The sequence below is a fragment of the Enterobacter sp. 725m/11 genome (genome assembly GCF_011683705.1).
GTDB lineage: Bacteria > Pseudomonadota > Gammaproteobacteria > Enterobacterales > Enterobacteriaceae > Enterobacter > Enterobacter bugandensis.
In genome coordinates, this window is record NZ_JAAQOK010000041.1 from 1 (window position 1) to 43,907 (window position 43,907).

The 43,907-nt window shown below is 55.8% G+C and carries 40 protein-coding genes and 1 tRNA gene; 28 read left to right on the plus strand and 13 right to left on the minus strand.

The window, feature by feature from the left end:
* Positions 1-199 precede the first annotated feature (199 nt).
* Both HBA26_RS16975 and HBA26_RS16980 read left to right on the plus strand, forming a co-directional pair.
* Positions 200-1,405, plus strand: a complete 1,206-nt coding sequence (locus tag HBA26_RS16975; protein ID WP_126345600.1) for a glycosyltransferase — start codon at positions 200-202, stop codon at positions 1,403-1,405.
* Between the two features lie 15 nt (positions 1,406-1,420).
* Positions 1,421-2,335: a hypothetical protein gene (locus HBA26_RS16980; RefSeq protein ID WP_126345601.1), complete on the plus strand. Its 915-nt coding sequence runs from the start codon at positions 1,421-1,423 to the stop codon at positions 2,333-2,335.
* 26 nt (positions 2,336-2,361) lie between these two features.
* Here HBA26_RS16980 and tdh read toward each other — a convergent pair whose 3' ends face one another.
* Both tdh and kbl read right to left on the minus strand, forming a co-directional pair.
* Positions 2,362-3,390: an L-threonine 3-dehydrogenase gene (tdh, locus tag HBA26_RS16985; protein ID WP_006812404.1), complete on the minus strand. Its 1,029-nt coding sequence runs from the start codon at positions 3,388-3,390 to the stop codon at positions 2,362-2,364.
* 9 nt (positions 3,391-3,399) lie between these two features.
* Complete coding sequence (gene kbl, locus HBA26_RS16990) at positions 3,400-4,596, minus strand: glycine C-acetyltransferase (protein ID WP_045260056.1); 1,197 nt, start codon at positions 4,594-4,596, stop codon at positions 3,400-3,402.
* A 215-nt stretch (positions 4,597-4,811) separates the two neighbouring features.
* Between kbl and rfaD the strand changes: the two genes are divergently transcribed.
* From rfaD to HBA26_RS17020, 6 genes are read left to right on the plus strand one after another with little or no spacing between them, the layout of a single operon-like run.
* A complete protein-coding gene (rfaD, locus tag HBA26_RS16995) occupies positions 4,812-5,744 on the plus strand; it encodes an ADP-glyceromanno-heptose 6-epimerase (protein WP_041911658.1) in 933 nt (310 codons plus the stop codon).
* A gap of 2 nt (positions 5,745-5,746) precedes the next feature.
* On the plus strand, positions 5,747-6,793 hold the full coding sequence (gene rfaF / locus HBA26_RS17000; protein ID WP_126345602.1) for an ADP-heptose--LPS heptosyltransferase RfaF: 1,047 nt from the start codon (positions 5,747-5,749) through the stop codon (positions 6,791-6,793).
* Positions 6,794-6,796: 3 nt separating this feature from the next.
* Positions 6,797-7,780: a lipopolysaccharide heptosyltransferase RfaC gene (gene rfaC / locus HBA26_RS17005; protein ID WP_047366919.1), complete on the plus strand. Its 984-nt coding sequence runs from the start codon at positions 6,797-6,799 to the stop codon at positions 7,778-7,780.
* A gap of 3 nt (positions 7,781-7,783) precedes the next feature.
* Positions 7,784-8,884 (plus strand): glycosyltransferase family 9 protein, encoded by a 1,101-nt coding sequence (locus HBA26_RS17010; protein WP_126345603.1) that lies wholly within the window; start codon positions 7,784-7,786, stop codon positions 8,882-8,884.
* 5 nt (positions 8,885-8,889) lie between these two features.
* The gene (locus HBA26_RS17015) at positions 8,890-9,798 is read left to right on the plus strand and encodes a glycosyltransferase family 2 protein (protein WP_126345604.1); all 909 of its coding nucleotides are present in this window, start codon (positions 8,890-8,892) and stop codon (positions 9,796-9,798) included.
* Positions 9,786-11,000, plus strand: a complete 1,215-nt coding sequence (locus tag HBA26_RS17020; protein WP_126345605.1) for an O-antigen ligase family protein — start codon at positions 9,786-9,788, stop codon at positions 10,998-11,000. The genes HBA26_RS17015 and HBA26_RS17020 overlap by 13 nt, the downstream gene beginning before the upstream one ends.
* 24 nt (positions 11,001-11,024) lie before the next feature.
* Here the strand turns inward: HBA26_RS17020 and HBA26_RS17025 are convergent, their stop codons facing one another.
* Positions 11,025-11,981 (minus strand): polysaccharide deacetylase family protein, encoded by a 957-nt coding sequence (locus HBA26_RS17025; RefSeq protein WP_049001249.1) that lies wholly within the window; start codon positions 11,979-11,981, stop codon positions 11,025-11,027.
* 150 nt (positions 11,982-12,131) lie between these two features.
* Here HBA26_RS17025 and rfaQ point away from each other — a divergent pair, with 150 nt between their 5' ends.
* The 7 genes from rfaQ (at position 12,132) to coaD (ending at position 19,024) form a co-directional block, all read left to right on the plus strand.
* Positions 12,132-13,202 carry a putative lipopolysaccharide heptosyltransferase III gene (gene rfaQ / locus HBA26_RS17030; RefSeq protein WP_126345607.1) on the plus strand — a complete coding sequence of 357 codons (1,071 nt, stop codon included), beginning with the start codon at positions 12,132-12,134 and terminating at the stop codon, positions 13,200-13,202.
* Positions 13,199-14,326: a glycosyltransferase family 4 protein gene (locus tag HBA26_RS17035; RefSeq protein WP_041911666.1), complete on the plus strand. Its 1,128-nt coding sequence runs from the start codon at positions 13,199-13,201 to the stop codon at positions 14,324-14,326. Before rfaQ ends, HBA26_RS17035 begins: the two co-directional genes overlap by 4 nt.
* Positions 14,327-14,328: 2 nt before the next feature.
* A complete protein-coding gene (locus tag HBA26_RS17040) occupies positions 14,329-15,429 on the plus strand; it encodes a glycosyltransferase (protein WP_041911667.1) in 1,101 nt (366 codons plus the stop codon).
* Positions 15,430-15,440: 11 nt separating this feature from the next.
* Positions 15,441-16,430, plus strand: coding sequence for a glycosyltransferase (locus HBA26_RS17045; RefSeq protein ID WP_028015021.1), 990 nt, complete (start codon positions 15,441-15,443; stop codon positions 16,428-16,430).
* 66 nt (positions 16,431-16,496) lie between these two features.
* A complete protein-coding gene (gene waaA, locus HBA26_RS17050) occupies positions 16,497-17,771 on the plus strand; it encodes a lipid IV(A) 3-deoxy-D-manno-octulosonic acid transferase (protein ID WP_028015020.1) in 1,275 nt (424 codons plus the stop codon).
* Positions 17,771-18,541 carry a glycosyltransferase family 2 protein gene (locus tag HBA26_RS17055; protein ID WP_126345608.1) on the plus strand — a complete coding sequence of 257 codons (771 nt, stop codon included), beginning with the start codon at positions 17,771-17,773 and terminating at the stop codon, positions 18,539-18,541. The genes waaA and HBA26_RS17055 overlap by 1 nt, the downstream gene beginning before the upstream one ends.
* 3 nt (positions 18,542-18,544) lie before the next feature.
* Positions 18,545-19,024, plus strand: coding sequence for a pantetheine-phosphate adenylyltransferase (gene coaD, locus HBA26_RS17060; protein WP_025758454.1), 480 nt, complete (start codon positions 18,545-18,547; stop codon positions 19,022-19,024).
* A gap of 2 nt (positions 19,025-19,026) precedes the next feature.
* On the opposite strand, the gene mutM is transcribed toward coaD, so the two are convergent.
* The 4 genes from mutM to radC form a co-directional block, all read right to left on the minus strand.
* A complete protein-coding gene (gene mutM / locus HBA26_RS17065) occupies positions 19,027-19,836 on the minus strand; it encodes a bifunctional DNA-formamidopyrimidine glycosylase/DNA-(apurinic or apyrimidinic site) lyase (RefSeq protein WP_028015018.1) in 810 nt (269 codons plus the stop codon).
* Between the two features lie 72 nt (positions 19,837-19,908).
* Positions 19,909-20,076, minus strand: coding sequence for a 50S ribosomal protein L33 (rpmG, locus tag HBA26_RS17070; protein ID WP_003024094.1), 168 nt, complete (start codon positions 20,074-20,076; stop codon positions 19,909-19,911).
* 22 nt (positions 20,077-20,098) lie between these two features.
* Positions 20,099-20,335: a 50S ribosomal protein L28 gene (rpmB, locus tag HBA26_RS17075; protein ID WP_002436699.1), complete on the minus strand. Its 237-nt coding sequence runs from the start codon at positions 20,333-20,335 to the stop codon at positions 20,099-20,101.
* Positions 20,336-20,553: 218 nt separating this feature from the next.
* Positions 20,554-21,219 carry a DNA repair protein RadC gene (radC, locus tag HBA26_RS17080; RefSeq protein WP_028015017.1) on the minus strand — a complete coding sequence of 222 codons (666 nt, stop codon included), beginning with the start codon at positions 21,217-21,219 and terminating at the stop codon, positions 20,554-20,556.
* Between the two features lie 173 nt (positions 21,220-21,392).
* Between radC and coaBC the strand changes: the two genes are divergently transcribed.
* From coaBC to slmA, 3 genes are all read left to right on the plus strand, one after another.
* Entirely contained in the window at positions 21,393-22,604 is a 1,212-nt protein-coding gene (gene coaBC / locus HBA26_RS17085) for a bifunctional phosphopantothenoylcysteine decarboxylase/phosphopantothenate--cysteine ligase CoaBC (RefSeq protein ID WP_028015016.1), read from the plus strand.
* Positions 22,582-23,040, plus strand: coding sequence for a dUTP diphosphatase (gene dut, locus HBA26_RS17090; protein WP_015570042.1), 459 nt, complete (start codon positions 22,582-22,584; stop codon positions 23,038-23,040). The genes coaBC and dut overlap by 23 nt, the downstream gene beginning before the upstream one ends.
* A 118-nt stretch (positions 23,041-23,158) precedes the next feature.
* The gene (gene slmA, locus HBA26_RS17095; protein WP_028015015.1) at positions 23,159-23,755 is read left to right on the plus strand and encodes a nucleoid occlusion factor SlmA; all 597 of its coding nucleotides are present in this window, start codon (positions 23,159-23,161) and stop codon (positions 23,753-23,755) included.
* 41 nt (positions 23,756-23,796) lie between these two features.
* On the opposite strand, the gene pyrE is transcribed toward slmA, so the two are convergent.
* Positions 23,797-24,438 (minus strand): orotate phosphoribosyltransferase, encoded by a 642-nt coding sequence (pyrE, locus tag HBA26_RS17100; RefSeq protein ID WP_041911672.1) that lies wholly within the window; start codon positions 24,436-24,438, stop codon positions 23,797-23,799.
* 68 nt (positions 24,439-24,506) lie between these two features.
* Entirely contained in the window at positions 24,507-25,223 is a 717-nt protein-coding gene (rph, locus tag HBA26_RS17105) for a ribonuclease PH (RefSeq protein WP_010426431.1), read from the minus strand.
* A gap of 125 nt (positions 25,224-25,348) precedes the next feature.
* Between rph and HBA26_RS17110 the strand changes: the two genes are divergently transcribed.
* Together HBA26_RS17110 and HBA26_RS17115 are read left to right on the plus strand one after the other, a co-directional pair.
* On the plus strand, positions 25,349-26,212 hold the full coding sequence (locus tag HBA26_RS17110; RefSeq protein WP_008502687.1) for a YicC/YloC family endoribonuclease: 864 nt from the start codon (positions 25,349-25,351) through the stop codon (positions 26,210-26,212).
* 206 nt (positions 26,213-26,418) lie between these two features.
* Entirely contained in the window at positions 26,419-27,036 is a 618-nt protein-coding gene (locus HBA26_RS17115; protein ID WP_023334014.1) for a trimeric intracellular cation channel family protein, read from the plus strand.
* A 2-nt stretch (positions 27,037-27,038) separates the two neighbouring features.
* On the opposite strand, the gene ligB is transcribed toward HBA26_RS17115, so the two are convergent.
* Positions 27,039-28,709, minus strand: coding sequence for an NAD-dependent DNA ligase LigB (ligB, locus tag HBA26_RS17120; protein WP_126345611.1), 1,671 nt, complete (start codon positions 28,707-28,709; stop codon positions 27,039-27,041).
* 251 nt (positions 28,710-28,960) lie between these two features.
* On the opposite strand from ligB, the gene gmk reads away from it, so the two are divergent.
* Genes gmk through recG form a run of 5 tightly spaced genes read left to right on the plus strand, consistent with a single transcriptional unit; the run spans position 28,961 to position 34,827 of the window.
* Entirely contained in the window at positions 28,961-29,584 is a 624-nt protein-coding gene (gene gmk, locus HBA26_RS17125; protein ID WP_010426438.1) for a guanylate kinase, read from the plus strand.
* Positions 29,585-29,638: 54 nt separating this feature from the next.
* Entirely contained in the window at positions 29,639-29,914 is a 276-nt protein-coding gene (rpoZ, locus tag HBA26_RS17130; protein WP_000135058.1) for a DNA-directed RNA polymerase subunit omega, read from the plus strand.
* A gap of 19 nt (positions 29,915-29,933) precedes the next feature.
* A complete protein-coding gene (spoT, locus tag HBA26_RS17135; protein WP_028015011.1) occupies positions 29,934-32,048 on the plus strand; it encodes a bifunctional GTP diphosphokinase/guanosine-3',5'-bis pyrophosphate 3'-pyrophosphohydrolase in 2,115 nt (704 codons plus the stop codon).
* Between the two features lie 4 nt (positions 32,049-32,052).
* Positions 32,053-32,742 (plus strand): tRNA (guanosine(18)-2'-O)-methyltransferase TrmH, encoded by a 690-nt coding sequence (gene trmH / locus HBA26_RS17140; protein ID WP_049137146.1) that lies wholly within the window; start codon positions 32,053-32,055, stop codon positions 32,740-32,742.
* A gap of 3 nt (positions 32,743-32,745) precedes the next feature.
* Positions 32,746-34,827 (plus strand): ATP-dependent DNA helicase RecG, encoded by a 2,082-nt coding sequence (recG, locus tag HBA26_RS17145; RefSeq protein ID WP_048958508.1) that lies wholly within the window; start codon positions 32,746-32,748, stop codon positions 34,825-34,827.
* Positions 34,828-34,829: 2 nt separating this feature from the next.
* On the opposite strand, the gene gltS is transcribed toward recG, so the two are convergent.
* On the minus strand, positions 34,830-36,032 hold the full coding sequence (gene gltS, locus HBA26_RS17150; RefSeq protein ID WP_047366905.1) for a sodium/glutamate symporter: 1,203 nt from the start codon (positions 36,030-36,032) through the stop codon (positions 34,830-34,832).
* 225 nt (positions 36,033-36,257) lie between these two features.
* Between gltS and xanP the strand changes: the two genes are divergently transcribed.
* Together xanP and HBA26_RS17160 are read left to right on the plus strand one after the other, a co-directional pair.
* On the plus strand, positions 36,258-37,649 hold the full coding sequence (gene xanP / locus HBA26_RS17155; protein WP_014881972.1) for a xanthine/proton symporter XanP: 1,392 nt from the start codon (positions 36,258-36,260) through the stop codon (positions 37,647-37,649).
* A gap of 119 nt (positions 37,650-37,768) precedes the next feature.
* Positions 37,769-39,457, plus strand: coding sequence for an AsmA family protein (locus HBA26_RS17160; protein WP_126345612.1), 1,689 nt, complete (start codon positions 37,769-37,771; stop codon positions 39,455-39,457).
* 85 nt (positions 39,458-39,542) lie between these two features.
* Here HBA26_RS17160 and yicI read toward each other — a convergent pair whose 3' ends face one another.
* Entirely contained in the window at positions 39,543-41,861 is a 2,319-nt protein-coding gene (yicI, locus tag HBA26_RS17165) for an alpha-xylosidase (protein WP_126345613.1), read from the minus strand.
* A 12-nt stretch (positions 41,862-41,873) separates the two neighbouring features.
* On the minus strand, positions 41,874-43,265 hold the full coding sequence (locus tag HBA26_RS17170) for a glycoside-pentoside-hexuronide family transporter (protein ID WP_126345614.1): 1,392 nt from the start codon (positions 43,263-43,265) through the stop codon (positions 41,874-41,876).
* Positions 43,266-43,554: 289 nt separating this feature from the next.
* On the opposite strand from HBA26_RS17170, the gene HBA26_RS17175 reads away from it, so the two are divergent.
* Positions 43,555-43,649: transfer RNA gene (locus tag HBA26_RS17175), tRNA-Sec, on the plus strand.
* Positions 43,650-43,907 lie beyond the last annotated feature (258 nt).

Here is a 43,907-nt window from a genome sequence, read left to right on the forward strand (position 1 = left end):
TCCGTCGTCGGCAGCGTCAGATGTGTATAAGAGACAGATATAAATGAGTAGAGATGATTAAAGTCCTGAATCACACTTTTCAAATAAGCACGTATGACGTTTTGTCTAATTCTGAAGCGCAATAAAATAGAAAAATCTATTTTATTTCAACAGATTCTTTATAATGCAGTCAGATGAAGGGTAGCACACGGATTCAGACATGCCGCACAAAAGTAAAATTCTCCTCCTGGATACGGGTAAAGAATGGGGGGGAGGCACCAACAGTATGCTTGAGCTCCTGAAGCGGATCAATCGCGATAAATTCGATATTACGTGTTGTTTTTACAGTGATTATAGCCGCGCTGAAGGTGAGACGATTGGTCAGGTGCTCAACAGCATCGGGATCCCGCTCATCGTGATCCCTCAGCGTCAGCAGCCGCTCTGGGCCAAATTACTGAAGGAAGCGGGACGTAGCCTGCTGTTTTTCTCACGCAGCGCCCGTAAGGCATTGACTCGTTACGTGGATATCCTGTGGCGAATCAGGCCTAACGTCAGCAAAATCGAGACGCTTTTCATGGAGGGCGGTTTCGATACGCTCTATATGAATAACCAACCCGGCTCAAATGAGGAAGGCTATCTCGCGGCAGCGAAACTTCAGGCGCGGCTGGTTCAGCACTGTCGCATTGAGCCTGTTTTGACCCCGCCGCTGGTGAAGCTGGTGAATGCCCACGCCACAAAAATCATCGCCGTCTCGCACGGCGTTGAACGCGTGCTTCTTCAGCATGGCGTCCGGCCCGAACTGTGTACCACGGTCAACAACGCCATCGACATCCACCAGCCTTTGCCCGACCGACGCGCCATGCGCCAGCGTCTGAACATCGATGACGACACCTTTGTGTTCGGCAGCATTGGGTCGCTTATCCCTCGCAAGTCCAACCACCATACTCTGGAGGCGCTGGCCCAGTTCAGCCAGAAGCACCCGCAGGCAAAATGGAAGATGGTGCTGGTCGGTGAAGGGGCTGAACGCGGCGCGCTGACGGCGCAGGCTGACGTGCTGGGGATTGCTGAGCACATCATTTTTACCGGTTTCCAGAACACGCCTTTTGACTATCTCGCCACCTTTGACGCGTTTATTCTGGCTTCGAAGAGCGAAGGTTTGCCCCGCGTCGTGCTGGAGGCAATGCTGCTGAATATCCCGGTGATTGGCTCAAAGGTGACCGGCACGGCAGAATTGATCGACCATGAGTCGACCGGGCTGCTGTTCCCGTGGAGCGATGTGTCGCAACTTGCTCAACATCTGGATAATATCTGGCAGGATCCTGCTCTGTGCGCCCGGCTCGCCGCAGCCGCGCACCAGAATGTCTGCAACGTGTATGCCATTGAAAGCTATGTTAACGGTGTCGAGGCCGTTCTTGGCGCGCAATAACCAAACGAGAAGAACATGTTTAAATTCCTGAATGCTCGCTACCGCCATATTACCGGGCGTCATAACATTCCGTACGCTTCCCTTCCGGTCACGCGCGATCTCGTTGCGGTTGATTCCATCGTGATCCCTTGTACGGGCGCGGATTTCGTCGAAGAGGCGTTATTATCAGCGACCTTTGCAGAGCGTTACGCCACCGACGTCAGCGAGATTGTTATCGTCAGCGATCAGCCTGAATCCGCTTTTGGCGAACTGCCGCCAAAAACCCGCGTTGTGACCCTCACGCTGCCAAAACGTGAAGAGGGGTACCGCTATAAGCAGATCTACCTCAGCCGTCTGGTGAAGCTTAACGCTCCGCTTCAGGCGCGCGGAGAAGGCGTATTGATGATCGACTCCGATCTCAACCTGCTGAAGATGCCCCAGATCAACATGGCCGATATGCACATCTACTCCAGCTTCCGTCAGGGCAAAATGATTGCCAAGCTGGACGGCGCCCCCGCAGATAAAGTGCCGGCATATTACAAAGAAACGGTGCGCCCGTATCTGATCGATCACGTTAACGGCGCGTTTCTTGCCGCAACCAAAAAGACCTGGCGTCGCATCTGCCCGCTGTGGCTGACGCTGTTCCAGGATACCTGGGAGCTGATGGACGACACGCAGCCGCCGACCGATCAGCTGCCGCTCGCTGCGCTGCTGGACATGCTGGATGTTAAAACGGTTAACCTGGGCGACTGGATGAACTGGCCGGTATCCAAGAAGATCGGCGGTCAGGAAGCCGTTGTGCCGAAAGAGGTGATTGGCGCGCACGGGGGTTTCCCGCTTTCCGAATGGCAGAAGTATCTGGAATCTCCGGATAACAAATTGCTGTTCAAAGGGCAGGACTATACCCGCAAGGTGCGCTACCTGACGGACGAAGAGAAAAAGAATCAGTAAAAAAGGGGCCGCTGGCCCCTTTTTTATTACTTATCCCAGCTCAGGATCACTTTCCCTGACTGACCGGAACGCATCGCGTCGAAGCCCTGCTGGAACTCATCGATGGAGAAACGGTGAGTGATAATCGGGGACAGATCCAGGCCGGACTGGATCAGCGCTGCCATCTTGTACCAGGTTTCGAACATCTCGCGGCCATAGATGCCTTTGATGAACAGCCCTTTGAAGATGACTTTGTTCCAGTCGATGGACATATCTGACGGCGGAATGCCCAGCATCGCGATACGGCCACCGTGGTTCATGGTGTCCAGCATGGTGCGGAACGCCGGCGGCGCGCCGGACATCTCCAGGCCGACGTCAAAGCCTTCGGTCATACCCAACTCTTCCATCACGTCGGTCAGGCTCTCTTTCGAGACATCCACCGCGCGGGTGACGCCCATTTTGCGCGCCAGCGACAGGCGGTATTCATTCACGTCGGTGATCACCACGTTGCGCGCGCCCACGTGCTTCGCCACGGCTGCCGCCATAATGCCGATTGGGCCGGCGCCGGAAACCAGCACGTCTTCACCTACCAGGTCGAAGGAGAGCGCGGTGTGTACCGCATTGCCGAACGGGTCGAAGATGGAGGCCAGATCGTCAGAGATATTGTCCGGGATTTTGAAGGCGTTAAACGCCGGGATCACCAGGTATTCCGCGAAGCAGCCCGGACGGTTTACGCCCACGCCGACGGTGTTGCGGCACAGGTGCGTACGGCCACCGCGACAGTTACGGCAGTGACCGCAGGTAATATGGCCTTCACCAGAGACGCGATCGCCAATGCTAAAGCCTTTGACTTCCTGGCCGATGCCGACCACTTCACCAACATATTCGTGACCGACAACCATTGGGACAGGAATGGTTTTTTGCGACCACTGATCCCAGTTGTAGATGTGAACGTCAGTACCGCAGATGGCGGTTTTACGAATTTTGATCAGCAGATCGTTATGACCGACTTCCGGCTCCGGCACGTCGGTCATCCAAATCCCTTCTTCCGCTTTCAGTTTGGATAACGCTTTCATCACACGTCCTCAGGCAATTACGCCCAGCTGTTTGCCGATGCGGGTAAAGGCTTCCACCGCACGCTCAATTTGTTCAGGCGAATGCGCCGCAGACATCTGGGTGCGGATACGCGCCTGACCTTTTGGTACCACCGGGAAGAAGAACCCGGTGACGTAAATCCCTTCTTTCTGCAGCTCACGGGCAAACTGCTGCGCCACAACTGCGTCGCCCAGCATCACCGGAATGATCGCGTGATCAGCGCCGGCCAGGGTGAACCCTGCGGCGCTCATTTTTTCGCGGAACAGACGGGCGTTTGCCCACAGGCGGTCGCGCAGCTCGGCACCGGACTCCACCATCTCCAGCACTTTGATGGAGGCGGCCACAATGGCCGGCGCCAGGGAGTTGGAGAACAGGTACGGACGGGAGCGCTGACGCAGCCACTCAACCACCTCTTTACGCGCAGCGGTATAACCGCCAGACGCGCCGCCGAGCGCTTTGCCCAGCGTACCGGTGATGATGTCCACGCGTCCCATCACGTCACAGTATTCGTGGGAGCCGCGGCCGTTTTCGCCGACAAAACCGACCGCGTGGGAGTCATCGACCATCACCAGCGCGTCGTATTTATCCGCCAGGTCGCACACGCCTTTCAGGTTGGCGATCACGCCGTCCATGGAGAATACCCCGTCGGTCGCGATCAGTACGTGGCGGGCACCCGCTTCGCGTGCCTCTTTGAGCCGCGCTTCCAGCTCAACCATGTCGTTGTTGGCGTAGCGGAAACGCTTCGCTTTACACAGGCGAACACCGTCGATGATGGAGGCGTGGTTCAGGGCGTCGGAGATAATCGCATCTTCTGCGCCGAGCAGGGTTTCAAACAGACCGCCGTTGGCGTCGAAGCAGGAGGAGTACAGAATCGCGTCTTCCATTCCGAGGAAGTTTGCCAGCTTTTGCTCAAGCTGCTTGTGGCTATCCTGGGTGCCGCAGATGAAACGCACGGAGGCCATGCCGAAGCCGTGGGTGTCCATGCCGTTTTTCGCGGCGGCAATCAGCTCAGGGTGATTCGCAAGACCTAAGTAGTTGTTCGCGCAAAAGTTGATCACATGGCTGCCGTCGGCAACGGTGATATCCGCCTGCTGGGCAGACGTGATAATGCGCTCTTCTTTGAACAACCCTTCCGCACGTGCGGTGTCGAGGTCGCTGTTTAACTGTTTGTAAAAATCACCACGCATTGCAATTCTCCAGACTCGGCAAATTTTGGCACATATTACCCAAACCTATAGTTCATGACGAGATGACGCCGTATCTCTTCTCGTTTTTGCAGCATAAATCACGTGTACCCCTGCTGCATATCGGTGAATGGCTGAAGACCGGGCATTGTGATGATATGATATGAATATTAGCGTCCGGGATTGTCCCCGGGCTCAACACTTCAAAGGTTACAGTTATGATCATCGTTACCGGCGGCGCGGGCTTTATCGGCAGCAACATTATTAAAGCCCTCAATGATAAGGGCATCACCGACATTCTGGTGGTGGACAACCTGAAAGACGGCACCAAGTTCGTTAACCTGGTGGATCTGAACATCGCTGACTACATGGATAAAGAAGACTTCCTTATCCAGATTATGGCGGGTGAAGAGTTCGGCGAGATCGAAGCCATCTTCCACGAAGGTGCGTGCTCTTCCACCACCGAGTGGGACGGCAAGTACATGATGGATAACAACTATCAGTACTCTAAAGAGATCCTGCACTACTGCCTGGAGCGTGAAATTCCGTTCCTGTACGCCTCCTCAGCAGCAACCTACGGCGGGCGCACCTCGGACTTCATCGAATCCCGCGAATACGAGCAGCCGCTGAATGTCTACGGCTACTCCAAGTTCCTGTTTGACGAGTACGTGCGTCAGATCCTGCCGGAAGCGAACTCACAGATTGTCGGCTTCCGCTACTTCAACGTTTACGGGCCGCGCGAAGGGCACAAGGGCAGCATGGCGAGCGTGGCGTTCCACCTGAACACCCAGTTGAATAACGGTGAAAGCCCGAAACTGTTCGAAGGCAGCGACGGCTTCAAGCGTGACTTCGTCTACGTAGGCGACGTTGCAGCCGTAAACCTGTGGTTCCTGGAAAACGGCGTCTCCGGCATTTTCAACCTGGGCACGGGCCGCGCGGAATCCTTCCAGGCGGTGGCAGACGCGACGCTGGCATACCATAAGAAAGGCAGCATCGAGTACATTCCGTTCCCGGATAAGCTGAAGGGCCGTTACCAGGCGTTCACGCAGGCCGACCTGACCAACCTGCGCGCAGCAGGTTATGACAAGCCGTTCAAGACCGTTGCCGAAGGCGTAACGGAATATATGGCCTGGCTGAACCGCGACGCATAAGTATGAAGATTCTGGTGATCGGCCCGTCATGGGTGGGCGACATGATGATGTCGCAAAGTCTCTATCGCACGCTCAAGGCGCGTTATCCCCAGGCGATAATCGACGTGATGGCACCCGCATGGTGCCGTCCGCTGTTATCGCGTATGCCGGAAGTAAACGAGGCGATCCCGATGCCACTCGGCCACGGGGCGCTGGAAATCGGTGAACGCCGCAAACTCGGTCATAGCCTGCGCGAGAAGCGCTATGACCGTGCGTACGTGCTGCCTAACTCCTTCAAATCCGCCCTTGTGCCCTTCTTTGCAGGCATCCCGCACCGTACCGGCTGGCGCGGCGAAATGCGCTACGGCCTGCTGAACGATGCCAGGGTGCTGGATAAAGAAGCCTGGCCGCTGATGGTGGAGCGCTACGTGGCGCTGGCCTACGACAAAGGCGTCATGCGCAGCGCGAAAGATCTGCCGCAGCCGCTACTGTGGCCGCAGCTTCAGGTGAACGAGGGGGAGAAATCCCACACCTGCAACGCGTTTGGCCTTTCGTCCGAACGCCCAATGATTGGCTTCTGCCCCGGCGCAGAATTTGGCCCGGCTAAACGCTGGCCGCACTACCACTACGCCGAACTGGCGAAACAGCTGATCGACGAGGGCTACCAGATTGTGCTGTTTGGCTCGGCGAAGGATCACGAGGCGGGCAACGAAATTCTCGCCACGCTGAGCACCGAGCAACAGGCCTGGTGCCGCAACCTGGCTGGAGAAACGCAGCTTGAGCAGGCCGTTATCCTGATTGCCGCCTGTAAGGCCGTGGTCAGCAATGACTCTGGCCTGATGCACGTCGCCGCCGCGCTGGATCGTCCGCTGGTTGCACTGTATGGCCCAAGCAGCCCGGACTTCACGCCGCCGCTGTCGCACAAAGCGCGCGTAATCCGTTTGATCACCGGCTACCACAAGGTACGCAAAGGCGATGCCGCTGAAGGTTACCATCAGAGCCTGATCGACATTACCCCAGAGCGCGTTCTCGAAGAGCTCAACGAACTGCTGTTGAGCGAAGAAGGATAACGGATGCGGGTATTGATCGTTAAAACCTCCTCAATGGGCGATGTGCTGCATACGCTACCGTCGCTGACGGACGCGATGCGGGCCATCCCAGGCATCCGTTTTGACTGGGTGGTAGAAGAAGGCTTCGCGCAGATCCCCACCTGGCATGAAGCGGTTGACCGCGTGATCCCGGTCGCGATTCGCCGCTGGCGCAAAGCGTGGTTCTCCGCGCCGATTAAAGCTGAGCGTAAAGCCTTCCGTGAAACGGTGCAGGCGCAGCGTTACGACGCGATTATCGACGCGCAGGGGCTGGTGAAAAGCGCGGCGCTGGTCACGCGTCTGGCGCACGGCGTAAAGCACGGCATGGACTGGCACACCGCCCGCGAACCGCTGGCGAGTCTGTTCTATAACCGCCGCCACCACATCGCAAAGCAGCAGCACGCCGTAGAACGCACCCGCGAGCTGTTTGCGAAAAGCCTCGGCTATGCGAAACCGGAGGCGCAGGGCGACTACGCCATTGCGCAGCACTTTTTGCGCAATACAGATCCCTGTGCTCAGCCTTATCTTGTCTTTCTGCATGCCACAACGCGCGACGATAAGCACTGGCCGGAAACGCACTGGCGAAGGCTGATTGAACTAATGCAACCCTCCGGTATCCATATTAAACTCCCGTGGGGCGCTGAGCATGAGCGGCAGCGTGCGGCGCGTCTGGCAGCAGGCTTTTCCCACGTCGAGGTGTTACCCAAACTCACGCTGGCGCAGGTTGCCGCAGAGCTGGCAGGCGCTAACGCCGTTGTTTCCGTGGATACGGGTTTAAGCCATTTAACCGCGGCGCTGGATCGCCCAAATATCACCCTTTTTGGCCCGACCGATCCCGGCCTGATCGGGGGCTATGGCAAAAACCAGCATCAGATGGTCAGCCCGACTCAGCAAACGAAGGATATCAGCGCAGATGCGATTTTTTCATTTTTACAGGGCAGCCGTTGGCTTTCCAACAGGGATATTTAACCCATGAGTTACGTATTTCTGCTGATTTTACTCTTTCCGGTGAAGCTTATCCGGAAGCTGTTGCGCAAAGAGACAGGGAAAAACCTGGTCATTCAGACAGCCAAAATCGGTGATTTTGTTAATGCAACGCCCCTTCTGGGCTGGCTGCAAAAAAGCGACGTGCTGATCAGCCGCAGCGTGGGTGCGCTGGCGAAGCACGACGAGACGGTCGAAGAGATTTATTTTATTGAGCAGCATAAGCGTAACCTGTGGCGTAAGCTCTGTTTCGCCTGCAGGATCATGAACCGCTATGACAACGTCTACCTTCTGCAGCCTAACAGCGTGAATCTTTTTTTCGCCTCCGTTTGTAACGCCAAAAACAAGCAATTTTTAAGCACTTACACGCGCAGGTGGTATCACGGGATTTTCTATTCAACGGCCGATGGTACGGTTGACCACGGTAGAAAAACGTTAACAGTCACTGACTATCTTAAGCTGGCCGACCGCGCTCTGACCTGGCAAGACTCTCCAAAGCACGCCACAAAGCCACTGTTTAAACCCGCGACTTATCCGGCGATCCTTGATAAACCCGGCGCGGTCCGCATTGGCATCAGTATCGCCGCCGGGAATAAAGCCAAAACCGTTCCGCCTGTCATCTGGAAGCAAATTGCCGATCGTCTCGCCGACCTGCCCTGCGAGTTTTATGTCTTTGGCGCCCCAAATGAACAGTCCTGGATGGATGACATCACCCGCGCTTACGGTGAACTGCCCAACTTTATTAATCTGATTGGCAAGATCTCGCTTGAAGAGCTTCCGTGGGCAATTTCTAAAATGGATTGTTATATCGCCTCCGACTCGGGGAATGTCTACATCGCCGATGCGGTTGGCGTGCCGGTCGTCTTACTGTTCGGTCCGTGCTGTCACTACGAGCAGCGCCCGCTTGGCAACGTGTTGCTGATTGGCAACGATGATAATATTTGCTCGTATGTTTTTGAAACTCGTTATTATTTCCCGCAAGGCCGGGAAGAACTCTTCGCGGTAACAGATGAATCGCTGGACGAACTCAAACATTTCATTTGCGGGCTACCAACAGCAAAATCTGCCTTTGATGCTAAGGGAAACTAATTACTATGGCTTTTCTCAGCATCATTATTGCCGCACATAATGCCGAAAACACGCTTCACGCCACGCTGGAAAGTCTGCAAAACGCGATTGAGAATGCAGGCGATGATGTAGAAGTTATTATCATTAATGACAGTTCCAACGATTCCACACAGGATATTATTGAGGCGTGGTTGCCAAAGCTTCCGCATGCGCAATGCCAATACGTTGAGTACCGTAACGTAGGGCATGTTCGAAACAGCGCAGTCTCGCTGGCGTCAGGCGATTACATCACGATGCTTGATAGCGACGATCTATTAAAGCCGGGTAGCATCCGGGATGCCGTCGCCTTCCTGAAAGCAGAGCGTCCTGATATGTTGCTGACGCGCCTGCTGGAAATACGCGATATGCGGAAAATCACCTCCGCCTGGCAGGGATTCACGCCCGTCTCATTATCGCAAAATGATGCAATAAAGCGTTTCCTGCAGCACAAAGATTTTCAGGCGCATCTCATCGGGCAATTCATCCACCGCAAGCTGTATGCAAGCAACCCGATCCCGTCTATGGTCTGCTATGAAGATTTCGCAGTATTTCCCGGCATGCTGATGCAATCGCACAAAATATTCTATCAGCGCCAGGGACACTACTATTACATCAAACGCAGCGACAGTTTGTCGAGCCGTCTTGACGCCAGCAAAATCGCTACGCTGGTTGAATGCACCTTACAGATGGAAAACACCTTACCGCAATCATTCAGGCATCTGGTTAATTGCCACTGGTTTGATATTTACAGTAACCATCGAAAACATTTGACCGACCAGCAACTCAAACAGGTTAAGGCGCGGGTAAACGCACTTTATTCTTTCTCTTTTTTCTTCTCCAGAGATGTACGTTTCAGCTACAAAAAAAGGGTCATTGAGGCATTATGGAAAAAGTAAAACTGCGGCTCTATCAGCTGACGCTGATTTTGAGCCTCATTTCGTTTGCACTGGCGCTACTGAGCTCAGGTAAACAACGCGAATTTTTCTATATTGCGGTTTATGCCAGCATTATCGGCTTAGCTTGCGAATATAAAAAAATCACCCTGCGCCCCTTTTCAATCGCGCTCCCCATATTGCTGATTGGGCTACTCAATCTTGTCTGGTATATGGTGTACGAATACCATAGCGAAGGTTTAAACGCTTACAGCGATTATCTGGGTGCCAGTAAGAAACTGATATTAGCGAGCATTCTCGTTTTTTATCTTGATCGGTTCAAATCGTATATTGATAAAGAATCATTTCAGAAATACTTCTTATACGCCTCTGGCGCGGGACTCATCCTTGCCACGGTCTATGGCTTATGGCAGGCCTGCCAGGGAATGGGGCGTATCGAGATGGCCATAAATCGTGCGACCGTGTCAGCCTATGTATACTCTGTACTGTCGCTGGCGCTCATATACAGTCTTTATCTTCAGAAAAACAGAAAATTGTATGTTGTAGCGGGTCTCACCGTATTAATTTCCTGGTTCGTTATTCTTTTGACAGGGACGCGTGCTGCCATGGGGCTGTATTTGCTTATGGCGATTGTGCTGACCCTTTACCATTTCAGAAGAATTCACCTTAAATCAATGCTGATTTTCTTATGTGTTGTGGCGGGCATTATTATCGTTAGCTACAAGCCTTTGATCTCGCCAAAGATAGATCAAACGCAGAGGGAATTTGCAATCTACCAACAAGGCATTGACGCCACGTCACTCGGGGCGCGTTTTTCCATGTGGATAGTGGGTCTTCAGAACGGTCTGGCCCACCCACTGGGACAGTCAATCGAAGATCGCGAGGTATGGTCACAGCATTATGTTCAAGAGGGGCACCCGCACCTCGTATCCGCACTCGAGTATATCAGGATACATCTGCACAATGAATTTATCGAAAAATACTCTCTGCAGGGGCTTCCGGGTCTGGCGATATTACTCTTTTTCTTCGTTTCGATGATCGCTTACGCGCTTAAAAACCGAAATGGCCTGCTGCTGACAACGATGCTTCTTTTATTACTCTATGGCCTGACGGACGTCATTTTATTGAGCTCAGAAGCCCTAATATTCTTTGTTACTCTGTTTGCATTGAGTACTCCCTTCTCGCAAACCAGACAACATCAATAAGAGATAATGCCCGCCAGCCGGGCATTATTTTTTCTTGTATTGATAAAACTCCGCCAGCGTCATCCCCACCGTCTTATCGGATAGCCAGCTAAAAAGCGCTTCTAAATCCTGATACAACCCTTCGATCGCCGCCTCATCTTTAAACGTGGGGCTTCCGCCGGGCATAAATTCTGACGAATGAAGCATAAACTCCACATAGTCATTTCCCCGCGACAGGCACTGCTGCGCGACCTGAATCATCTGCGCCGCATTGCCGCCGGACGGTCGCAACCAGTTTACGGACGGAGAGCGGTATTTCCCGCGCAGACGATCATAGCCTTGCTTGATCGTGTTCAACCAGGCCGGATGTTTATACTGAATGCTCATTGGCACTTCGAGTAAGGGGCTATTTCCCGCCCGGGAAATAGTATCTAAATCCATAAAATAGGCGTGGTCGGGGAAATGCTGATAATCCGTTCCGCCATTGCCCTGCGGAGCACCTTTCGCATTGCGCCAGTTCACGCGTGGCGTCACAGAGCAATCAACCTGGTAGCCCAGTTCAACGAGCAATTTTGCATAGCGGCTATCAAATGCCCAACGCCCGGCGCGGTGGCTCAGCATTTTGGTCTGGAATGTCTCTTCCAGCAGACGGGTCATGAACAGCACTTTCTCACGCATCACCTCGTCTGAAAATTCAATCAGATACGGTTGCCAGCGCCAGTCATCTCCCGTGAGATCGTGCTCAGGTGGGCTATTCCATGCATGAAGGTGCATACCCACCTCCCCCTGACCGCGAGCGATCGCGTCCCTGGCGAATTCAATGAAAACGGGCTCGATTGCCATCTCATAGTTTGTCAGCCATACGGGCTTAAAACCAAAACGCTCACAGAGGGCCTGGAACCGGGCCAGATAGCGCGCATTTTCCGTTTTAATGACGCGGTGATTCTGCCAGAGATTATCGCCCTCAGTATCGATCGTGATGATAAACGCTGGTTTTTTCATAATGAGTCCGCATGACAGGGAAGTTAGCGCTATGTTACGCACTCTCCAAAGCCTGAGTAAACCCTTCCTGGGAAATTCCTGAGATTATGGAGAAAGAGTGCAAGTCGCTACCAGGTCTATTAGAATTGCCAACAGTACAACGCCGATAAGATGATGATGAATAACTTACCTGACACGCCTGATTTGCGCATTCTACTGATCAAACTCCGCCATCATGGCGATATGTTATTGACCACCCCCGTCATTGATTCATTACGTCAAAAATGGCCACAAGCGCAAATTGACGTGCTGTTGTATGAAGAAACGCGCGATATGCTCGCCACGCATCCGACGATTGGCACTATTTATGGAATCGATCGTAAATGGAAGCACCTGGGCACGCTAAAGCACCTTCATAAGGAGTGGCAGCTGCTCTGCGCGTTACGAAAGCAACATTATCATCTGGTGATAAATCTTGCCGATCAGTGGCGTAGCGCTATCGTTACCCGTTTCACTGGTGCGCCGGTTCGCCTCGGATTCGCCTTTAACAAACGCAACAATCCATTCTGGCGTTTCTGTCATAGCGATTTAGTCTCTGTTGCAAATCACAAATCCCTGCACACTGTCGAACAAAATCTCTCCATTCTGTCACCATTACAGGTCGCGCCTGAGCCAACTGTTACCATGGCCTACAGCGCAGAAGACTGGCACCACGCCCGCCAGCAGCTGGTGCAAAAAGGAGTGGGCGATAACTACATCGTCATTCAGCCGACATCACGCTGGTTCTTCAAATGCTGGGATGAAAGCAAAATGGCGCAAACCATCACCGCGCTGCAGCAGGATGGGCATACCGTTGTACTCACGGCCGGGCCGGATAAAAAAGAGCTGGCGATGATAGATCGCATACTCGCCGCCTCACCGAAAACGGGGGTCGTCTCGCTGGCGGGACAGCTAACGTTGCGCCAGCTGGCCTCACTCATCGACCACGCGTGTCTTTTTATTGGCGTTGACTCCGTTCCGATGCACATGGCCGCCGCGCTGCAGACGCCCTGCGTGGCGCTGTTTGGCCCTTCCAAACTGACGTTTTGGTCTCCATGGCAGGTCAACGGTGAAGTCATCTGGGCCGGCGACTACGGTCCCCTTCCCGATCCCGACGCTATTGATACCAAAACGAAAGAACGCTATCTCGACGCCATTCCTGTTGATGCTGTCGTCTCCGCTGCAAGGAGATATTTGTCATGAAACACCATCGTCTGGCGATTGTTCGCCAAAAGTATCGCCCTGATGGCGGAGCGGAGCGCTTCGTTTCACGTGCGCTCACCGCACTGAGCAATCAGAATCTTGAACTCAACGTCATTACGCGTGAATGGCAGGGCGAGAGACAGGACGACTGGCATATCCATATTTGCGACCCGCGCAAATGGGGCCGAATTAGCCGCGAACGCGGGTTTGCCCATGCTGCCCGCGCGCTGTGGCAGCAACAGCAGTTTGATATTGTGCAAAGCCACGAGCGGATTCCGGGCTGTGATATCTACCGCGCTGGCGATGGCGTCCATCGCCGCTGGCTGCTACAGCGTGCGCGCATCCTGCCCGCCTGGCGCGCGAAAATGCTGATGGTCGACCGCTATCACCGCTACGTGATGCACGCCGAGCGTGAAATGTACCAGGCGCCAGAGCTGAAAGCGGTTATCTGTAATGCGGAGATGATCAAACGCGAAATCGTCGAAGACTTTGATATTGACGCAAAAAAGATACATGTGATTTATAATTCAATTGATTCCAGCCGCTTCGTTCCGGCCCAGGAAGCACAGCGTGCCGCGCTGCGTCAGCAATTTGGTTTGCCAGCCGATGCCGTGGTGTTCTGTTTTGTAGGATCGGGATTTGAACGAAAAGGATTGGCCAGCGCCATACGCGCTATCGCAGGAACTTCAGCCTGGCTGATTGTGGTTGGACAGGATAAAGCAGAACATCGTTATCGTGACCTCGCCCGTTCATTGGGCTGCGAAGGGCAAATCCGTTTCCTGGGGATGCAGAAAGAAACGCTGCCTTTTTATCAGCTATCCGATGGTTTACTGTTGCCAACGCTGTATGATCCCTTTCCAAACGTCATTCTTGAAGCGATGGCCTGCGGCTTGCCCGTCATTACTTCAGAGAGTTGCGGAGGCGCTGAATTTATTCAGCAAGGCCAGAACGGATTTTATTGTGACGCCCTGGATATCAACACATTGAAGGAGGCAATTGCAGCCACTCCTTCTCTGGGAAAAAATAACACGATGGGGCAAGCGGCACGTGAACGGGTAAAAGACGCCACCCCCGAAAAACTGTCAAGTCAGCTTATTTCGCTTTATCAAAAATTACTGGATTAAAAATGCGCATCCTAATGATTATTGATGGTTTACCCGGTGGGGGAGCTGAAAAAACAGTTCTTACACTTTCCAGCGGATTAACGGAAATGGGGCATCAGGTCTCCCTTTTCTCTCTGCGGAAAGTGTGTGATTACGCCATCCCGGAAGGCATTGATTATCAGGTGGTTCAGGATACCTGCAAAAAACCGTGGCGCAAGCTGACGGAGATCCCACGCCGAGCCCGCCTGCTGGATCAGGCAATTGAGCGGGCTGAGCGCAGCGGAAAATTTGACGTTGTGTTCTCTCATCTGCACAAAACTGACCGCATTGTGGCGCACTGCCGCGCGCTGGAGCGTGAAAAAGTCTGGTTCTGCGTGCATGGCATGTTCTCTTTCTCCTATCTTCGCCATCGCAGCGGGCTTTCGCGCTGGTTTAAGCATCTTAAAATTCGTCATACCTACGAAAACCGAAACGTTGTCGCCGTCTCAGGCGCCGTGCTGAAAGACCTTTCCGAGACCCTGGCTCTGAAACTCCGGCGTAAAGCGGTTATCCACAATCCTTTTGATATCCCTGAAATTCAGCGTCTGGCGGATGCCCCCTTCGAGATGCAAGGGAAGGATTACATCATCCATGTCGGCCGCTTCCATGAACACAAACGCCACGACCGTCTTTTACGCGCGTTCGCACAGAGCCAGCTCGACACTACGCTTGTCATGATGGGCAATGGTTCCGAAGCCAAAATTCAAAAGCTCAAACAGCTTGCCCGCGACCTGGGTATTGAAGACAAGACGGTTTTCCGTCCCTTCGACTCCAATCCCTACCCCTGGATTAAAGGGGCACGCCTCTTAGTGTTAAGTTCTGACTGCGAAGGTTTTGGTAATGTGCTGGTGGAATCCATTATCTGCCAGACGCCACCGGTCAGTACCAATTGTCCGGGTGGCCCCGCAGAAATCCTCACCGGCGCCTTAGCGCGCGGGCTGGCAGAGCTAAATGACGCGTCACTGGCAAAAACCCTGGTAGATATTTATACCGCCCCGCCGGTCGTTGGCGATGCAACGATTGCGTCGTTCGGTATCAATGCCATTTGCCAGCAGTACATTGCTTTGGTCGACAATCAAAAATAATCAGGTTTCTTATGCAAAATTCAGCACCATTGTTAAGCGTGGTGGTTGCCGTTTATAACGGCGAAGCTTTTCTGGATCAGTTCTTTACCTGCCTTGTGAATCAACGCATCGACAGCATGGAAGTCATTATTGTCAATGATGGCTCAACTGACCGCTCGATGCAGATCGTCGAAAGCTGGCGTGAAAAACTGCCGCAGATGCAGGTGATTGAACAGCAAAACCAGGGCGTTTCCATTGCGCGAAATACCGGCCTGGCCGTTGCAACCGGTCAGTATCTCTCTTTCCCGGATATTGATGACGTCTTCAAACCTGGCATGTACCAGCGTCTGCTGGATATGGCCGTCACGCAGGATCTGGATGTCGCCACCTGCAACGGCAACTACGTCTGGGAAAATGATAAGAAACCGTCTCGACCTATCTTCCCCGAGGATAAACTCGCCTCAACGGGCGTTATGACGGGCCCGGCATGGTTAAAGATGGCGCTGGATTCACGTAAGTTCCTGCACGTGACCTGGCTTAATATCTATCGCCACGATTTTATTCGTAAACACAGTTTCCATTTCGAACCCGGGCTGCGCCATCAGGATATCCCGTGGACCACCGAGGTGCTGCTTGCCGCAGAGCGCGTTCAGTACACCAGTGAACGCTTTTATGACTACTACATTCACTCTGCCTCGGTATCGCATACGCCGGATAATGACGACACGCTGATCCGCTCCGCGCGCCACTACATGAAAATCCTGCAGATGCTTGATGCCATTAACCAGCGTTACCCGGATAAAGTGAAAAATATCCCCGCCTGCCACTGGCAAATCGCCAAAGAGGGGCTGGGGATCATTCATACCTTCGACAACATGAAGGATGAGACAAAGAAAACAATGATTATCAAAGAGTTCTTCGACACCGGGATCTGGAAGCTTATCTGGAAAAGTGCCAAAAGCCCGCGTTTGCGCTGGCGCCTGGGCCGACGCTACTTCCGTTTAAAACGGTATCTGGCATAAGAGATAGCTTTACCTGGCTTAAATGCTTAGAATTTGCCCGCCGAAACTAAAAAGACGGATAATCGCTTGGAATTGTTGTATACCGCCCTGCTCTATATCATTCAGCCACTGGTGTGGCTGAGACTGTTGCTTCGTAGCCGTAAAGCGCCTGCGTATCGTAAACGCTGGGCTGAACGCTATGGCTTTTGCCGCAATAAAGTCGCCCCGGACGGTATTTTGCTGCATTCCGTTTCTGTCGGTGAAACGCTAGCGGCGATCCCGCTGGTTCGCGCTCTGCGCCACCGCTACCCGTCTCTGCCGATTACCGTCACCACCATGACGCCAACCGGCTCAGAGCGCGCGTTATCCGCGTTTGGCAAAGACGTTCATCACGTCTACCTCCCTTACGATCTGCCCTGCGCTATGAATCGTTTCCTGAACACCGTTCGCCCGAAGCTGGTGATCGTGATGGAAACCGAGCTGTGGCCGAACATGATTTCCGCTCTGCACGCCCGTAAAATTCCGCTGGTGATTGCCAACGCGCGCCTTTCAGAGCGCTCGGCGAAAGGCTACGGCAAGCTGGGCAAATTTATGCGCCGCCTGCTGAGCAAAATCACGCTGATTGCCGCGCAGAACGAAGAAGACGCGGCGCGCTTTATCTCCCTGGGCCTGAAGCGCAACCAGCTTGCCGTGACCGGCAGCCTGAAATTCGATATTTCCGTTACCCCTGAACTGGCCGCCCGCGCCATCACGCTGCGCCGCCAGTGGGCTCCGCGTCGCCAGGTCTGGATAGCGACCAGTACTCATGAGGGCGAAGAGGCGATTATCCTGCAGGCGCACCGTAAGCTGCTGGAAACCTTCCCGGACCTACTGCTGATTCTGGTGCCTCGTCACCCCGAACGTTTTAAAGATGCCCGCGAAATGGTGCAGAAAGGCGGCTTCAGCTTCACCCTGCGCAGCAGCGGAGAGATCCCTTCCGGCAGTACCCAGGTGGTGATTGGCGATACGATGGGCGAACTGATGCTGCTCTACGGCATTGCTGACCTCGCCTTTGTTGGCGGCAGCCTGGTGGAGCGCGGAGGCCATAACCCGCTCGAGCCGGCAGCCCACGCCATTCCTGTGCTGATGGGTCCACACACGTTTAACTTCAAAGATATCTGCGCTAAATTGCAGCAGGCCGATGGTTTAATTACCGTGACCGATGCGGACTCGGTCGTCAAAGAAGTATCGACCCTTCTGACGGATGAAGATTACCGCCTGTGGTACGGTCGCCACGCCGTCGAAGTGCTGCACCAGAACCAGGGCGCACTCACCCGTCTGCTGCAGCTTCTGCAACCTTATCTGCCTCAGCGGAGCCACTAATGTCTACGCGTCTGTCGGTCGTCATGATCGCCAAAAACGCCGCCGACCTGCTTCCGGACTGCCTGGCCTCCGTCGCCTGGGCTGACGAAATTGTTATCCTCGACTCCGGAAGCACGGACAACACGGTGGACATCGCCCGGGCTGCGGGCGCAAAAGTCTTTACCGATACCGACTGGCAGGGCTACGGCATTCAGCGCCAGCGCGCGCAGGGTCACGCCACGGGCGATTATGTGCTGATGATCGACACCGACGAGCGCGTCACCCCGGAACTCCAGCAGGCCATTCAGGCGGTGCTTTCCTCACCCCAGCCTGGCGCTGTATACAGCATCGCGCGTCGCAACTACTTCCTTGGCCGCTTCATGCGCCACAGCGGCTGGTATCCGGATCGCGTAATGCGCCTCTACGAGCGCGGGCGCTTTCAGTACAACGACAACCTTGTCCATGAGTCACTGGCCTGCGACGGCGCACAGGTCATCCCCCTGACGGGTGATTTGCTGCATCTGACCTGCCGTGATTTCGCCAGCTTCCAGAAAAAGCAGCTCAACTATGCCACCGCATGGGCGCAGGAACGCCACCAGCGCGGCAAGAAGGCCTCGCTGACAGGAATCTTCACCCACACGCTGGGCGCGTTTCTGAAAACGCTGCTGCTGCGCGGCGGCGTGCTGGATGGTAAGCAGGGCTGGTTACTGGCGGTAGTGAATGCCCAGTATACTTTCAACAAATACACCGAGCTGTGGGCGCTCTGCCGCGGCTACTCAGAGAAAACGTGAGCCATGAGCACAAAAGCGATTTATCCGGGTACCTTCGATCCGATCACTAACGGTCATCTTGACATCATTACCCGTGCAGCGTGCATGTTCGACAAGGTGATCCTGGCGATTGCCGCCAGCCCCAGCAAAAAGCCGATGTTTGATCTCAACGAGCGCGTGCAACTTGCCACCGACGCCATTTCGCACCTGCCGAATGTTGAAGTTGTCGGGTTCAGCGATCTGATGGCGAACTTCGCCCGCGCCCAGCAGGCCAATATTCTGATTCGTGGCCTGCGCGCGGTGGCAGACTTCGAGTATGAGATGCAGCTGGCGCACATGAACCGCCACCTGATGCCGGAGCTGGAAAGCGTATTCCTGATGCCGTCAAAAGAGTGGTCGTTTATCTCGTCCACGCTGGTAAAAGAGGTGGCGCGCCATCACGGGGACGTTACCCATTTCCTGCCGGATAACGTCCACCAGGCGCTGATGGAAAAGCTAAAGTAGTTCTATTTCTGACACTGGCGGCAGTAGAACGTGGCGCGCTGGGCGTGCTTCGTGGCAATAATCGGCGTCCCGCATGCCCTGCATGGCTCGCCCTTACGGCCATACACCTGCAGCTCCTGGGCAAAATAGCCTGGTTTACCGTCGCTTTGCAGAAAATCCTTCAGGGTGGTCCCGCCTTGCTCAATCGAGCGCAGCAGCACTGCTTTAATGACCCGAACCAGCAGCTCACACTCCTGCGCGGACAGCGACGAGGCCAGCCGATCGGGATGGATCCCGGCCGCGAACAGCGATTCACTGGCGTAAATATTCCCCACGCCTACCACCAGCTTGTTATCCATCAGCCAGGGCTTGATCGGGGTCTTTTTCTTCGCGCACTTCTCTTTCAGGTAGTCCGCATTAAACGCGTCTGAAAGCGGCTCAGGGCCCAGATGCGCCAGCACGTTGTGTCCTTCCAGCTCCTTCGTCCACAGCCACGCGCCAAAACGCCGCGGATCGGTGTAGCGGAGCACTTTGCCGTTGCTCATTACCAGGTCAACGTGATCGTGTTTTTCCGCAGGTAGTTCTTCGGTCAGGATGCGCAGGCTCCCGGACATCCCAAGATGGATAATGATCCAGCCGTCAGGCAGCTCCAGCAGCAGGTATTTCGCGCGGCGCTGCACGCTAAGGACGGGTTTGTCGCTTAACGCGTGGATCTCATCGGACACCGGCCAGCGCAGTCGTCCATTGCGAACGACGGCATGAAGAATAGTCGCGCCGACCAGATGGGGCTCAATGCCGCGACGGCTGGTCTCTACCTCAGGTAATTCAGGCATGGTTCCTCCGTTGAGATGCAGAATGCAAAAAACCCCGCAGTTGCGGGGTTTTTCAATACAAGGAGGCTAAAATTATTTGATTTTAGCTTCTTTGTACAGTACGTGCTGGCGTACAACTGGATCGAATTTTTTCAGTTCCAGTTTTTCCGGCTTAGTACGTTTGTTCTTCGTGGTGGTGTAGAAGTGACCTGTACCAGCAGAAGAAACCAGCTTGATTTTCTCGCGAATACCTTTAGCCATGATTTATTTCCTCTTTAAGTACTTAGTACTTTTCGCCACGGGCACGCAGTTCAGACAGAACTGTATCGATGCCTTTCTTATCGATTACACGCATACCTTTAGCAGATACACGCAGGGTGACAAAACGCTTCTCGCTCTCAACCCAGAAACGGTGAGAGTGCAGGTTCGGCAGGAAACGGCGTTTAGTCGCGTTCAGTGCGTGGGAACGGTTGTTACCGGTCACCGGACGCTTGCCAGTAACTTGGCAGACTCGGGACATGTCTATTCTCCAAAAATCAAATTAGCTCGAGCTTCGTATGGGGTATCGGCGCCTCGTCAGGCTTTACAGCCCGGTCATCGCGTAGTTCTAAGTGAACTCTCGATTGCCAGGCCCAAATGCCAAACCCGAGATTCTCAAAGGTGGCGTAGTATACGCTGACTCGGCGGTGTGCTCAAGTCCCGAACAGACAAAGATCCCGATGGATCGCGAGAAATAGCCTAAATCCAGCCATGTTCTGCAAAAGAAATGTACTCTCCGCGGCCAATTATCAGATGGTCCAGAACACGAATGTCCATGAATTGACAGCATTTGATAATGCGTTCGGTGATTTCTTTGTCAGCTCTGCTCGGTTCTGCACAGCCAGAGGGGTGATTATGCGCGAGGATCACCCCCGCTGCATTCACTTTTATCGCTTCACGCACAATTTCACGCGGATGTACCTCAACGTGGCTCAGTGTACCCGAAAACAGGCGGCTGTGCTTCAGTACCCGGTTCCTGTTGTCGAGAAAGATCACCATAAAGATCTCCCGCTCCAGACCGGATAGCTGGCTTTGCAAAAATTCGCGGGTCATGTCAGGGGTAAGGATCGGATCTTGCTCCTCCATCTGTACGTTATAAAATCGCCGGGCAAGTTCAGCAATACCCCGTAACTGGGCATACTTCGCGACGCCAATGCCTTCTACGTGCGTAAACGCCTCCAGTTCGGCTGTCAGCAAACCATGTAGTGAACCAAAATGGTCTATCAGATTTTTCGCCAGCGTAAATACCGTTTTTCCCTTCGTACCTGTACGTAAAAAGAGCGCCAGCAGCTCCTCGTCTTTTAATAACGCGACGCCATGACGCAGCATTTTTTCGCGCGGTAGCAGCAGTTCAGTCTCTTCCATGCCCGGCCTCCTTCTGTTTGCCATTATGCTGCCACAGGCAAATCCGGGGCTCGACGCTGAGGTTTCGTTCTTGCGTAGCGCCTCGCAAAGTGCATAAAGGACTTCATCACCCCCTATTTGGGATTGTGGTAAAATGCCCGCTCTCTGGTGAAACCCAACAGGAAAGAATCATGATGAGCCTGGCCGGTAAAAAAATCGTTCTTGGCGTGAGCGGCGGCATTGCTGCTTATAAAGCGCCGGAGCTGGTGCGTCGTCTGCGCGAGCGCGGGGCGGACGTGCGGGTCGCGATAACCGAAGGCGGTAAAGCCTTTATCACCCCTCTGAGCCTGCAGGCGGTTTCAGGATACCCGGTATCTGACAGCCTGCTCGATCCGGCCGCCGAAGCCGCGATGGGGCATATTGAGCTTGGGAAATGGGCCGATCTGGTGATTCTTGCCCCTGCCACGGCAGATTTAATTGCCCGCGTGGCGGCCGGTATGGCGAACGATCTGGTTTCGACCATTTGCCTCGCGACGCCTGCGCCCGTCGCCGTTGTGCCCGCCATGAACCAGCAGATGTACCGCAATGCCGCCACCCAGCATAATCTGGAGACGCTGGCGTCGCGCGGCCTGCTTGTCTGGGGCCCGGACAGCGGCAGCCAGGCCTGCGGCGACGTTGGCCCGGGGCGTATGCTCGACCCGTTGACGATTGTGGATATGGCCGCCGCCCATTTTTCACCTGTCAACGACCTGCAACATCTCAACATCATGATTACCGCGGGCCCGACGCGCGAGCCGCTGGACCCGGTGCGTTACATCACCAACCACAGCTCCGGTAAAATGGGCTTTGCAATTGCTGCCGCAGCGGCAAAACGCGGTGCTAACGTCACGCTGGTCAGCGGCCCGGTCTCGTTACCTACGCCACCTTTTGTACAGCGTATTAATGTTACCACCGCGCTGGAGATGGAAGCCGCCGTGCAGGCTCATGCGCAACGCCAGCAGATTTTTATCGGCTGTGCGGCCGTGGCAGACTATCGCGCCGAGACTATCGCCGAGTCTAAAATCAAAAAGCAAGGCGATGAATTAACACTGAAAATGGTGAAAAACCCGGACATTGTTGCCGGTGTCGCCGCACTAAAAAGCCATCGTCCTTACGTTGTTGGATTTGCCGCAGAAACGAATAATGTGGAAGAATATGCCCGGCAAAAACGTACCCGCAAAAACCTCGATTTAATTTGCGCGAACGACGTATCGCTGGCCACGCAAGGATTTAATAGCGACAGCAACGCACTGCACCTTTTCTGGCAGGATGGAGATAAAATCTTACCGCTTGAGCGCAAGGAACTCCTGGGCCAACAATTACTGGACGAGATCGTTACCCGTTATGATGAAAAAAATCGACGTTAAGATTCTGGACCCGCGTGTTGGCGAGCAATTCCCGCTGCCAACCTATGCCACCTCCGGCTCTGCCGGACTTGACCTGCGCGCCTGTCTCGATGACGCCGTAGAACTGGCTCCCGGTGCCACTACCCTGATCCCGACTGGCCTGGCGATCCACATTGCAGACCCGTCTCTGGCGGCAGTGATCCTGCCGCGCTCGGGTCTGGGCCATAAGCACGGCGTAGTGCTGGGTAACCTGGTCGGCCTGATCGACTCCGACTACCAGGGTCAGCTGATGGTGTCCGTCTGGAACCGTGGTCAGGACAGCTTCACCATTGAACCGGGCGAGCGTATCGCGCAGATGGTTTTTGTACCAGTGGTACAGGCAGAATTTAACCTGGTGGCAGACTTTGATGCCACCGACCGTGGCGAAGGCGGCTTCGGCCATTCCGGGCGCAAATAACCGCCCGACACACGTATCTCGCAGCGCCATAACGCAATAACAAACCGCAAACGTCAGTTTGCGGTCGCTGTGTGGATGCCAGCCTGGCAAGTGCTTATTTTCAGGGGTATTTTGTAACATGGCAGAAAAACAAACCGCGAAAAGGAATCGTCGCGAAGAAATACTTCAATCTCTGGCTCTGATGCTTGAATCCAGCGATGGCAGTCAACGCATCACCACCGCCAAACTGGCCGCCTCTGTGGGCGTGTCTGAGGCGGCGCTGTATCGTCATTTCCCCAGCAAAACAAAAATGTTCGACAGCCTGATCGAGTTTATTGAAGACAGTCTGATCACGCGCATTAACCTGATTCTGAAAGATGAAAAAGATACCACCGCGCGTCTTCGTCTGATTGTGCTGTTAATTCTGGGCTTTGGGGAGCGCAATCCGGGTTTAACCCGTATCCTGACCGGCCACGCGCTAATGTTTGAGCAGGACAGGCTGCAGGGCCGCATCAATCAGCTTTTTGAGCGTATTGAAGCGCAGCTGCGCCAGGTGCTGCGCGAGAAGAAAATGCGTGAAGGCGAAGGATACAATACGGATGAGACATTGCTGGCAAGCCAGATACTGGCGTTTTGTGAAGGCATGCTCTCCCGCTTTGTGCGCAGCGAATTCAAATACCGACCAACGGACGATTTTGACGCCCGCTGGCCGTTAGTGGCAGCGCAGTTGCAGTAGCACCGCAGGCCCGGTAAGCGTAGCGCCACCGGGCAATTTAATTACACGCCAAACTCTTCCCGATACGCCCGCACCGCCGCCAGATGATCCGCCATCTCTGGCTTCTCTTCCAGATACGCAATCAGGTCTTTCAGAGTGATGATAGAGGTCACTTTGCAGCTGTAATCACGCTCTACTTCCTGGATAGCAGAGATATCGCCGCGACCACGCTCCTGACGATCAAGAGAAATCAGCACGCCAGCCAGCGTCGCACCGTTGGCCTGGATAATCTCCATAGATTCACGGATCGCGGTGCCTGCGGTAATCACGTCGTCGACCAGCATCACGCGGCCCTGCAGCGCGCTGCCCACAAGATTACCGCCTTCACCGTGGGTTTTGGCCTCTTTGCGGTTAAAGCAGTACGGCACATCACGGTCATGGTGCTCCGCCAGCGCCACCGCCGTGGTAGTTGCAATCGGAATGCCCTTGTACGCAGGGCCAAACAGCAGGTCGAAATCAATCCCGGAATCCACCAGCGCTTCGGCATAGAAGCGGCCTAACAGTGCCAGATCGCGCCCGGTATTAAACAGCCCGGCGTTGAAGAAATATGGGCTCTTACGCCCGGATTTCAGCGTAAATTCGCCAAACTTAAGTACCTGTTTATTAATCGCAAACTCAATAAACTGGCGCTGATACGATTTCATGGATTCGCTCCTTTGGTTTTTTCTGTCTTGCAGGCAAAAAAAAGGCGACTCATTGGTCGCCTTTAAAATCAATTTTCTAACGCCGCTTTTTGCGTCGTTACAATGGATTCGATTCCCCCTCGGGCCAACGCCAGCAGAGAGAGAAGTTCTTCATGGGTGAACGGCTCACCTTCCGCCGTTCCCTGCACCTCAATGATGCGACCATCTTCGGTCATCACCACGTTCATGTCGGTCTCGGCGGCAGAATCTTCAACGTATTCCAGATCGCAAAGCGCTTCACCATTAACGATCCCCACGGAAACCGCCGCGACCATCCCTTTCATAGGGTTGGTTTTCAGCTTACCAGCTGCAACCAGCTTGTTCAGGGCATCGGCCAGAGCCACACAGGCACCGGTAATGGACGCGGTACGCGTGCCGCCATCTGCCTGAATCACGTCGCAGTCCAGGGTAATAGTGAATTCACCGAGGATTTTCAGATCAACGGCGGCGCGCAGCGCACGTGCGATCAGGCGCTGGATTTCCATGGTACGTCCACCCTGCTTACCCTTTGCCGCTTCACGGGCGTTACGGGTATGGGTCGCGCGCGGCAGCATGCCGTACTCGGCGGTGATCCAGCCCTGGCCCTGACCTTTCAGAAAGCGCGGAACGCCTTCTTCGATGGACGCGGTGCAAAGCACTTTGGTGTCACCAAACTCAACCAGCACGGAGCCTTCAGCGTGTTTTGTATAGTTACGGGTCAGGGTGACGGGACGCACCTGATTGGCGCTACGACCTGATGGACGCATGATGGATTCTCCGGCTTGAAACGAATGTGGCTGCGCATTATACGGATAAAGGACGCTTATTCCTATCCTGAGAAGCCCCCGAAAGCTATAATCCCCCCATCTCTCCTTTAAAAACGGGAATGTCTATGATCCGCAGTATGACCGCCTACGCCCGGCGTGAAATCAAGGGTAGCTGGGGTAGCGCTACCTGGGAAATGCGTTCGGTAAACCAGCGCTATCTGGAAACATATTTCCGTATGCCGGAACAGTTCCGCAGCCTTGAACCTGTAGTGCGCGAGCGTATCCGTACGCGTCTGACCCGCGGGAAAGTGGAATGCAACCTGCGCTTTGAGCCAGATGCCAGCGCACAGGGCGAGCTGATCCTCAACGAAAAACTGGCGAAACAGCTCGTGAATGCGGCGAACTGGGTCAAAATGCAGAGCGATGAAGGCGAAATCAACCCCGTTGATATTCTGCGCTGGCCTGGCGTCATGGCCGCCGGCGAGCAGGATCTGGACGCGATTGCCGCAGAAATTCTGGCAGCCCTCGACGGCACGCTGGATGACTTTATCGTTGCCCGCGAAACCGAAGGTCAGGCGCTGAAAGCGATGATTGAGCAGCGCCTTGAAGGCGTCAGCGCTGAAGTAGCCAAAGTCCGCACCCACATGCCGGAAGTGCTGCAATGGCAGCGCGAGCGCCTGGTCGCCAAGCTGGAAGAAGCGGAAGTTCAGCTGGAAAACACCCGTCTGGAACAAGAGCTGGTGCTGATGGCGCAGCGCATTGACGTGGCCGAAGAGCTGGATCGTCTGGAAGCGCACGTGAAAGAGACCTATAACATCCTGAAGAAGAAGGAAGCTGTAGGCCGCCGCCTGGACTTTATGATGCAGGAGTTCAACCGCGAGTCGAACACTTTGGCGTCTAAGTCTATCAACGCTGAAGTGACCAACTCAGCGATTGAACTCAAGGTTCTGATTGAGCAGATGCGCGAGCAGATCCAGAATATTGAGTAATCGCTTTTTGGATGGCGTCGGCTGACGCCATCCATTATTATTTCTAATCCGAATTCCCGTCTCTTTTCAAATTCAGCAGCCAAGAATCAAAGGTATTCAACATGTATTGATTAAATTTTATAGGTGAAACTCAATCGCCTTAGAAAATCTCAATCGTGATCTTGCGCACAAATCGCTAACCTTTCCGCGTTCACACCGGAGGGTATATGCTGCTTCACATTCTTTATCTTATTGGTATCACCGCCGAAGCCATGACTGGCGCTCTCGCCGCCGGGCGTCGCCGGATGGACACCTTCGGCGTGATCATTATTGCCACTGCAACCGCGCTGGGCGGCGGTTCCGTGCGCGATATCCTGCTTGGCCATTACCCGCTCGGCTGGGTGAAACATCCTGAGTATGTGATTATCGTCGCAACGGCTGCCGTATTAACCACCATCGTGGCACCCGTTATGCCGCACCTTCGCCGCCTGTTCCTGGTGCTTGACGCGCTGGGGCTGATCGTCTTTTCGATCATCGGTGCACAAATCGCGCTCGATATGGGGGAAGGCCCGGTTATCGCCACCATTGCAGCCGTGGTGACGGGCGTTTTCGGCGGCGTGCTGCGCGATATGTTCTGCAAACGCATTCCTCTGGTCTTCCAAAAAGAGCTGTATGCCGGCATCTCCTTCGCCGCAGCGGTGCTCTACATTGCCCTGCAGCATTACGTTTCAAACCACGACGTGGTGGTCATCTCCACGCTGCTGTTTGGCTTTACGGCCCGCATGCTGGCGCTGCGTCTGAAGCTCGGATTGCCCGTGTTTCACTATAAGCACAGCGCCCACTGATCTCAGAACCCATTGATGTGCTGCTGAGCAAGCCACCTGACCAGCACATCGATCTCTGGCGCGTGCAGCCAGGCAACGATTTGCCGCGCCTTCTCCGCTCCCGTACCCGGCAAGGCCTGCCAGGCCTTTTCACTGCGTTCGCTCATCTTCTGCCACGACACATCTTCCAACGCCTTCAGCGAGGCCTGTGGCAGCGGAACACCCAGCGCCATAATCCAGCGGATAAAAGGCTGCTCATGCACCTGATTAAAGCGATGCCAGAGCGCCAGCCCGCGTGCGGCAGAGAATCCCGGTGTCGACTGCAGCTGCTCCTGCGTTAATAGCAGCCACGAAAAGAGATGTTCAAAATGATGCGCCTGCCAGAGTATGCGCCAGCCTGACTCACCTAATCCTTCAATGTTGAATACCTGCTTTGAACTGAGCCACGTCAGCCGGGCAAAGAACTGATCCATACACTCCGGCGAGGCATAAAAGCAACTCAGGGAGTGATAACGCGAGGCCGGAGGCTCAGGTTTTTGTCTGTCCGCCCCTCGCCAGACCACCTTATCAAACCGAGGGATACCCTGCCCTGCCAGGCTGACCTGGATCTGATCGCCCGGGGCAATATCCAGCCTCTGCCAGCGCCCAACCGAACCGAGACTCACTCGCTGCACCCGTTTATCGTCCAACTGCACAGGCTCAAGTGCCGCCACGACAGAAATTTTGCCCGTGCGCCCCACGGAAAAAAGAATATTCCTGACCTCTGCGACCTGTGCCGCAGGCGAATATTTCCACGCGATAATCCAGTTGCCTTCGCCGGGCAGCCAACTCTCCCCTGTAGGTGGCTCCGCAGACCGAACCACTATGCCATCCGTGGCAAAGGGCAATGCCGTGTTTTGCCAGGCCAAACGCTGTTTTTCAACAGCATCAACCGCTTGTACGGGCAACGTATAGCGCGCCGTCAGGGAAAAGCCTGCGCTGGACAGCTCAGAAAGCCTGTTTTCCATTCCCTTCGGTCCATCCGGCCAGGCCCAGATAAATATTCCTGTCTGGCTCAGAAGCGCGTTGTCCTTTTGTCGCATCATCGCACCCGCCACTTTTGCGCGAGCATTCATTCCGCCCATCTGCCGCTGGACGTGGTTTTCGCGTAACCAGAAAAGCTCCCCCTGTAAGACGCTGTTTGCAAGCGCGCCGGATACCTCCTTGGGTACGGACGGGATCAAACGCACGCGGGCCGTCCAGTCCTCGCCTTTTAACCCATTACCACGGCTGATGGCCCGCGCTAGCTTTCCGTTGCGATACACCAGCGTCACCGCCACGCCATCGACTTTTGGCTGCATCCAGAGATTTTTCCGGCCGTGCATCCAGTGACCCAGCGCTTCTTTGCTGGCTGCTTTACGTACCCCCGTATGGGCAACAGGATGTTTTACGTTTCCCTCCAGCGCAGGAAGGGCGCTCTCAGCAAAATCGTTGCCGAAACAGCGCTGCCACTGGGTTAAACGGCCATTGAGCTGGTCATACACTTCGTCACTGACCTCGCTCACCCCCAGCTTCCAGTAAGCCTCATCCCAGCGTTTGATTTGTGCACTTAATGACGCAATCTCTTTTTCGGCTTTTGCCTGTGACCACACCGGGCACACCGCCGCCCCGTAACCACACCACAACAGCATTAACCCGCTTATCCACCGCCACATCGCTATCCCTCCTTTGCAATGCAGGAGGTATAACTTGACGTGAGAAACGACGCTAATAGCAACCTTTCACGTTGCGAGGCGCTATCCAGCGTTAATTTTTATTGCTGCAAACCGCAGATAAAACCTGAAAACGGTACGCAAAATTCAATAATCCAGGGGAAAAAGTGTGACAAAGGCTACGTCACACAGCGGCGACGTGTATAATAAGCCCGTATGTAGGACTTCTTCGTTAACACATACAAAAGACTCTCATGGCTCAAGGCACGCTTTATATTGTTTCTGCCCCTAGCGGCGCGGGTAAATCCAGCCTTATTCAGGCACTGTTAAAAACCCAACCGTTGTACGACACACAGGTTTCTGTTTCTCACACCACGCGAGCGCCGCGTCCGGGTGAAGTGCACGGTGAACACTATTTCTTTGTGGATCACGACGAGTTCAGAGCGATGATCGGCAGAGATGCGTTTCTTGAACACGCAGAAGTGTTTGGTAACTACTACGGCACCTCGCGTGAAACCATTGAGCAGGTTCTGGCGACGGGCGTGAATGTGTTCCTCGACATCGACTGGCAGGGCGCACAGCAAATTCGCAAGAAAATGCCTGACTCGCGCAGTATCTTTATTTTACCGCCGTCGAAGGATGAGCTGGATCGCCGCCTGCGTGGCCGCGGTCAGGACAGTGAAGAAGTCATCGCAAAGCGTATGGAACAGGCAGTTGCAGAAATGAGCCATTACGCGGAATATGATTACCTTATTGTGAATGATGATTTTGATGCCGCGCTGAGCGATCTCAAAACCATTCTTCGCGCAGAACGACTGCGTATGAGCCGCCAGAAGCAGCGACATGACGCATTAATCACCAAACTGTTGGCAGACTGAACCCACTTTCAGTATCATGCCCAGTCATTTCTTCACCTGTGGAGCATTTTAAGTATGGCACGCGTAACTGTTCAGGACGCTGTAGAGAAAATTGGTAACCGTTTTGACCTGGTGCTGGTCGCCGCGCGTCGCGCTCGTCAGATGCAGGTGGGCGGTAAAGATCCGCTGGTACCGGAAGAAAACGATAAAACCACCGTTATTGCACTTCGCGAAATCGAAGAAGGTCTGATCAACAACCAGATCCTCGACGTGCGTGAGCGCCAGGAGCAGCAAGAGCAGGAAGCCGCAGAACTGCAGGCCGTAACCGCCATTGCTGAAGGTCGTCGTTAATTAAACCTGCGGGTCGCCCTTGTATCTGTTTGAAAGCCTGAATCAACTGATTCAAACCTACCTGCCTGAAGACCAGATTAAGCGTCTTCAGCAGGCGTATCTCGTTGCACGTGACGCTCACGAGGGCCAGACACGTTCAAGCGGTGAACCCTACATCACGCACCCGGTTGCGGTAGCCTGTATTCTGGCCGAGATGAAACTCGACTACGAAACGCTGATGGCCGCCCTGCTGCACGACGTGATCGAAGATACCCCTGCCACCTACCAGGATATGGAACAGCTGTTTGGCAAAAGCGTTGCCGAGCTGGTGGAAGGGGTCTCTAAGCTTGATAAGCTGAAATTCCGCGACAAGAAAGAGGCGCAAGCCGAAAACTTCCGCAAGATGATTATGGCGATGGTGCAGGATATCCGCGTCATTCTCATCAAACTCGCTGACCGTACCCACAACATGCGCACGCTGGGCTCACTTCGCCCGGATAAACGTCGCCGCATTGCCCGTGAAACCCTCGAAATTTACAGTCCGCTGGCGCACCGTTTAGGTATCCACCACATCAAAACCGAGCTGGAAGAGCTGGGCTTTGAAGCGTTGTACCCGAACCGCTATCGCGTGATTAAAGAGGTGGTGAAAGCCGCACGCGGTAACCGTAAAGAGATGATTCAAAAGATCCTCTCTGAAATTGAAGGGCGTTTGCAGGAAGCGGGAATCCCGTGCCGCGTCAGCGGTCGCGAAAAACATCTTTACTCCATCTACTGCAAAATGGTGCTCAAAGAGCAGCGTTTTCACTCGATCATGGATATCTACGCGTTCCGCGTAATCGTCCACGACTCTGACACCTGCTACCGCGTGCTGGGGCAGATGCACAGCCTCTATAAACCGCGCCCGGGGCGCATGAAAGATTACATCGCCATTCCGAAAGCGAACGGCTATCAATCTTTGCATACCTCGATGATCGGTCCGCACGGCGTGCCTGTTGAAGTGCAGATCCGCACCGAAGACATGGACCAGATGGCAGAGATGGGTGTAGCCGCACACTGGGCTTACAAAGAGCACGGTGGCGAAAGCAGCACCACCGCGCAAATCCGCGCCCAGCGCTGGATGCAGAGCCTGCTGGAGCTTCAGCAGAGTGCGGGTAGCTCGTTCGAATTTATCGAGAGCGTTAAATCCGATCTCTTCCCGGATGAGATTTACGTTTTCACCCCAGAAGGCCGCATTGTCGAACTGCCTGCGGGCGCAACGCCGGTCGACTTCGCCTACGCCGTGCATACCGATATCGGGCACGCCTGCGTGGGCGCGCGCGTCGACAGACAGCCTTACCCGCTGTCTCAGCCGCTCTCCAGCGGACAGACGGTAGAAATTATTACCGCGCCGGGTGCACGTCCGAACGCGGCCTGGCTGAACTTTGTCGTGAGTTCCAAAGCGCGTGCCAAAATTCGTCAGCTGTTGAAAAACCTCAAGCGCGATGACTCCGTCAGCCTGGGGCGTCGTCTGCTCAACCACGCGTTGGGCGGCAGCCGCAAGCTGGCTGAGATCCCACCGGAGCATATTCAGCGTGAACTCGACCGTATGAAGCTCACGTCTCTGGACGATCTGCTGGCGGAAATTGGTCTGGGTAACGCGATGAGCGTCGTGGTGGCGAAAAACCTGCAGCAGGGCGAAGCGACGCCATCTGCTCCAGGCGCATCCGGCCATGCTCATCTGCCGATCAAAGGCGCGGACGGGGTGCTGATCACCTTCGCAAAATGTTGCCGTCCAATCCCTGGCGACCCGATTATTGCGCACGTCAGTCCGGGCAAAGGGCTGGTTATCCACCATGAATCCTGTCGTAACATTCGCGGCTACCAGAAAGAAGCCGAGAAGTTTATGGCGGTCGAGTGGGATAAAGAGACGGCGCAGGAATTTATCACCGAAATTAAGGTGGATATGTTCAACCACCAGGGTGCCCTGGCAAACCTGACGGCAGCCATCAACACGGCCTCGTCCAACATTCAGAGCCTGAATACGGAAGAAAAAGACGGCCGCGTCTATAGCGCCTTTATTCGTCTGACCGCTCGCGACCGCGTGCATCTGGCGAACATTATGCGCAAGATCCGCGTCATGCCGGACGTGATTAAAGTCACCCGAAACCGAAACTAGGTTTATGAATTCACAACGTTATGCCCGTATCTGCGAAATGCTTGCCAGACGCCAGCCTGACCTGACGGTCTGCATGGAGCAGGTGCATAAACCTCATAACGTCTCTGCCATCGTCCGTACCGCAGATGCCGTCGGCGTGCATGAAGTGCACGCCGTCTGGCCGGGTCACCGGATGCGAACCATGGTCTCTGCTGCGGCAGGCAGTAACAGCTGGGTATCCGTCAAAACTCACCAGACGATTGGCGATGCCGTATCGCATCTGAAAGGACGCGGGATGCAGATCCTGGCGACAAACCTGTCCGATAAGGCCGTGGATTTCCGCGAAATCGACTATACCCGCCCGACCTGCATTTTGATGGGTCAGGAGAAAACCGGGATCTCCCAGGAAGCGCTGGATCTGGCGGATCGGGACATCATCATTCCGATGATCGGCATGGTCCAGTCCCTTAACGTCTCCGTGGCGTCCGCACTCATTCTGTATGAAGCGCAGCGCCAGCGTCAGAACGCCGGGATGTACGAGCGCAGCAACAGCATGCTGCCGGAAGAAGAACAGCAGCGCCTGCTGTTTGAAGGTGGCTATCCGGTGCTGGCACGCGTTGCGAAGCAGAAAAAATTGCCTTACCCCCACGTCAACGCGCAGGGCGAAATTGAAGCCGATGCCGAGTGGTGGGCCACCATGCAGTACGCCGGGTAACCTATGAAAGGCCGCCTGCTGGATGCTATCCCGCTCAACAGCCTGACGGGCGTGGGCGCGGCGCAAAGCAATAAGCTGGCAAAAATTGGCCTGCACACCGTGCAGGATCTCCTGCTTCACCTCCCCCTGCGTTATGAAGACCGCACTCAGCTCTACAAGATTGGCGATCTGCTTCCCGCCATTTACGCCACCGTTGAAGGCGAAGTCCTGAACTGCAATATCACTTTCGGCGGACGCCGGATGATGACCTGTCAGATCAGCGACGGCACCGGCATCCTCACCATGCGTTTCTTCAACTTCAGCGCGGCGATGAAGAACAGCCTGGCGACCGGCCGTAGGGTGCTGGCCTATGGCGAAGCTAAACGCGGGAAATACGGCGCAGAGATGATCCACCCGGAGTACCGCGTGCAGGGCGATCTCAGCACGCCGGAACTGCAGGAGACGCTCACCCCGGTTTACCCGACGACCGAAGGCATCAAGCAGGCGACGCTGCGTAAGCTCACCGATCAGGCCCTGGAGCTGCTGGACACCTGTGCCATTACCGAACTGCTGCCGCCAGAACTGGCTCAGGGGATGATGAGCCTGCCCGAGGCGCTGCGCACCCTGCACCGCCCGCCGCCAACGCTGCAGCTCAGCGATTTAGAAAGCGGTAAACACCCCGCCCAACGGCGTCTTATCCTTGAGGAATTACTGGCGCATAACCTGAGCATGCTGGCGCTGCGCGCCGGCGCGCAGCGTTTCCACGCTCAGCCGTTAAGCCCGAATGATGTGCTCAAAGATAAGCTGCTGGCCTCGCTGCCCTTTAAGCCCACCGGCGCGCAGGCGCGCGTCACCGCCGAGATTGAGCGCGACATGGCGCTCGACGTGCCGATGATGCGCCTGGTGCAGGGCGACGTAGGTTCAGGTAAAACGCTGGTTGCCGCCCTGGCCGCCCTGCGCGCGATTGCCCACGGCAAACAGGTCGCGCTGATGGCACCAACCGAACTGCTGGCTGAACAACACGCTAACAATTTCCGCGCCTGGTTCGCACCGCTCGGGATTGAAGTGGGCTGGCTTGCCGGAAAGCAAAAAGGCAAAGCGCGTCTTGCGCAGCAGGAAGCCATCGCCAGCGGCCAGGTGCAGATGATTGTGGGCACGCACGCTATCTTTCAGGAGCAGGTGCAGTTTAACGGCCTCGCGCTGGTGATTATCGACGAGCAGCACCGCTTCGGCGTGCATCAGCGTCTGGCGCTGTGGGAAAAAGGGCTGCAGCAGGGCTTCCACCCGCATCAGCTGATCATGACCGCCACGCCGATCCCGCGTACCCTGGCGATGACCGCCTACGCCGATCTGGATACCTCTACCATCGACGAACTGCCGCCGGGCCGAACGCCGGTGACGACGGTCGCCATACCGGATACGCGCCGCAGCGACATCATTGACCGCGTGCGCAACGCCTGCACCCATGAAGGGCGCCAGGCCTACTGGGTCTGTACCCTGATTGAAGAGTCGGAACTGCTGGAAGCCCAGGCCGCCGAAGCGACGTGGGAAGAGCTCAAGCTGGCACTGCCCGAGCTGAACGTTGGCCTGGTTCACGGCCGCATGAAGCCTGCCGAGAAGCAGGCGGTGATGCAATCCTTCAAACAGGGGGAACTGCATTTGCTGGTCGCGACGACGGTCATCGAAGTGGGCGTTGACGTACCCAACTCCAGTTTGATGATCATCGAAAACCCGGAGCGTCTGGGGCTTGCCCAGCTCCACCAGCTGCGCGGGCGCGTTGGCCGCGGCGCGGTAGCGTCTCACTGCGTGCTGCTTTACAAAGCACCGCTTTCAAAAACCGCCCAGATGCGACTGCAGGTGCTGCGCGACAGCAACGACGGCTTTGTGATTGCGCAAAAAGACCTGGAGATACGCGGCCCGGGCGAACTACTGGGCACGCGCCAGACGGGAAATGCTGAATTCAAAGTGGCGGATTTACTGCGCGATCAGGCCATGATCCCCGAAGTTCAGCGCCTTGCGCGCCATATTCATGAACGCTACCCCGAACAGGCGGCAGCGTTAATTGAGCGCTGGATGCCGGAAACCGAACGTTATTCCAACGCCTGATCTCAGGCAAATATCGGCAGCATCAGGTACAGCTTGATCACCAGCGCGTTGACGATATCAATGAAGAATGCGCCGACCATCGGGACCACCAGAAACGCCATATGCGATGGCCCGAACCGTTCGGTGATCGCCTGCATGTTGGCGATAGCCGTTGGGGTAGCCCCCAGACCAAACCCGCAGTGACCGGCCGCCAGCACCGCCGCATCATAGTTTTTCCCCATCATGCGCCAGGTCACGAACATGGCATAAAGCGCCATAAACAGCGCCTGCACCGCCAGAATCGCCACCATCGGCAGCGCCAGCGAGGCCAGCTCCCACAGCTTCAGGCTCATCAGCGCCATCGCCAGGAACAGCGACAGGCAGACGTTGCCGAGCACCGATACCGCCCGCTCAAACACGCGGTAGAAGCCCATCAGCGCCAGACCGTTGCTCAGGATCACCCCGATAAACAGCACGCAGACAAACGTCGGCAGTTCAAACGCGGTACCCGCCAGCCATTGCGCAACCACTTTGCCCACGGTCAGGCAGATGGCAATCATCGCGATGGTTTCAATCATCACCAGCGAGGTGATGCTGCGGCCAACGTCCGGTTTTTCAAACGCGGTCGGCACCATTTCATCGTCCGGTCTGCCATTCGGCGTGGTGGAGTGCTTCACCAGATAACGTGCTACCGGGCCGCCAATCAGGCCACCCAGTACCAGGCCAAAGGTCGCGCAGGCCATCGCCACTTCCGTCGCGTTTTCAAAACCGTAGCGTTCGATGAACAGCTTGCTCCACGCCGCGCCGGTGCCGTGACCGCCCGAAAGGGTAATCGACCCCGCCAGCAGCCCCATCAGCGGATCCAGCCCCAGCAGCGTTGCCATACCGATTCCAATCGCATTTTGCATCAGCAGCAGCCCCACCACCACAATCAGAAACACGCCGAGCACCTTACCGCCCGAGCGCAGGCTCGCCAGGTTGGCGTTCAGGCCGATGGTGGCAAAGAAAGCCAGCATCAGCGGGTCTTTCAGGGACATATCAAAATCAATTTCCCAGCCCATGCTTTTTTTCAGTATCAGCAAGGCCAGCGCCACCAGCAGACCGCCGGCGACAGGTTCAGGAATAGTGTATTTTTTCAGAAAGGAAACGCTGTGGACCAGCTTGCGACCAAGCAGAAGAACCAGCGTTGCGGCAACAAGGGTCGACAACGTATCGAGATGAATCATAAAAGGCTCCTGTTATGCGCGTATTCCATACACACGCGGCGTTATCCTGGGCCGGTTTGCGCTCGTCATGAGCCCCCGGCGCAAAAAGTGTAATTTTTTTTTCCGATAGGTTGTAAAAAACCTGCTCACAGCGGCAGATTTTCTTCCTTTTTTTTGCTGGCAATCGTTTGCTTTTACCAGGTGGTCAGATAAAATGCCCGCTTTTCCACCGTGGGATTGCCGCCGATGTCCGTTAACACCATAGAATCGCCAGATGCGCAACCGATTGCGCAGAAGCAAAATAGCGAACTGATTTACCGCCTTGAAGACCGACCGCCGCTGCCGCAGACGCTTTTTGCCGCCTGCCAGCATCTTCTGGCGATGTTTGTTGCGGTGATCACCCCGGCGCTGCTGATTTGCCAGGCGCTCGGTTTACCGGCGCAGGACACGCAGCACATTATCAGTATGTCTCTGTTCGCCTCCGGCGTGGCCTCCATTATTCAAATTAAAGCCTGGGGCCCGGTGGGGTCTGGGCTACTGTCGATTCAGGGCACCAGCTTTAACTTCGTGGCGCCGCTGATCATGGGCGGTACAGCGCTGAAAACCGGCGGTGCGGATGTTCCGACCATGATGGCGGCGCTGTTCGGCACGCTGATGCTGGCAAGCTGCACGGAGATGGTCATCTCCCGCGTTCTGCACCTGGCACGCCGTGTGATCACCCCGTTGGTTTCCGGCGTGGTGGTGATGATTATCGGCCTGTCGCTGATTCAGGTGGGCCTCACCTCCATCGGTGGCGGCTACGCGGCAATGAGCGACCACACCTTCGGCGCGCCGAAAAACCTGCTGCTGGCGGGCGTGGTGCTGGCGATCATCATTCTGCTTAACCGTCAGCGTAACCCTTACCTGCGCGTGGCCTCGCTGGTGATCGCCATGGCAGCGGGCTATCTGCTGGCGTGGGCGCTGGGGATGCTGCCGGAGAACACCGCGCCGACCAACAGCGCGCTGATCACCGTCCCAACGCCGCTTTATTACGGCCTGGGCATAGACTGGGGTCTGCTCCTGCCGCTGATGCTGGTGTTTATGATTACTTCTCTGGAGACCATCGGTGATATCACCGCTACCTCCGACGTCTCTGAGCAGCCGGTTTCCGGCCCGCTGTACATGAAGCGTCTGAAAGGCGGCGTGCTGGCGAACGGCCTGAACTCGTTTGTCTCTGCGGTATTCAACACCTTCCCGAACTCCTGCTTCGGCCAGAACAACGGTGTGATCCAGCTGACTGGCGTGGCCAGCCGCTACGTTGGTTTCGTGGTGGCGCTGATGCTGATCGTCCTCGGCCTGTTCCCGGCGGTGAGCGGCTTTGTGCAGCACATTCCTGAGCCGGTGCTGGGCGGCGCAACGCTGGTGATGTTTGGGACTATCGCGGCCTCCGGCGTGCGTATCGTCTCCCGCGAGCCGCTGAACCGCCGCGCGATCATGATTATCGCGCTGTCGCTGGCCGTTGGTCTGGGTGTTTCCCAGCAGCCGCTGATCCTGCAGTTTGCGCCGGACTGGGTTAAAAACCTGCTCTCTTCCGGCATTGCCGCGGGCGGTATCACCGCTATCGTGCTGAACCTCGTTTTCCCGCCTGAGAAGAACTGATCTCCCTCACGGCAGGCAGTCAATGCCTGCCGTGACATCTAATTACACCATTCCCGCCTTGAGCATTGCGCATAAATCGTGCATAACTCCCTTATGTTCGTTTCGCGGGATGGAAGACCATGAAATTTATTGGAAAGCTACTCGTCTATCTTCTGGTAGCCCTGCTTATTGTGCTGCTGGCGCTCTATATTTTGCTCCAGACCCGCTGGGGCGCGGCGCAGGTCAGCAGCTGGATTACGGTGAATACCGACTACGAACTCAGTTTCGACAAGATGAATCACCGCTTTTCATCGCCTTCCCACCTCATTCTGGAAAATGTCACCTTTGGGCGGGACGGTAAACCCGCCACATTAGTTGCCAAAAAAGTCGATATTGGCCTGAGCAGCCGTCAGATCACCGCTCCGCTGCACATGGGCACTATCACCCTGTTCGACGGCACGCTGAATCTCTCGCCTCAAACAGCGCCGCTGCCCTTCCAGGCCGATCGTCTGCAGCTGAACAACATGGCCTTTAACAGCCCGAATACTGAATGGGATCTGAGCGCACAGAAGGTCACGGGCGGCGTCAGCCCATGGCAGCCAGAAGCCGGGAACGTGCTGGGTAAAAACGCGAAGATCCAGATGAGCGCCGGCTCGCTGACCCTGAACGGCGTACCAGCCACCAACGTGCTAATCGACGGCCAGTTGAACGGCAAGGAGGTGGTGCTGAACACCATTGGTGCCGATATGGCCCGTGGCTCGCTCACCGGATCCGCCCTGCGTAACGCTGACGGAAGCTGGATAATCGACACCATGCGCCTGAACGAGATCCGCCTGCAGAGCGACAAAACGCTGAAAGCGTTCTTCGCGCCGCTGGCTACCATCCCCTCCCTGCAAATTGGCCGTCTGGAGATCACCGATGCCCGCCTGCAGGGCCCGGACTGGGCGGTGACCGATCTCGACTTAAGCCTGCGCAACCTGACTCTCAGCAAAGGCGACTGGCAGAGCCAGGAAGGTCGCCTGTCCATGAACGCCAGCGAGTTTATCTTCGGCTCGCTGCATCTGTTTGACCCGATCCTGAATGCGGAGTTTTCCCCGCAGGGCATAGCGCTGCGTCAGTTCACCTCCCGCTGGGAAGGCGGTATGGTGCGTACGTCCGGCAACTGGCTGCGCGACGGCAAAGCGCTGGTGCTGGACGATGTTGCCATCGCCGGGCTGGAGTACACCCTTCCTGAAAACTGGAAAACGCTGTGGATGGCGCCGCTGCCGGAATGGATGAACAGCGTCACGCTGCAAAAATTTGGCCTGAGCCGCAACCTGGTGATCGACATCGATCCCGCATTCCCGTGGCAGATCACCTCCCTGGACGGCTACGGCGCAAACCTGCAGCTGGCGAAAGATCGCCAGTGGGGCGTCTGGGGCGGCAGCGCAACATTAAACGGCGCGGCGGCGACCTTTAACCGCGTGGACGTGCGCCGTCCGTCGCTGGCGTTGAATGCTAACGCCGCCACGGTGAACATTAGCGACCTGAGCGCGTTTACCGAGAAAGGGATTTTGGAGGCGACCGCCACCGTGTCACAGCTGCCACAGCGGCAGACCACGGTGAGCCTGAACGGGCGCGGCGTACCGCTCAACGTGCTGCAGCAGTGGGGCTGGCCTGCGTTACCGATTGCGGGTGACGGCAATATTCAGCTCACCGCCAGCGGCAGCGTGCAGGCGAATGCGCCACTGAAGCCAACGGTGAATGGGAAGCTGAGCGCGGTAAATATGGATAAGCAGCAGGTGCAGCAGACGATGACGGGCGGTGTGGTTTCAACGCCTGTGCAATAAACAAGCCGGGTGGCGGCTGCGCCTTACCCGGCCTACGATCCTATGTAGGCCCGGTAAGCGAAGCGCCACCGGGCATTTTTCCAGCTCAGAGGTAAACCACCACCTCATCCCCCTCCGCTTTCACCACCACCCCCCACTCGCTGCCCGCGTGCGAGCCGCCTTTCACGCCACTCAGCTTCTGCACGTTGCGCAAGCACACCGACCAGTTTTGCGCGTCACCCGCGCCGGTAAAGGTCACAATGTCGCCCCGACGTGACGCCTTCAGCGTAAACGCCACGGAACCGTCCGCCGCAGGCACTTCGCTCACCGCCGCTGCGCCATCCTCCAGGTTAAACAGCTGGAAGGCCGTCCCCGCGTTCCACGCGTAGTCCGGCTTCTGGTTATTGTTGCCCAGCGCCAGCAGCGTATTGTCGCGCACGTAGACCGGCAGGCTCATAAAATCGTGCTGCTGCTTATGCCAGCGGCTGCCATGGATTTCGTCGTTGTGCCACAGGTGCGTCCAGCGGCCTTCCGGCAGGTAGAACTGCACGTCCCCCGCCTCGGAGAACACCGGCGCGACCATCAGGGCATCCCCCAGCATGTATTGACGGTCGAGGTAATCGCACGCCGGATCGTCCGGGAACTCCAGCATCATCGCACGCAGCATCGGCGTGCCGAACTCGCGGGCCAGCGCAGCCTGACGGTACAGGTACGGCATCAGCTGACATTTCAGCTGCGTGAAGTGGCGCACCACGTCGCAGGACTCGTCATCGTACGCCCACGGCACGCGGTAGGATTTGCTGCCGTGCAGGCGGCTGTGGCTGGAGAACAGCCCGAACGCGCACCAGCGTTTATAGACGTGCGCCGGAGCGGTGTTTTCGAACCCGCCGATATCGTGGCTCCAGAACCCGAAGCCGGACAGGCCAATCGACAGCCCACCGCGCAGGCTTTCCGCCATCGACTCGTAGTTGGCGTAGCAGTCGCCGCCCCAGTGTACCGGGAACTGCTGCGCCCCGACGGACGCCGAGCGGGCAAACAGCACCGCCTCCTCTTCGCCGACGGTCTCTTTCAGCACGTTCCACACCAGTTCGTTATAAATGTAGGCGTAGTGGTTGTGCATCTTCTGCGGATCGGACCCGTCGAACCACTGCACGTCCGTCGGGATACGCTCGCCGAAGTCGGTCTTGAAGCAGTCAACGCCGATATCCACCAGGCCTTTCAGCTTGTCGGCATACCACCGGCATGCGTCCGGATTGGTGAAGTCGTAAATCGCCAGCCCCGGCTGCCATTTGTCCCACTGCCACAGGGAGCCGTCCGGGCGCTTGAGCAGGTAGCCCTTCGCTTTCAGCTCGCGGAAAATCGGGGATTTCTGGCCGATATACGGGTTGATCCACACGCAGACCTTCAGCCCTTTCTCCTTCAGGCGGCGGATCATCCCTTCCGGGTCCGGGAAAGTCACCGGGTCCCATTCAAAATCGCACCACTGGAAGGCCTTCATCCAGAAGCAGTCGAAGTGGAACACATGCAGCGGCAGGTCGCGCTCGGCCATGCCGTCGATAAAGCTGTTCACCGTGGCTTCGTCGTAGTTGGTGGTGAACGACGTGGTCAGCCACAGGCCGAACGACCACGCCGGCGGCAGCGCCGGGCGCCCGGTGAGCTGCGTATAGCGGTTCAGCACCTCTTTTGGCGTCGGGCCGTCGATCACGAAATACTCGAGATATTCCCCTTCGACGCTGAACTGCACTTTAGAGACCTTCTCGGAGCCGACTTCAAACGAGACGTTTTCCGGGTGATTCACCAGCACGCCGTAGCCGCGGTTGGTCAGGTAGAACGGGATATTTTTGTAGGACTGCTCGGTGCTGGTGCCGCCGTCGCGGTTCCAGGTTTCGACCGTCTGGCCGTTGCGCACCAGCGCGGTAAAGCGCTCGCCCAGGCCGTAGACTGTTTCCCCCACGCCCAGATCCAGACGCTCGAACACGTAATTACGGTCGGTGTTACTGTCCTGCACGTAGCCGTTGTTTTTCAGCTGGCTGCCGGTAATGCGCTGGCCGTTGCGCAGGAAATCCAGCGCCCAGAACTCGCCTTTGGTGACGCGCACGCTGACGCTGCCGCTTTTCAGCTCGGCAAATTCGGCGTTGTTTTCAATCTCGACCTTCACGTCCTTCAGAACGTTCAGCGGATAGTGCGGGCCGTTGTTCAGCGCGCCCTGGAAGTGCTCGATGCGCACCCCGACAATCCCTTCCTGCGGGGAAAACAGGCGCACCGTGAACATCAACGTGTCGAGCTGCCAGGTGCGCTCACGCACGTCGCGCGGCGCAACATACACCACCAGGTCATTGCCCTGCTGCTCCACGTCGAACACCTGAACCGGACAGGTCACGTTCAGGCCCGGTTGAATAAGCCAGTTTCCATCACTGATTTTCATGCTTTCGTCCTCTTAGTTCTGCAATTCTTTACTGACCGGCAGGTTTTCAAAATCCTGCTGATTGCGGCGCGCGCCCTGCGCCAGCTCGCCCAGGATTTTGGTCAGGAAGGGGGTTTTCAGCGTGTAGTAGCGTTTGGCGATAATGGCGCTCAGCACGTAGCAGATCGCCGGCGCCAGCGTAAACAGGCCGATAATGATGCTGATGGTCGCGCTGTTCTGGGTTTTGGCCGCCGCGTCGTAGCCGCCGCCTGCCAGCATCCAGCCGATCATCGCCCCGCCCAGCGCCAGGCCGAGCTTCAGCACGAACAGCGTGCCCGCAAAGCTGATGCCGGTCAGGCGTTTGCCGTTGGTCCATTCGCCGTAGTCGACGGTATCGGACATCATTACCCACTGGATTGGCGTCACCAGCTGGTGCAGCACGCCGATAACGAAGATAAAGACGAACATCAGCACGGTGGCGTGCATCGGGACGAAGAACATCGCCACGCTGACCACCGCCAGCGCGGCGTTGGTCCACCAGAAGATGCTGACCTTGCACTTCCAGTCGGTGAGCGGTTTCGCCAGCGCGGAGCCGATCAGATTGCCGACGCAGTAGGTGGTGAGGAATGCGACGAACACCTCCGGCGATCCCATGATCCAGGTGCAGTAGTACATCATCGCGCCGCCGCGCACGCAGACGGCGAGGATATTGAGGATGGTCAGCACGCCGACAATGCGCCACTGGTCGTTTTGCCAGATATCGCGCAGGTCTTCCCGCATGGAGGTGGTGCTCGGGGGCACCTGGATGCGCTCTTTGGTGGTGAAGAAGCAGAACGCCAGCATCAGGAACGCGACCACCGACAGCACGGCGATCCCGCCCTGGAAGCCGAACGCCTTATCGTCGCCGCCAATCAACTTCACCAGCGGCATCATCAGCACCGTGGAGAGCATGCCACCCGCCGTCGCCAGCACGAAGCGCCAGGACTGAAGGGAGATACGCTGCGTCGGGTCGCTGGTGATTACCCCGCCCAGTGCGCAGTACGGGATGTTGACCACGGTATAGAGCAGGGTCAGCAGGGTGTAGGTAACGGCGGCGTAAACCATTTTGCCGTTGAGGCTGAGGTCCGGCGTGGTGTAGGCCAGCACGCAGACGATGCCGAACGGGATGGCACCGAACAAAATCCACGGACGGAACTTGCCCCAGCGGCTGCGGGTGCGGTCGGCGATCAGCCCCATGCACGGGTCGAAGATTGCATCCAGCGCACGGGCCAGCAGGAACATGGTGCCGACAAACCCGGCGGGAATGCCGAAAATATCGGTGTAGAAAAACATCATGTACAACATGACGTTATCAAAAATGATGTGGCTGGCGGCGTCACCCATGCCATAGCCAATCTTCTCTTTTACTGACAATACTTCGCTCATCTTTTTTATCCTTCACGCTGTAGGGGGCGCTGAGACCGGTTGCATTGGTTTTAAACCATTGTTTCAACGGCGGGTATTGCGTTTTCTGGTTAGCAGATTACGTTTCTTGTTTTTTGTGATCGCGATAAATGTTGGAGAGCACAAAAGGCTAACCTGAGGATTTTCTTAGGAATTAGCTGAAACAGGGGGGTACAGGTCAAAAGAGAGGTGAAAAAAGTGGTGTGGGGTATGTGGTAAATGACTGAAAGTAGCTATAATGCGCCCCGCCTCCATGTAGCAATCGAGGCGCGGAAGATCGTCATCTCCGGTGAGGTGGCTGGACTTCAAATCCAGTTGGGGGCGCCAGCGTTCCCGGGCAGGTTCGACTCCTGTGATCTTCCGCCAAAAATGTCATTCACCTCGATAATAAAAAACGTCACTCGTAAATAGAACCGCTTATTGCAACCACCTTATGTGAGCTTGATCAATTATTCATTTGAATATTGAGTGTTATCCTTTTACTTATTCAAAAAATATTTAAGGGAAGCTGTAATGGAATGGATTATTGGTGCGGTGATTCTAATGGCTATTATTTGTACCATATTCAAGCCCAGACGGTGTGATATCTGTCTCTTATACACATCTGACGCTGCCGACGACGGA

What these genes read in the sequence shown, in the direction of transcription:
- HBA26_RS16975 (WP_126345600.1), top strand. Translation starts at nt 200, where the DNA reads ATGCCGCACAAAAGTAAAATTCTCCTCCTGGATACGGGTAAAGAATGG.
- HBA26_RS16980 (WP_126345601.1), top strand. Translation starts at nt 1,421, where the DNA reads ATGTTTAAATTCCTGAATGCTCGCTACCGCCATATTACCGGGCGTCAT.
- tdh (WP_006812404.1), bottom strand. Translation starts at nt 3,390, where the DNA reads ATGAAAGCGTTATCCAAACTGAAAGCGGAAGAAGGGATTTGGATGACC.
- kbl (WP_045260056.1), bottom strand. Translation starts at nt 4,596, where the DNA reads ATGCGTGGTGATTTTTACAAACAGTTAAACAGCGACCTCGACACCGCA.
- rfaD (WP_041911658.1), top strand. Translation starts at nt 4,812, where the DNA reads ATGATCATCGTTACCGGCGGCGCGGGCTTTATCGGCAGCAACATTATT.
- rfaF (WP_126345602.1), top strand. Translation starts at nt 5,747, where the DNA reads ATGAAGATTCTGGTGATCGGCCCGTCATGGGTGGGCGACATGATGATG.
- rfaC (WP_047366919.1), top strand. Translation starts at nt 6,797, where the DNA reads ATGCGGGTATTGATCGTTAAAACCTCCTCAATGGGCGATGTGCTGCAT.
- HBA26_RS17010 (WP_126345603.1), top strand. Translation starts at nt 7,784, where the DNA reads ATGAGTTACGTATTTCTGCTGATTTTACTCTTTCCGGTGAAGCTTATC.
- HBA26_RS17015 (WP_126345604.1), top strand. Translation starts at nt 8,890, where the DNA reads ATGGCTTTTCTCAGCATCATTATTGCCGCACATAATGCCGAAAACACG.
- HBA26_RS17020 (WP_126345605.1), top strand. Translation starts at nt 9,786, where the DNA reads ATGGAAAAAGTAAAACTGCGGCTCTATCAGCTGACGCTGATTTTGAGC.
- HBA26_RS17025 (WP_049001249.1), bottom strand. Translation starts at nt 11,981, where the DNA reads ATGAAAAAACCAGCGTTTATCATCACGATCGATACTGAGGGCGATAAT.
- rfaQ (WP_126345607.1), top strand. Translation starts at nt 12,132, where the DNA reads ATGATGATGAATAACTTACCTGACACGCCTGATTTGCGCATTCTACTG.
- HBA26_RS17035 (WP_041911666.1), top strand. Translation starts at nt 13,199, where the DNA reads ATGAAACACCATCGTCTGGCGATTGTTCGCCAAAAGTATCGCCCTGAT.
- HBA26_RS17040 (WP_041911667.1), top strand. Translation starts at nt 14,329, where the DNA reads ATGCGCATCCTAATGATTATTGATGGTTTACCCGGTGGGGGAGCTGAA.
- HBA26_RS17045 (WP_028015021.1), top strand. Translation starts at nt 15,441, where the DNA reads ATGCAAAATTCAGCACCATTGTTAAGCGTGGTGGTTGCCGTTTATAAC.
- HBA26_RS17055 (WP_126345608.1), top strand. Translation starts at nt 17,771, where the DNA reads ATGTCTACGCGTCTGTCGGTCGTCATGATCGCCAAAAACGCCGCCGAC.
- coaD (WP_025758454.1), top strand. Translation starts at nt 18,545, where the DNA reads ATGAGCACAAAAGCGATTTATCCGGGTACCTTCGATCCGATCACTAAC.
- mutM (WP_028015018.1), bottom strand. Translation starts at nt 19,836, where the DNA reads ATGCCTGAATTACCTGAGGTAGAGACCAGCCGTCGCGGCATTGAGCCC.
- rpmG (WP_003024094.1), bottom strand. Translation starts at nt 20,076, where the DNA reads ATGGCTAAAGGTATTCGCGAGAAAATCAAGCTGGTTTCTTCTGCTGGT.
- rpmB (WP_002436699.1), bottom strand. Translation starts at nt 20,335, where the DNA reads ATGTCCCGAGTCTGCCAAGTTACTGGCAAGCGTCCGGTGACCGGTAAC.
- radC (WP_028015017.1), bottom strand. Translation starts at nt 21,219, where the DNA reads ATGGAAGAGACTGAACTGCTGCTACCGCGCGAAAAAATGCTGCGTCAT.
- coaBC (WP_028015016.1), top strand. Translation starts at nt 21,393, where the DNA reads ATGAGCCTGGCCGGTAAAAAAATCGTTCTTGGCGTGAGCGGCGGCATT.
- dut (WP_015570042.1), top strand. Translation starts at nt 22,582, where the DNA reads ATGATGAAAAAAATCGACGTTAAGATTCTGGACCCGCGTGTTGGCGAG.
- slmA (WP_028015015.1), top strand. Translation starts at nt 23,159, where the DNA reads ATGGCAGAAAAACAAACCGCGAAAAGGAATCGTCGCGAAGAAATACTT.
- pyrE (WP_041911672.1), bottom strand. Translation starts at nt 24,438, where the DNA reads ATGAAATCGTATCAGCGCCAGTTTATTGAGTTTGCGATTAATAAACAG.
- rph (WP_010426431.1), bottom strand. Translation starts at nt 25,223, where the DNA reads ATGCGTCCATCAGGTCGTAGCGCCAATCAGGTGCGTCCCGTCACCCTG.
- HBA26_RS17110 (WP_008502687.1), top strand. Translation starts at nt 25,349, where the DNA reads ATGATCCGCAGTATGACCGCCTACGCCCGGCGTGAAATCAAGGGTAGC.
- HBA26_RS17115 (WP_023334014.1), top strand. Translation starts at nt 26,419, where the DNA reads ATGCTGCTTCACATTCTTTATCTTATTGGTATCACCGCCGAAGCCATG.
- ligB (WP_126345611.1), bottom strand. Translation starts at nt 28,709, where the DNA reads ATGTGGCGGTGGATAAGCGGGTTAATGCTGTTGTGGTGTGGTTACGGG.
- gmk (WP_010426438.1), top strand. Translation starts at nt 28,961, where the DNA reads ATGGCTCAAGGCACGCTTTATATTGTTTCTGCCCCTAGCGGCGCGGGT.
- rpoZ (WP_000135058.1), top strand. Translation starts at nt 29,639, where the DNA reads ATGGCACGCGTAACTGTTCAGGACGCTGTAGAGAAAATTGGTAACCGT.
- trmH (WP_049137146.1), top strand. Translation starts at nt 32,053, where the DNA reads ATGAATTCACAACGTTATGCCCGTATCTGCGAAATGCTTGCCAGACGC.
- recG (WP_048958508.1), top strand. Translation starts at nt 32,746, where the DNA reads ATGAAAGGCCGCCTGCTGGATGCTATCCCGCTCAACAGCCTGACGGGC.
- gltS (WP_047366905.1), bottom strand. Translation starts at nt 36,032, where the DNA reads ATGATTCATCTCGATACGTTGTCGACCCTTGTTGCCGCAACGCTGGTT.
- xanP (WP_014881972.1), top strand. Translation starts at nt 36,258, where the DNA reads ATGTCCGTTAACACCATAGAATCGCCAGATGCGCAACCGATTGCGCAG.
- HBA26_RS17160 (WP_126345612.1), top strand. Translation starts at nt 37,769, where the DNA reads ATGAAATTTATTGGAAAGCTACTCGTCTATCTTCTGGTAGCCCTGCTT.
- yicI (WP_126345613.1), bottom strand. Translation starts at nt 41,861, where the DNA reads ATGAAAATCAGTGATGGAAACTGGCTTATTCAACCGGGCCTGAACGTG.
- HBA26_RS17170 (WP_126345614.1), bottom strand. Translation starts at nt 43,265, where the DNA reads ATGAGCGAAGTATTGTCAGTAAAAGAGAAGATTGGCTATGGCATGGGT.